At 38.0% G+C, this 53,214-nt stretch carries 45 protein-coding genes and 1 tRNA gene; 25 read left to right on the top strand and 21 right to left on the bottom strand.

Annotated elements, in window-relative coordinates; all coding sequences use genetic code 11:
• Positions 1-172 precede the first annotated feature (172 nt).
• From E1140_RS18340 to E1140_RS18330, 3 genes are all read right to left on the bottom strand, one after another.
• A complete protein-coding gene (locus E1140_RS18340) occupies positions 173-784 on the bottom strand; it encodes a sterol desaturase family protein (RefSeq protein ID WP_221412722.1) in 612 nt (203 codons plus the stop codon).
• Between the two features lie 80 nt (positions 785-864).
• Positions 865-2,007: an N-acetyl-alpha-D-glucosaminyl L-malate synthase BshA gene (bshA, locus tag E1140_RS18335; RefSeq protein WP_155187492.1), complete on the bottom strand. Its 1,143-nt coding sequence runs from the start codon at positions 2,005-2,007 to the stop codon at positions 865-867.
• A 1-nt stretch (position 2,008) separates the two neighbouring features.
• Positions 2,009-4,885 (bottom strand): serine hydrolase, encoded by a 2,877-nt coding sequence (locus E1140_RS18330; protein ID WP_155187489.1) that lies wholly within the window; start codon positions 4,883-4,885, stop codon positions 2,009-2,011.
• A 120-nt stretch (positions 4,886-5,005) separates the two neighbouring features.
• Between E1140_RS18330 and E1140_RS18325 the strand changes: the two genes are divergently transcribed.
• From E1140_RS18325 to E1140_RS18305, 5 genes are all read left to right on the top strand, one after another.
• Positions 5,006-5,353, top strand: a complete 348-nt coding sequence (locus tag E1140_RS18325; protein ID WP_155187486.1) for a hypothetical protein — start codon at positions 5,006-5,008, stop codon at positions 5,351-5,353.
• A gap of 14 nt (positions 5,354-5,367) precedes the next feature.
• Positions 5,368-7,185, top strand: a complete 1,818-nt coding sequence (gene mutL, locus E1140_RS18320; protein ID WP_155187483.1) for a DNA mismatch repair endonuclease MutL — start codon at positions 5,368-5,370, stop codon at positions 7,183-7,185.
• Positions 7,186-7,191: 6 nt separating this feature from the next.
• Complete coding sequence (locus E1140_RS18315) at positions 7,192-7,986, top strand: rhomboid family intramembrane serine protease (RefSeq protein WP_155187481.1); 795 nt, start codon at positions 7,192-7,194, stop codon at positions 7,984-7,986.
• A 5-nt stretch (positions 7,987-7,991) separates the two neighbouring features.
• Entirely contained in the window at positions 7,992-8,918 is a 927-nt protein-coding gene (locus E1140_RS18310) for a rhomboid family intramembrane serine protease (RefSeq protein WP_155187478.1), read from the top strand.
• Positions 8,919-9,133: 215 nt separating this feature from the next.
• Entirely contained in the window at positions 9,134-9,439 is a 306-nt protein-coding gene (locus E1140_RS18305; protein ID WP_155187475.1) for an isoamylase early set domain-containing protein, read from the top strand.
• Positions 9,440-9,513: 74 nt separating this feature from the next.
• Here E1140_RS18305 and E1140_RS18300 read toward each other — a convergent pair whose 3' ends face one another.
• The gene (locus E1140_RS18300; RefSeq protein ID WP_155187472.1) at positions 9,514-10,416 is read right to left on the bottom strand and encodes a TraB/GumN family protein; all 903 of its coding nucleotides are present in this window, start codon (positions 10,414-10,416) and stop codon (positions 9,514-9,516) included.
• A gap of 201 nt (positions 10,417-10,617) precedes the next feature.
• Between E1140_RS18300 and E1140_RS18295 the strand changes: the two genes are divergently transcribed.
• Entirely contained in the window at positions 10,618-11,373 is a 756-nt protein-coding gene (locus tag E1140_RS18295; protein ID WP_155187469.1) for a M50 family metallopeptidase, read from the top strand.
• Positions 11,374-11,375: 2 nt separating this feature from the next.
• On the opposite strand, the gene E1140_RS18290 is transcribed toward E1140_RS18295, so the two are convergent.
• The 9 genes from E1140_RS18290 to E1140_RS18250 form a co-directional block, all read right to left on the bottom strand.
• Positions 11,376-11,999, bottom strand: a complete 624-nt coding sequence (locus tag E1140_RS18290; protein ID WP_155187466.1) for a hypothetical protein — start codon at positions 11,997-11,999, stop codon at positions 11,376-11,378.
• A complete protein-coding gene (locus tag E1140_RS18285) occupies positions 11,992-12,471 on the bottom strand; it encodes an RNA polymerase sigma factor (RefSeq protein ID WP_155187463.1) in 480 nt (159 codons plus the stop codon). Before E1140_RS18285 ends, E1140_RS18290 begins: the two co-directional genes overlap by 8 nt.
• 123 nt (positions 12,472-12,594) lie before the next feature.
• Positions 12,595-12,897 (bottom strand): hypothetical protein, encoded by a 303-nt coding sequence (locus E1140_RS18280; protein ID WP_155187460.1) that lies wholly within the window; start codon positions 12,895-12,897, stop codon positions 12,595-12,597.
• Positions 12,884-13,510: a hypothetical protein gene (locus tag E1140_RS18275; RefSeq protein WP_155187457.1), complete on the bottom strand. Its 627-nt coding sequence runs from the start codon at positions 13,508-13,510 to the stop codon at positions 12,884-12,886. Before E1140_RS18275 ends, E1140_RS18280 begins: the two co-directional genes overlap by 14 nt.
• On the bottom strand, positions 13,510-13,983 hold the full coding sequence (locus E1140_RS18270; RefSeq protein WP_155187455.1) for a sigma-70 family RNA polymerase sigma factor: 474 nt from the start codon (positions 13,981-13,983) through the stop codon (positions 13,510-13,512). Before E1140_RS18270 ends, E1140_RS18275 begins: the two co-directional genes overlap by 1 nt.
• 314 nt (positions 13,984-14,297) lie before the next feature.
• Positions 14,298-15,182, bottom strand: coding sequence for a hypothetical protein (locus E1140_RS18265; protein ID WP_155187452.1), 885 nt, complete (start codon positions 15,180-15,182; stop codon positions 14,298-14,300).
• 49 nt (positions 15,183-15,231) lie between these two features.
• Positions 15,232-16,071: an SDR family NAD(P)-dependent oxidoreductase gene (locus E1140_RS18260; protein WP_155187449.1), complete on the bottom strand. Its 840-nt coding sequence runs from the start codon at positions 16,069-16,071 to the stop codon at positions 15,232-15,234.
• 5 nt (positions 16,072-16,076) lie between these two features.
• Complete coding sequence (locus tag E1140_RS18255) at positions 16,077-16,295, bottom strand: hypothetical protein (protein ID WP_155187445.1); 219 nt, start codon at positions 16,293-16,295, stop codon at positions 16,077-16,079.
• 4 nt (positions 16,296-16,299) lie between these two features.
• The gene (locus tag E1140_RS18250; RefSeq protein WP_155187441.1) at positions 16,300-18,705 is read right to left on the bottom strand and encodes a TonB-dependent receptor; all 2,406 of its coding nucleotides are present in this window, start codon (positions 18,703-18,705) and stop codon (positions 16,300-16,302) included.
• Between the two features lie 251 nt (positions 18,706-18,956).
• Between E1140_RS18250 and E1140_RS18245 the strand changes: the two genes are divergently transcribed.
• Positions 18,957-20,003, top strand: coding sequence for a sensor histidine kinase (locus E1140_RS18245; protein ID WP_155187438.1), 1,047 nt, complete (start codon positions 18,957-18,959; stop codon positions 20,001-20,003).
• Positions 20,000-20,764: a LytR/AlgR family response regulator transcription factor gene (locus E1140_RS18240; RefSeq protein WP_155187435.1), complete on the top strand. Its 765-nt coding sequence runs from the start codon at positions 20,000-20,002 to the stop codon at positions 20,762-20,764. The genes E1140_RS18245 and E1140_RS18240 overlap by 4 nt, the downstream gene beginning before the upstream one ends.
• 47 nt (positions 20,765-20,811) lie before the next feature.
• On the opposite strand, the gene E1140_RS18235 is transcribed toward E1140_RS18240, so the two are convergent.
• Both E1140_RS18235 and E1140_RS18230 read right to left on the bottom strand, forming a co-directional pair.
• A complete protein-coding gene (locus tag E1140_RS18235) occupies positions 20,812-21,261 on the bottom strand; it encodes a hypothetical protein (RefSeq protein ID WP_155187431.1) in 450 nt (149 codons plus the stop codon).
• Between the two features lie 53 nt (positions 21,262-21,314).
• A complete protein-coding gene (locus tag E1140_RS18230; RefSeq protein WP_155187428.1) occupies positions 21,315-23,006 on the bottom strand; it encodes a sensor histidine kinase in 1,692 nt (563 codons plus the stop codon).
• A 185-nt stretch (positions 23,007-23,191) separates the two neighbouring features.
• Between E1140_RS18230 and E1140_RS18225 the strand changes: the two genes are divergently transcribed.
• Positions 23,192-24,028 (top strand): endonuclease/exonuclease/phosphatase family protein, encoded by an 837-nt coding sequence (locus tag E1140_RS18225; RefSeq protein ID WP_155187425.1) that lies wholly within the window; start codon positions 23,192-23,194, stop codon positions 24,026-24,028.
• A gap of 4 nt (positions 24,029-24,032) precedes the next feature.
• On the opposite strand, the gene rlmN is transcribed toward E1140_RS18225, so the two are convergent.
• Entirely contained in the window at positions 24,033-25,088 is a 1,056-nt protein-coding gene (gene rlmN / locus E1140_RS18220; RefSeq protein ID WP_155187422.1) for a dual-specificity RNA methyltransferase RlmN, read from the bottom strand.
• A gap of 19 nt (positions 25,089-25,107) precedes the next feature.
• Positions 25,108-25,545, bottom strand: a complete 438-nt coding sequence (locus tag E1140_RS18215; protein ID WP_155187419.1) for an acyl-CoA thioesterase — start codon at positions 25,543-25,545, stop codon at positions 25,108-25,110.
• A 191-nt stretch (positions 25,546-25,736) separates the two neighbouring features.
• Between E1140_RS18215 and clpB the strand changes: the two genes are divergently transcribed.
• Positions 25,737-28,346 (top strand): ATP-dependent chaperone ClpB, encoded by a 2,610-nt coding sequence (gene clpB / locus E1140_RS18210; protein WP_155187416.1) that lies wholly within the window; start codon positions 25,737-25,739, stop codon positions 28,344-28,346.
• Between the two features lie 69 nt (positions 28,347-28,415).
• Here the strand turns inward: clpB and E1140_RS18205 are convergent, their stop codons facing one another.
• Positions 28,416-29,474, bottom strand: a complete 1,059-nt coding sequence (locus E1140_RS18205) for a potassium channel family protein (RefSeq protein WP_155187413.1) — start codon at positions 29,472-29,474, stop codon at positions 28,416-28,418.
• Positions 29,475-29,696: 222 nt separating this feature from the next.
• Here E1140_RS18205 and E1140_RS18200 point away from each other — a divergent pair, with 222 nt between their 5' ends.
• Positions 29,697-30,077: a BlaI/MecI/CopY family transcriptional regulator gene (locus E1140_RS18200; RefSeq protein WP_155187410.1), complete on the top strand. Its 381-nt coding sequence runs from the start codon at positions 29,697-29,699 to the stop codon at positions 30,075-30,077.
• The gene (locus E1140_RS18195; protein WP_185153668.1) at positions 30,070-31,908 is read left to right on the top strand and encodes a M56 family metallopeptidase; all 1,839 of its coding nucleotides are present in this window, start codon (positions 30,070-30,072) and stop codon (positions 31,906-31,908) included. The genes E1140_RS18200 and E1140_RS18195 overlap by 8 nt, the downstream gene beginning before the upstream one ends.
• A gap of 52 nt (positions 31,909-31,960) precedes the next feature.
• Here the strand turns inward: E1140_RS18195 and rlmD are convergent, their stop codons facing one another.
• Positions 31,961-33,376, bottom strand: a complete 1,416-nt coding sequence (rlmD, locus tag E1140_RS18190; protein WP_155187404.1) for a 23S rRNA (uracil(1939)-C(5))-methyltransferase RlmD — start codon at positions 33,374-33,376, stop codon at positions 31,961-31,963.
• A 65-nt stretch (positions 33,377-33,441) separates the two neighbouring features.
• Here rlmD and E1140_RS18185 point away from each other — a divergent pair, with 65 nt between their 5' ends.
• Entirely contained in the window at positions 33,442-36,144 is a 2,703-nt protein-coding gene (locus E1140_RS18185; RefSeq protein WP_155187401.1) for a T9SS type B sorting domain-containing protein, read from the top strand.
• Here E1140_RS18185 and E1140_RS18180 read toward each other — a convergent pair.
• Complete coding sequence (locus E1140_RS18180; protein ID WP_155187398.1) at positions 36,141-36,860, bottom strand: SH3 domain-containing protein; 720 nt, start codon at positions 36,858-36,860, stop codon at positions 36,141-36,143. The two genes, E1140_RS18185 and E1140_RS18180, sit on opposite strands and share 4 nt — an antisense overlap.
• Positions 36,861-37,051: 191 nt before the next feature.
• Here E1140_RS18180 and E1140_RS18175 point away from each other — a divergent pair.
• From E1140_RS18175 to E1140_RS18120, 12 genes are all read left to right on the top strand, one after another.
• Positions 37,052-37,124: transfer RNA gene (locus E1140_RS18175), tRNA-Lys, on the top strand.
• Positions 37,125-37,257: 133 nt separating this feature from the next.
• Complete coding sequence (locus tag E1140_RS18170; RefSeq protein WP_155187395.1) at positions 37,258-38,499, top strand: amidohydrolase family protein; 1,242 nt, start codon at positions 37,258-37,260, stop codon at positions 38,497-38,499.
• Between the two features lie 4 nt (positions 38,500-38,503).
• A complete protein-coding gene (locus E1140_RS18165) occupies positions 38,504-39,220 on the top strand; it encodes a DUF6503 family protein (protein ID WP_155187392.1) in 717 nt (238 codons plus the stop codon).
• A gap of 9 nt (positions 39,221-39,229) precedes the next feature.
• The gene (locus E1140_RS18160; protein WP_155187389.1) at positions 39,230-39,658 is read left to right on the top strand and encodes an acyl-CoA thioesterase; all 429 of its coding nucleotides are present in this window, start codon (positions 39,230-39,232) and stop codon (positions 39,656-39,658) included.
• 57 nt (positions 39,659-39,715) lie between these two features.
• Positions 39,716-40,126: an HYC_CC_PP family protein gene (locus E1140_RS18155; RefSeq protein WP_155187386.1), complete on the top strand. Its 411-nt coding sequence runs from the start codon at positions 39,716-39,718 to the stop codon at positions 40,124-40,126.
• A gap of 92 nt (positions 40,127-40,218) precedes the next feature.
• A complete protein-coding gene (locus E1140_RS18150) occupies positions 40,219-44,028 on the top strand; it encodes an efflux RND transporter permease subunit (protein ID WP_155187382.1) in 3,810 nt (1,269 codons plus the stop codon).
• Positions 44,015-44,698 (top strand): acetolactate decarboxylase, encoded by a 684-nt coding sequence (locus tag E1140_RS18145; RefSeq protein ID WP_155187379.1) that lies wholly within the window; start codon positions 44,015-44,017, stop codon positions 44,696-44,698. The genes E1140_RS18150 and E1140_RS18145 overlap by 14 nt, the downstream gene beginning before the upstream one ends.
• On the top strand, positions 44,695-45,909 hold the full coding sequence (locus E1140_RS18140) for a TolC family protein (RefSeq protein WP_155187376.1): 1,215 nt from the start codon (positions 44,695-44,697) through the stop codon (positions 45,907-45,909). The genes E1140_RS18145 and E1140_RS18140 overlap by 4 nt, the downstream gene beginning before the upstream one ends.
• Before the next feature lie 5 nt (positions 45,910-45,914).
• Positions 45,915-47,669 (top strand): efflux RND transporter periplasmic adaptor subunit, encoded by a 1,755-nt coding sequence (locus E1140_RS18135; protein ID WP_155187373.1) that lies wholly within the window; start codon positions 45,915-45,917, stop codon positions 47,667-47,669.
• Between the two features lie 34 nt (positions 47,670-47,703).
• Positions 47,704-48,204, top strand: a complete 501-nt coding sequence (locus E1140_RS18130) for a DUF3347 domain-containing protein (protein WP_155187370.1) — start codon at positions 47,704-47,706, stop codon at positions 48,202-48,204.
• 4 nt (positions 48,205-48,208) lie between these two features.
• On the top strand, positions 48,209-48,673 hold the full coding sequence (locus tag E1140_RS18125; protein WP_185153667.1) for a TlpA family protein disulfide reductase: 465 nt from the start codon (positions 48,209-48,211) through the stop codon (positions 48,671-48,673).
• Positions 48,666-49,874: an exo-alpha-sialidase gene (locus E1140_RS18120; protein ID WP_155187356.1), complete on the top strand. Its 1,209-nt coding sequence runs from the start codon at positions 48,666-48,668 to the stop codon at positions 49,872-49,874. The genes E1140_RS18125 and E1140_RS18120 overlap by 8 nt, the downstream gene beginning before the upstream one ends.
• Positions 49,875-49,934: 60 nt before the next feature.
• Here the strand turns inward: E1140_RS18120 and E1140_RS18115 are convergent.
• The coding region (locus E1140_RS18115) for a PAS domain-containing hybrid sensor histidine kinase/response regulator (protein WP_221412721.1) at positions 49,935-53,214 on the bottom strand (3,280 nt) is incomplete at its 5' end.

Below are 53,214 nucleotides of genomic sequence, written 5' to 3'. Positions count from 1 at the left end.
GAACAATGCAAGAAGAAAGAATATAAACCTTTATGCGATTGAATTTGAAAAATATTGACATCAATAAACTTCTGGAATCTATGTTAAAGTATAGGTTGCAGAAGTACAAAGGACCGAAAACCAAACAACTAAAACATACAGCAGAATCCTGACTTTTTAAGTCAGGATTTTTTTATGGCATTGTTCTAAAGATATAATCCCATAGTGGAGAAGAAACTCCAAAGGCTTTTTCGTTATCCTTATAATGGTGAATGCCGTGATGCACCCAAAGTTTTTTGAAAATGTTCTTAGGAGGCTGAAAGGCATGAACTATAAAATGAACAAACAGATAACTGGCATATCCAATCAAAAACCCTGGAAGAAAAGCAAATACATAGTCATCCATTATAAGTCTGAAAAGAAACAGTAATACTGTCGCAATGGTCAAACTTGCTAGTGGTGGCATGGCTAATCTGTCCTTGTCTTTTGGAAATTCATGATGAACACCATGCATGATATACTGCATTTTTTTACGTGCTTCGGTATATACGTTCATATGGAACAGGTACCTGTGCATCAGATACTCAACTAATGTGAACGCCAAAAGACCCACTGAAAACAACACCACAGTTATACTTAAGGTCAAATTAGTGTGTGTACCACTCCAATAAAGCAATCCTGATGAGTAAAGGAAGAATAAAGTAATCGGAATAGATATATGAGTCCTCGTCAAACGCTCAATGAAAGCGTTGTTCGATAAGGTTTTAGTGCCACTATTACTAGGTTTTGCTACTTTTTTAGTCATTTTAGCATCGTTCATTTCCCTAACAAAATTATATTATACGTTTAAATTTTAATAGTTTAAATGAAATATGTTTTAAAATTTTAACTCACTTGTAGTTCCTTCGATTTTGCCAAAATTTTCTTATAATACGCTTCATATAGGGGCATTATTTTAGTAACGTCAAATTCTTTTGCCCTATTTAATGCATTTTTCTTGAAACCCGCCAAATTATTTTTGTCAAGTATGAAAAGCGCATTTTTAGTCATGTCTTCAATGTCACCTACTTTGCTGAGGAAACCGGTCTTTCCTTGAATATTTAATTCAGGAATACCTCCAGCCTGGGTTGATATCACCGGAACCTCACAGGCCATAGCCTCCAAAGCAGCAAGGCCAAAACTTTCCTTTTCTGATGGCATAATAAACAGGTCAGCTACTGACAATACCTCTTCAACCGCTTCCAACTTACCTAAAAATCTTATATCATCACAATCTCCCAACTCTCTGCAAAGCGCCTCAATATGCGTACGCTCAGGTCCATCACCCACTAAAAGAAGCTTAGCCGGTATTACCTTTCTTAAATTATGGAAGACTTTCACTACATCTTCAACCCTTTTCACTTTTCTGAAGTTGGATGTGTGAACTAGCAGCATTTCATCATTTGGACAAATGGCCTTTTTAAAATGTTCTTTCTTCTGTTTTTTAAATCTTTCCAGATCAATGAAGTTGGGTATTACTTCAATTTCATTGGTTATGTCAAAGTGCTGATAAGTATCCTTTTTAAGATCTTCAGAAACCGCTGTCACTCCGTCCGACTGGTTGATGCTAAATGTTACCACTGGTTCATAAGAAGCGTCTTTACCCACCAAGGTAATGTCCGTTCCATGGAGTGTGGTGATAACTGGTATTTCAATACCTTCAGACTTTAAAATCTGCTTGGCCATATATGCGGCTGATGCATGAGGTATGGCATAATGCACATGCAATAGATCCAGCTTTTCATACTTAACCACATCTACCATTTTGCTGGCCAGCGCCAGTTCATAAGGAGCATAGTCAAAAAGTGGATAATTTCTCAAAGTTACCTCATGATAAAAGAGGTTTTGGTTAAAAAAATCAAGCCTGGTAGGCTGTGAATAGGTAATAAAGTGTACCTGATGACCGCCTTTTGCCAATGCTTTACCTAGCTCTGTGGCCACAACCCCACTACCTCCAAATGTTGGGTAACATACAATTCCTATCTTCATCTTATTCTTTATTTACCTCATCCGTACAATGGGTTGCAGAATAATTCCACATTGACTGATAAATCAAATCCTGAATCCTTGTACGGATATTATTTTTAATTAGTTTTCTATTTTCTGCATCGGGGTATATCCTGTTAGATAAAAAGATATAAACCAAGTCAAATTCCGGATCTGCCCATGCTGCAGTTCCAGTAAAACCAGTATGGCCGAATGTTTTTCCAGATGCGTATGCCGAGGTTGGACTATTCCATTGTCCCACAACAGGTTTGTCCCAGCCCATACCTCTGCGATTGCTCGCATATTGTTGTGAAGCAAAACTGTTTACCGTGCCTGACATAAAATATCTAGTATCTCCATATTTACCATCCTGCATGTTCATCTGCATCAATTTAGCAAGATCAAGTGCATTGCTGAACAAGCCAGCGTGACCTGCAACGCCACCTATCATGGCAGCACCTTGGTCATGCACCAATCCATAAACAAGAGTTCTACGAAAATAGTTGTCATATTCTGTTGGTGCTATCTGAGTTAGTGGGTATTTGCATAATGGTAGGTAGCTCATGGTACTTAAGCCCATGGGGTCATAAAAGTTTTGTTGAAGAAATTCATCAATGGGCTGATTCACCATATTTTCAACCAAGCGCATGAGCATGTAATACCCCATATCACTGTACTTATAATCATAAGGTCGTCTATGTGGCTTCTCTCGTACTTTTGAGTTTATAACCCAGTTCCAAACACTGTCTTTAACCATTCTGGAGCTGTAAAGTCCGTCTGAGATTTGTAAGGAATAATCATTACTGGGCGATTCTTTATAATAGGCACTATAGTTTAAAGTATCTTCAACGGTTTGTTTCCAGAAGGGGAGATAGGGCCACAACCCTGCCTGATGTGTAAGAATATCTCTGATGATCATATTCTCTTTGTTTGACCCTTTTAGCTCAGGTAGATAGTAGGATATTTTTTTATCCATGTCTATGAGCTTTCGCTCTTCTAAGAACATGAGCGCCTGTGTGGTGGCTGCCACTTTGGTAATAGAAGCAACATCATAAATTGTTTTATCGCTAATGGGGTCAATACTGTCATAAGTGTAATATCCAAGTGACTGGTTGAAGATGATCTTTCCATGTCTGGCTACAATTATCTGACAGCCCGGAGTCGCTTGGTCATTAATCGCTTCTTTGGCTATATCGTTTATTTTATTTAGAATTTTGCTGTCCATACCTACCTCTTCAGGAGTTCCAAAAGCCAGCCTATCTATTGATTTTGTATTTACCCCTGAACCCAAAGCAAGTTTTTCGGATACACCCACGGGTAGCCTTCCTGAGGCTCCCTGAGCACCAAAGATGATTTGAGGTGCAAGTTTGATTGATTCAATGTCAGTATTGTAATTTATGACCAAAGCCCCGGCAGATTCTACACTTTTCAGTAAAAATGGATTTACAAATGAGCAGACAATAACTTTTGTTTTGTCCTTAAGCTTGTTGACCAGTTCTGATGCCTGAACAATTTGAAACTGATCAAAAAGGCCGATGATTACATAATCATAACTCGAGAGGTTTTCTTCCAGTCTGTACTTATCAAGAGACAAGTTGTAGTGAATGATATAGTTGTATTTATCAAGATAATCATCAAAAATTGGCTGATCACCAAAGCTTACTGTGGCAAATGTCTTTTCATCCAATGATTTTATTGGAAGTATATTTTTCTCTTGAACTACTGTAGGAGCGGCTCTCAAAACCTTATTGATTGTTAGTTGAGATTCAGGTTTGTTAAGCTTTATGCTGATATTTTGAGCATCTATTGCTTTCGGTTGACTCAAGCCTAAATCATATTTATGAGCCAATATTTTTTTAACACTGTTCTCAAGTCTCATTCTTGGAATATCTCCTCTGTTTATCTGCCTTCTAATTTGCTTAACACTTGAACTTATATTGGTTGACATCAGCAAAATATCATTGCCAGCTTTAAAGGCCATGGCTTCCAGTTTACCTGGCTTATACTTATCCAACAACATTTTGTCACTAAGCGCATCTGATACAATAAGTCCCTTGTATCCAATTTCTTCTTTAAGCACTTTTATGCTGTTTTCTGATAGCGAGGAAGGAGTCTTTTTCTTGTCAAGATCAGTAAGCACATGACTAACAATTATACCATCAGCATTATTAGTTGCCAGTGATTTAATAGGCCTTAATTCATGATTATCAAGTTCTTTTTTGCTTCTTTTTATTTCTAAAATCTTGTCAGACTGATTGTCATGATAATAGCCCGGGAAGTATTCTGAAAAGCCGAGTATGTTTCGTTCTTTGAATGCGTCAATGAATATTTTGGCCTTATTTTCTAAAATTAAAGGATCTGTGCTGAAGCCTGCATCGAAAGACAATTCATCAGGCATTAAGCCAGAGGGGCCAACAGTAAAATTTACACCCAGAAGATTCAGTTGACTGGCCAAGTCGTTGGCTAAATCTCTTATCAAACCATCATTTTGAACCGCACCCATGGTCAGATAGTCTGGGGTAGTTAAGGTGCTGTCTAAGTACTTGCTGAGGCCTGTTCGTGCATCAAGTCCAATAAGGAGAGGTACATCAGCTGACTTTTGATATTTGTTGGTAAGCCTTATCTGATTGGCTGGGTCACCATCAAAAAAAATAACTCCACCAATGTTATATTTTCTGATGTGGTTCTCTATTACATCATGGTGCTGCTTATTGCCACTACTGTAGGCGGCCATTATAAAAAGCTGCCCTATGCGCTGCTCCATTGTAAGTGCCTGATAAACACTATCAACCCATCTTGATTTAGCATCAGAATTAAGCTGTGCAACCGACATTTTTGTAATGAAAACGAGTGTTACAGCAACTAAAACTTTTCTGAGCATATGGCCGTTACTTTTATGATTACAGCGATTATTAAGTAGATTTGTAATACTACGAAGTTATATAAAGAAACACCAAGCCATACGTACAAGTTGGCGTTGAATGGTCAAAAAAATATTTGTATGAAAGTCCCTTCATTATTTAGAATAGCCAAGTATCAAAGATTTAGAATAGAGCCCCGCTATTATGACCCTGTAAAAGAGGAAATAGAAGAGCGTACTAACCAGATTAAACGTGAATTGGAAGCTAATGGAGATGAGGATGTAGAATACCGGTCTTCAAGGATAGCCGGAGCTTTTAAAAGAGGCAGAAGTAATTCTGGGGGATCAGCCACATTTATGCAGCTAATTATTATGATGCTTTTGGCCTTTGCCATTTTTGGGTATATCTACATGGGGAATATCGCTCTTTACATCTTCGCAACAGCAGCAACATTGCTGCTTTACCTAAAAATGAAAAGGATCATATAGCCCGCTGTCTTTGAATGTCTGATATAATTAAACTACTTCCTGATTCACTGGCTAACCAAATTGCTGCTGGTGAGGTGGTACAACGACCGGCATCTGCTGTTAAAGAGCTGCTGGAAAATGCCATTGATGCTGAGGCAACTTTTATTAAGCTGATAGTAAAGGAAGCTGGTAAGACCTATATGCAGGTAATTGACAATGGCAAGGGCATGTCTGAGACAGATGCTCGAATGAGCCTTGAACGCCACGCTACATCAAAAATCAGCAAGTCTGAAGATTTATTTTCTATCAGAACCATGGGTTTTAGAGGCGAGGCACTGGCATCAATTGCTGCAGTATCTCAAATGGAATTAAAAACCAGGCAGGCAGATCAAGAGCTAGGGTCTGTCATCGTAATTGAAGCCTCAGAAATAAAAAAACAAGAACCAGCGGCCGCTGAAAGGGGAACGTCGATCACAGTAAAAAATCTATTTTACAATGTGCCAGCAAGGCGAAACTTTCTGAAATCCAATGGTGTGGAGATGAAGCACATTGTTGAAGAGTTTCAGCGTATTGCTTTGGCTTACCCTGAAGTTGGTTTTAGCCTTCATCAAAATGATTTGGAAACTTATAGCCTGCCACCAGGCAAGCTGAGTCAGCGCATTGTACACTTGTTTGGAAAGAATTATAAAGAGCAACTAGTTGCCTGTGAAGAGCAGTTAGATCATTTATCTATAAAGGGGTATGTAGGCAAGCCTGAGTTTGCTAAGAAGACTAGGGGTGAGCAATTCTTTTTTGTTAACAACAGGTTTATAAAAAGCAACTACTTAAATCATGCTGTAACCAAAGCCTTTGAGGGTTTGATAGGTGAGGGTTCCTACCCGTTTTATGTACTGTTTATAGAAATTGACCCAAAGCATATCGATATCAATGTTCATCCTACCAAGACGGAAATTAAGTTTGATGATGAAAGAACGGCCTATGCGATAGTAAGAGCCGCTGTGAGACAATCTTTAGCTACTCATAATATAGCGCCCACTTTAGATTTTTCTGCTGATATAAATCTTGCTCAAAAGATACATATCAATAGAGAAACCATTCAGGATAAAAATTACAGCCAGTTTAGGAATACCGATACCCGTCAACAGTCCAATAAAGATAACTGGGAGAGCCTTTTTGATGAAACTCCTGGCAGGGCTGATTTCTCTGGCATCAGAGAAGAGGAAAGCTCAGAAATGACCTTGACTTTTGGCAGCGATATGAATAATGATGCTGGTGTAGAAGCCAAGCCTGAGAAAGGTAAGCCAATCTTTCAGTTGCATCAACGCTATATCATTACTCAGGTGAAATCAGGGATGCTCATTGTTGACCAGCAAGCGGCACATGAAAGAATATTATTCGAAAAATATTTACTCTATCTGGAGCATCAATCCGGTGTTTCACAGCAATCATTGTTTCCTCAGGCCGTTTCCCTCAACCCTTCTGACTTCTCCCTCGTAATGGAGATGGAAGAAGAGATTAATTCATTGGGATTTATCATTGAACCTTTTGGGAAGAGTGACATTCTGATAAAAGGTTTGCCAGCTGATCTGACTTCTACTAATGAGAAGGAAGTGTTTGAAGGATTGGTAGATCAATTCAAAAAGAATGTGGAATTGTCGCTTCCTAAAAAGGAGAATTTGGCCAGGTCTTTGGCAAAAAGAACAAGCCTGAAAATAGGGAACAGATTGAATGAAGAAGAAATGGAAGTGTTAATAGACCAACTTTTTGCCTGTAAAAATGCAAATTACGCTCCCAATGGAAGAAAAACTTTTCATATCCTGGAAACATTAAGTATTGAAAATTATTTTAACTAGATCTTTATGCAAAGATTAACACCGGTTGTTAAAAACCTTCTAATTATAAATGTTGTATTCTTTCTAATGCAGCAAATTTTCACCGGAATACATTTCACTGAAATGGTGTCCTTGTGGAAGTTCGGTTCAGCCAATTTTGCGCCCTATCAATTCATGACCTACATGTTTGCTCATGGAGGATTTATGCATATTCTTTTTAACATGCTAGGGCTGGTTTTTTTAGGGCCACTGTTAGAGCAATTTTGGGGACCTAAACGATTTTTGATTTTCTATTTAGTGACAGGTATTGGAGCAGGGGTTCTATACAATGGTATTGAGTACTATCAGGTAAGTCAGGTTCAAAGTGCAGTAGATATGTATATTGCTAATCCTGATCCTGAGGCTTTCAACCGATTGGTCGTTGAGAACATTGAATCAGCCAATCCTGCTATTTATGATTTTATAGATGCTTATGCTAAAAACCCTGATAATGACAGGCTGGAAGCGCAGAGCGTGGCTTATGCAAAGCAATTGTATAATGAAACTTTTAATTTTGGTTCTATGCTGGGTGCCTCTGGTGCCATTTATGGAATCTTGATGGCCTTTGGTCTACTGTTTCCAAATACCGAATTGATGCTTTTATTCCCACCTATACCAATAAAAGCGAAGTATTTGGTGTTGATATTAGGAGCAATCGCACTATATTCAGGGTTAAATCGAGCTGGTGGAGACAATACTGCTCATTTTGCCCATTTAGGAGGAATGGTTTTTGCATTTTTTATGATTCAGATTTGGAAGAATGACAGAAACAAATTTTATTAATAGGAATGTACGGTAGCATAAAAGACGACTTTAAGAACGCCTTCAATAGGCCAAACAGCGCACACAGGCAGTTGATAATTATCAATGTTGTGGTATTCCTGTTTTTGGCTTTGATGAATGTCTTTTCATCCTTGTTTGGATTTCAGGGAGTATTCCATTTTATATACGATCAGTTTAGTATTCCTCCAGTCTTCTCAGATTTTTTGATGAGACCCTGGACTATTATTACCTATGCCTTTGCCCATAGTCTTAATGATATATTTCATATCCTGTTTAATATGCTGGTGTTCTATTGGTTTGCAAAACTGATTATAGAATACCTTGGGAGTGATAAAGTAATAATACTTTATGTGCTGGGTGCACTTGCAGGTAGTATCGCCTATTTAATGGTTTATAACTTAATACCATTCTATGTTGAGCGTTCTGGTTTTTCAGGAATGGTTGGTGCCTCTGCTGCAGTTTATGCGGTCGTGGTGGCAGCGGCTACTTTACTGCCTAATTATACCTTTATGCTCATGTTTATAGGACCTGTCAAGATCAAATATATTGCGGGGTTTTATATTGTGCTATCATTTTTAGGTTCTGTTGGTGGCAATGCTGGTGGCAATATTGCTCATCTAGGTGGGGCCTTTATGGGGTATTTATACATAACCCAACTGCAAAGTGGGACTGACTGGGGCAAGTGGATAATAGGTACTATAAATTTCTTCAAAAGCTTTTTTACACCTTCTTCCAAAATAAAGGTGTCTTATAAAAAGGAGAAGACAAGTACTTCAAGATCTTCATCATCGAGATCTACTTCCACTTCGTCTAAAAAAGGTGGTGATGCAAGTCAGGAGGAGATTGATGAGATACTCGATAAAATCTCTGAGAAAGGCTATGAAAGCCTATCCAAGGAAGAGAAACAGAAGCTGTTCAACGCTAGTAAGTAAACACTCTTACTGTCATGCCGGAAAGTAAATTAAATCTATCTGGCATCTAACCAAAGTGCTTTTGAGAATGCGGATAATTTTACCCTTTATAAAACGTAAGAATAAAGTTTCCGCAATTACTACATCGTTTGTGTAAACGATTACTGAACTTTTTATAGGTTTTTGCTTTACATACTGCTCTTTTTTTTACTTGCTTTACTAAAAATTTCGATGTTATGGCTATTAAGAAACAGTATTTAAAAAGTAAACCAGTGGCTAAGGTTACATTGAGTTTACCAGCTGAGGCTGCACCACAGGCCAAAGATGTTAAAGTGCTAGGAGACTTCACTTCTTGGACTAAAGGTGTTGAAATGAAGAAATTGAAAAGTGGTGAATTTAAAGCTACAATCGAACTACCAGTAGAACATACTTACCAATTCAGATATTTGGTTGATAATAAAGTATGGGTTAATGACTGGGATGCTGACGCCTATGTAAATAGCGGGGTATCCTCAGAAGATAATTCAGTTGTAATTTTGTAAGTTTAGGAGAGGCGTCATTAAAATAATGACGCCTTTATTCTTTTTTGCTCCAGTCTGAGCTAATGTCAATCTTTTTATTTTACAGGTGATACTTTATAGCCTTCTTTCTTAAGAAGTGTGAGTACTCCATTTTCTCCAGCAAGATGCAAAGCTCCTACGCCAAAGAATGTTGGCTGTTCTTTGATAAATGCTTCGATCTTAGCAATCCAGGCTTTATTTCTGTCACCCAATAATAGGTCTTCAAATTCTGCATACTCTGGTGAATCTGCCATGATCTGTTGTAGGGCTTTTAAATCCTGATTTTTATATGCTCCAACCAATTTTGTAAATTCTGCTTCAGCTTCATCAAATTCTTCAATAGTGGTTATCAATAGTTTTATTTGTTTGGCCAACGGCTCATTATCAAATAATGATGTTTGAAACTCAACAGTTTCAAGTCCTAAAACTTCAACATTACGTTCTTGTGCATTTTTTACAAAAGTCGCTTCATAGCTTTCTGGTGTTGTGCAAGGAACTGATTTCTGAACTACCATAGATAATAATGCAAATGGTTTTACAATACCGAGCTGAGACAAGTCTGCACCATAATTTGCTTTGAAAAATGTGTTGGCTATTTCCTTTTGTTCATCAGTAAACTCACTAACTATATTTTTCATGCCTTCATTCATAGAACCTTGTTGTATTTTCTGCATAAACTCTGGATCATCCATATCAAGTTCCAATACTGTAAGCTCTGTTTCACTTTGCGCCTTTTTAACAGCGTCTGTAACGAAGAAGTCATCTTTACAAATGATATGAATCGTGCCGTATATGTAAGATGGTTTCTTTAAATCCTTACCTTCAATTTTCCATAGCAAGGCATTTGCATCTTGGGCATGAGTTGTTCTGAATAGCAACATTCCAACTAAGAATGAGGCAGAAAACACAAGTAGTTTTAATACAATTTTGAACATTTTTTGATGCTTATCTACTTTCATTTTATTCTGATTTACTGTTTTTAATATTTCTTAACTGAACGTTCACTGCGTTAGTGGTCATTAGCAATGCTTTATTACAAATAGGTTATAAAAATTTTTTAAATGACTGATTATCAATGTTATAGTTTTAATTTTCAAGATTGAGTAATAATTAGAGGCAGCTGACTACTAACCTGTCGTAACTATATTATCAATACAACTATGGAAAAAGCAATTATAATTTCTTCAACAATAGCTACTATGTTTTTAGTGCTGGGTATACATGAGCTTGGGCATCTAATTACCGGCCTATGGCAAGGCTTTCGGTTTGATTTATTTGTTGTTGGTCCATTAGGTATTAAAAGAGACGAGGAGAAAATTAAAATCTATTTCAACAAGGATTTGGCTGCTTATGGAGGTCTGGCGGCCTCGAGCCCTAGTGAGGATCATCCTAATAATATTGATAAACTGAGAAACGTAATTATTGCTGGCCCTATAGCTTCCATGCTACTTGGCTTTATAGGCCTGTTGATATATTTGCTAGCTGCTGGCTTAACTGCTAAGCTTGCACTTGTAACCGCATTAGGATCATTTGGTATTTTCTTAGCCACTACCGTGCCTTCTAAAACTGGGGTTTACTATACAGATCGTAAACGCTATCAGCGTTTGTCAAAACTAGGTAAAGTTCAAGATATAGAAATGGCCATGTTAAGAGTCATGGGTTCATATAATAAAAATGGTTCCTATAAAGAAATAGATATTAAAGATCTTGAATTGATTACAGAGGATGATTCCGCTGTGTTGCAATACTATGGTTACATGAATATTCAATGTTATTCACTAGAAAGAGGTATAGAATTAAGTGCTGAAGCAAAAGAAAAGATGCATCAACTGGTTCCAACTCTAGATAAGAATATGGTGAATTTATTTGATAAAGAGGTTGAAAAATATAGACTTAAATTAGAAGCCAATCAATAAGCCTAATTATCTAAACCATTCACTATTGCTTTCAGCTTTTTGATTTTTCTGTCATATATCAAGCTGATCAAATAGTTACAGCCAAGGGTGATAAGAAGTGGCAGTACAATGATTATACCTAGCGCTATATAAGCTTGAGATTTTGTGAATTCAAACTGAGGTGTATTCTGGGCCCATTCTGGATTTGGTTCACCTGAATAGCCAATAAAAAAGCCATAACCGAAAGCCACATAAGGAATTATCAAGAAGCAAATCCATAAGACTACCTTATAGTGCAGCACATAAAAACGCAGATAATTATAAATTTTCTTGAGGCTGTTTTTAACCTCTCCGGCATAGTCAAATTTCTTTATTGCATTAATTAAAAATGAATAATAGAAGAAATAGATAAGGAACACTATTCCTGTGAAAATTCCCCAAAATGGGCCAAATTCTATATAGTAAAATACACTACATGATGTTGTAATTACATTATTCAACCAAAATTCGATGGTTAAAATGAATTTGATTTTTTGGAGTACATCTTTTGATTTAGACTGGATAGACTTATCTAAATCAAAGCCTTCTGAGTCTGAAAGACTAGATTCTCCTTTTTTCCAAAGTCCTTTTAAATCTAACTCAGCCATTAATTATATCATTAAGTTTAGATTTCACTCTTGTTATTTTGACCCCAACATTGCTCACTGTAATTCCTAATATATCAGCAATTTCCTGATAGCTTTTATCTTCAAGATACAGCAAAGTAATGGCTTTGTCAGCATCATTTAACTTTCTGATGGCAGCGTACAATGCAGATATTTGCTCCTGCTCTGTATTGTCAGTGTCATCAATATAATCTGTAGACAAAAGCCCAACAGTATCTACTCTGCGCTTATTCTTTCTTGATAAAGTAAGACACACATTTAGCGTAACCCTATATACCCAGGTAGAAAGCTTCGAGCGGTTCTCAAAATTCTGACTCGATTTCCACAATTGTATGGTCACTTCCTGCACGAAATCCTGCAGCTCTTCCCTATCATTGGCATATACTCTACATATTTTGTAGATAATGCCTTTGTTTTCTTCCACAAAATCCTTGAAAAAAGAATCAGGGTTCATCACCATTGGTTAGTAGACTAAAGATTGAGTTTATTACAAGATTACGCCTAAATTGTTCACAAGGAAGACTAACAAGGTATTAATTTAAAGGATATCCTTCAGGGTGATTAGATAGAATAAAAATTATGCAAGCAATATAAACCCTCCGGCTGCAAATGTCATTTCTTCTTGACTGGCCGCACCTTCTACCTTGCCAATTACTTGTCCACTTAGGTTAATGATATTGCCATCAACACAACTTATTATAGGCTTATCATCTATTATTGAAATGGCATCTTTGCCTTTAATAGTTAACAAGATTCGGCCACCTACATTTTTAACTTTTCCGTCATCAAGTAAGAGCAGTTGCTGTCCCTGATTATTAAATAATGTGTTATTCTCAATCTTAAATAATACCTGATCTGAGTTATTCTTAATTTCTATCACTACCTGAATTCTTTAATTCTTCAATATTTTTTTCTAACTGATCAAGATACTTTCCAAATGCCATTCTATTCATCCATTTTGCCAACCAATGGCACAGTGGTGCAAGCACTATCAGAACAGCAGATAAAATGGCCCAACCTTGCCACCTTCCAAAAAACTCATCAATATCTCCTTCTATATTCAGGCCTATTACAAAACCTGCGCTTGCCGAGATGGGATATAATGTAAGACCAATAAGCTCTTCATACTTCAATACTCGTGATACTTTGAAGTGAAAATTCTCAATTGTAGCCTTTAAGTTGTTGTTAAGATCAATTTCTTCCCTGATCAGTTTTCTTTCGTTATTAAGTATTAGCCCACCGATGATATACGCAGCTAAAACAATGCTTATGAGTACTCTGGTTATATTATTGGGTGCGAAGAACAGCAAACCAATAAACATGGCTATACCACCCAGTGTATAATACATCTTCGCTTTTAGTCTGCTGTTGAGTTTTTCTATTACGCCAGTACTTGCACTGTGAATGGCTTTTTTTAGCTGCGCTAACTCAAGGTTTATGCCCTTAGATTGCTCAGTTTTTAACTCATTCCAGGCTTCTTTTAATTCGTCCATCAGCCTTTCATTTTCTTTTTTAACTCGTCCTTAATCCTGTGGATTTTTACGGCCACGTTGTTCTTTGAGATGCCAATGATCTCAGCTATTTCATCATTGCTATAGTCGTCAAGATGTAGCGTGATGATTGACTTTTCGATATCGTTAAGCTGCTTAATGGCAAACATGAGCTTCATCGAGCGGTCACTTTGTTCGCTTACTGCCATGGTTACTGGCAGTGCCGTATCAAGGGTCTCTTGCTTCAGTCGGCCTTCTTTTCTTATAAAAGTCATGACGGTATTTAGGCTTATGCGGTATAGCCAGGTAGAGAATTGTGAGTCGCCTCTAAATCGGCCTATCGACTTCCATGCCTGCAGCACTATCTCCTGATACATGTCCCGTTTGTCCTCTTTAGAGTCTACATACAGGTACAATATCTTATTGATAATGCCTTCATGCGCCTTGACTTTTGATAAAAAAACTTCTTCAGTCACTGTTTGATTCCTTGAATTTTAGAAGGTAAGTATAAAAGGGGTGAAGGAAATTACAAGATGAGGTAAATTATTGAGAATTATTTTTTAAGTGTTTGGAATTCAGCGTTTTGAAATTATTATGATCTAGTATTAGCGAGATGCCAAGACCAGTGGCAGGAGGATACGAAGTTTACCGGTTCTATTTCTAATGTTCATTTGTGCCAACGCTTCTTTCAGTATTGAGGCTTCTACTTTGCTAAGTTTAATTTCCATAAATAGTTATTTGTGTATTTTCATATCTGATCACTTTGGTTCAAACATTATGACAGCTTAGTTTAGAAATTTCTTTCAAATCGTGTCCAATAAACACCGTCTTTAACAATGGTTCCAGATTTCAAAGTATAACCCTCAATATGCTGTTTATCAGAAAATTCATTTAATGAGCTTTTGGAAAACATTATGTTATATTGTCTGAATGTTGGATGTTCATATCCAATTCGGATATAATTTTCTTTGGTTGATACCGTCCAATTATTATTTTTCAGTATAAGCAATATTCTACTTAATTCGTCCCAATCAGAATCCAAGTAATTTAGAATTGATGGATTGATAGGCTTTGGTTTAGAAAACAAGATATCAAGTAACCATAGTTTGGGGTAGGATTTTGGAACGAAGCCTTTACCAGTTATTATAAGGGTACTGTGCTTTATGGAACATACTTTATCAGTCCAGCTTGTATTGTAATTTACAAGATTGATTGAATCAATATGATAGGAAAAAGGGATGTCTATGGATTTAACTTTTAGAGCTTGGTATCCAAGAAAACCTTCGTCTACAGACTCTATTTTTTTGCGCCTAGCAGAAAAGAATGATTCAATCAGGTTTAAATCATCCTTCTTTGATTCATAATATTCTATAATGCCATGTTTGTCAAACTGTTCTTGTTTATAATTTAAATAATATGTGGAGAGCCCAAACACCCACATTAGTACAAGAACTGAAGCTACAATGATTCCGCTAGAAAGAACCTTAAAGATTTTTGACTCATAAAAGTGACGAAATCTTGATTTTCTATACTGTTTGAGCTCCAAATATTCAGAATCATCTAACCCTTTTTCTTTCTTTGGTTTTTCTCCATGTACTTGTTTAAGCTTTTTAAATGCTTCTTTAGGCTTCCTTGAGTAAACCTCTTTCCGCATTCCAAACCCCATATATCCCATAGGTGCATTCTTTAGATCAGATTAGAATAACTTAAAATGTATTAAGTTTCTAATGCCTATACGCTAATCTAACTGATTTCTGGTGTTTCGTCATGTCGGTCATCACCTTTTTCATGATCAGTACTTTGCCCCATCTTGGTACAGTACGTAAGGCATAGGTCAATATTTTGGTCAATAGCCCTGGAAGTATCACTGACTTTTTACCCAAAGCTTTTAGAATGGGGATGGCAATTTCGCCAGGCTTCATTGCGCCTTCCATTTTTATGTCTGCTCTGGAGCCAAAGCCTGAAGCAACTGGTCCGGGACAGGCGGTGAGTACATCTGCGTTATTAAGCTTGAGTTCATGATGCAGCGCTTCACCTAATGAAAGAACATAGGCTTTTGTAGCAGCATAATGTGCCGCATAGGGCACGCCCTGAAAGCTTACCAAAGATCCTAAAAGTACAAGTCCTCCAGCCATTTGCGTTGAAAACCTATTGCCAAAGTGATGTGCCAGCATTGTCAACGCTTTGCAGTTTACGTCTAGCATGTTAAGCTCATCAGACAATGAGTTTTCAATGAACTGTCCTGAAGTGCCATAGCCTGCACTCAATACTGCAAGGCCTATTTGCTTCTGACTCGTCTTTTTAATTAATTCATAAACATCTTCCTGTCTGGCCAGATCAGCAATAATGATTTCTACATCAACATTGAATTTGGCCAGCAGCTCAGACTGCAGGTTTTGTAGATGTTTTTCATTTCTGCCAACAATAACCAGATTAAAAGTGCTTTCTGCCAATTGCTTGCAGATTTCCTTGCCTATTCCGGAAGAAGCCCCTGTTACTAGTGCCCAGCGGCCATATAGAGTAATTAGTCTGTTGCGATCATTGTAAGATAATTTACTTGCCATAATGGTTAGTTTAATCGGTTAATTTGAAATCCCAGATTACGTACGAAATTGATGAGTAATGTCTCATCAATTTCGTTGTTTTCAGACGCTACTCTGAGCACATGATCACTGTCATCTAAGTCCACATTTGCGCTAATAGCAGGAAAGCACAGGTGCATTAAGCCTGTAATAATATTAGCACTCTGAGGTGTTTTAATGTTGGTTTTGAATACTTCTACTTTCATCTTATTAAAATTGAATTCGATACATAACATCAGGGAAGAAACCGTTTTGCTCTACAATATTTATCTGGTCGGTAACCTCATTATACCTTCTTACAAACTCATTCTTCCTGTTGGTTACATTTTGTAGGTCAACGAAGAATTGGTGTGAGATATTCTTGTTTTTGCTATTGATTCGAACACCGAATTTCACATCCCAGCGGAAGTATTCGCCATATCTTTCTGTAAAGGCTATGTTGTCCATTCTTACCTCTCGGCCGGCATTTGCACGGGTAGCATCGAGGTCAACCGGGGTATACGGTTTGCCACCGGCTGAAGTGAATTTGGTGTCAAAAGTCCAGGCATTTTTACCGTCTTTCCCGAACTTCCATTCCTTACCAAATAGCAGGTTGCCTACTATGTTATTGTTGAATGCTGTGTTTCTTTCTATACCATCGCTGCCCTCATATTTAGAATCATATACAGATGAGGTCAGCAATAAGTAGTATCCACGGCTAAAGAATTTCTCGAGTGTCAGTTCTAAACCAATATTTGATCCTTTGCCTTCATTGACTAAGCTGCCTTTTTCCTCAAAAACAAAACCTGCTCCTTCATTTAATATAGAATAGCTGCTTGGAGTTGACTCCACAGGAACATCATAGAGCATTTGGTAGTATGTCTCAGCTTTTAATCTCCAGTCCTGGCCGAGATTTCTATCATAACCAAGCACAAAATGGTGGCTTTTCATGAAGTCTAGATCTTTATTAGTTTTTTGAGTTACTCCTGGTGCTATCTCTTCATCTAAGAATAAGATGGGAGAGGGTATCGCTTGAGCATGAAGGCCATAGGCTACACTCCATCTTTGATTAGGTTTGGCCTGCCAGCTTATTGCTGCTCTAGGCTCAACTACAAACTTTTCTGTATAATCATGATATTGACTGTGTAGCCCGGTAGTAATGCTAAGGTCATCTGTTACTTTTTTCTCCGCTTGAGCAAAGACCTGTGTCAGGTTGTATGACTCGTCAAGGTTACCTCGATTGACAAAGTAGTCAGGAACATTATCATTATTGTTATCTGGAATATTAGCCCTGTTGTCTCTGTCTTCAGTAAATAGATCAGCAATGTAGAGCTCATTGGTAAATCCTGTTCTGAGGCTCCAGCTGGCATTAAACTTCTTATTTAGTGTTGATGTTACTGTTAACCTATTCTCTCGATTATTCACATTGGTGGCTCTAAACTTGGTGATCAGCGCACCATTGTCATCTTTGATAAGGTTGTCCTGCAAGTATTGCTGATAGTTGGTAGATGCTCCAAAAGAGGTTTTTAAGAATGTGGTTTTATTCAGTCTCAGTGTATTGGTTAAGCCTACCAGGCCCAGTTCATTTTCCACAAAAGCATCTTCATTAGGGTTCGCAAAAAGATCAGTGTCGTCAATTTCATCAACAAGGAAATCGATGCTGCTTAAACCACCAAGTCCGAATAATTCCCATTTTCCGGTTTTGGTATCTCCAAAATTTACTTTGAAAGAGAAGTCTTGATAGTAAGGAGTAGCGCTTGTGCCTGTGGCAGCTAAGCTTGCAATGCCATATCTGTACGAGGCTACAAATGATCCATTTTTAGATTTCCTGAAGGGACCTTCAGCCATAAACTCAATGCCGCTAAAGGCACTCATCTGTCCGGTAAACTCATATTTATCTGTATTTCCATTTCTGAAATTGACATCAAACACGGCACTATTGGCATTGCCATATTCAGCAGGAAAGGCACCAGTCAGGAAATCTGAAGTTCTTAATAAGTTGGTGTTTAAAGCATTTACAGGCCCACCAGATGTGCCTAATGCAGCAAAGTGGTTGGTATTGGCAATAGGTATTCCTTCAATTCTCCATAATAAACCTACGGGTGAGTTTCCTCTTACTACAATGTCATTTCTGGAATCATCAGGAGCGCTTACTCCAGCAAAAGAAGTAGCTAATCGTGCCACATCATTTCTTCCTCCAGAAAATCTGGTCACTTCTTCAAGACTAAAAGTACGGGCACTTACTTTGGCTAAATCGTTTAAAGGCAGGTCTTTGTCTGCTTCTCCAGTAATTACGATCTCGTCAAGCTTTTCTACGGACTCTTCCAGCTTAATACTTAGTATCACTTCTTTACCTGCCGTTACCAGTACATTGGGCAAAGTGATGGACTTGTAGCCTATATATTGCACTGCAAAGGATTGACGTCCTACAGGTATTTTCTCAAGTCGGAAGTTTCCGTCAAGATCTGTCACCGCTCCGATCATGGGGTCAGAGCCAATGAGCACTACAGAAGCTCCGATGATTGGAAACTCAGCCTGTTCGTCAATGATAGTGCCCTTCACCACCTGAGTTTGGGCGTAAACACCTGTTGCCATTAAGCTAAGGGTGCTGATTAAAAGAATTGTTAATGTTTTCATGGGTTGGGTTGTTTGAATTTTGAGCCAAATTATTGGTGGTGGTGTATCTATAAAATGCAAAACTGCCCAAGACCCTAATAAAGTCTGTTGGAACAGTAAAAGGGTTCAATCAGTCTCAAATTATATTTTAGAAGTTGTTTCTTTAGGTTGAGTTTAGATTCTTCTGGTTTCAATCGATGATTTTGGGGTTTCACCATAAATTGACCTCGTTTAAAATTCAATAAATCCGTATTTTGTAGAAATTTTGACTGATGAAGATAGCTGGCGTTACAATTAAGGAAGTTTATGTGAGGTGGATAGGCATTTTTGTGCTAGCCTACATCATGATTTTCCTTCATGGTCGCGAGCCAGGGCAAACAATGCTTGACAAGTATTTAACGGCCCTCGTTTTTACTGCTGTATTTTGGAATGGTGCATTTGCCATTTTTATGCACTTCAGGAAGGTCTACCCACAAATAAGGCAGACACCAAGACGCTTACTTATTACCTTTACTTGTCTTGTAGCCTTTTTAGTAGTTGGAGATCCCGTTCTTTGCTACACCTTCAACTTAAATGAAGCAGTAGACTTCTTATCGATAGAGTATTATCTGCATGAAGTACCTATTAATATTGTTTCGGCTTCAATCATAGGGTCAGTATATGAGAACGTTTATTTCTTTGAGCAGTGGCGAACATCAATTCAACTGAATGAGGACTTAAAAAACCAGCAGATAAGAACTCAATTTGAAGTGCTGCAAAACCAGATGAGTCCCCATTTTTTGTTTAACAGCCTTAATACATTAACTACATTGATTGCTGAAGATCAGAATGTTGCTATTGGCTTCACAGAAAAACTTTCTGAAGTTTACCGATACATTTTGCAAAACAAGGAAAGGGAACTAGTGTCGTTGGATGATGAGTTGGAGTTTGTTAAGGCATATATATTTCTATTGCAAATGCGCTATCCTGAGAATTTGTCAGTAGATATTAGAATAGATCAGACGCATAGAAGTAAAAGCATTGCTCCTTTAACATTGCAGATGCTTGTAGAGAATGCCATTAAACACAATGTTATATCTAAGGCTCATCCTTTGCATATCGATATTTATATTGAAGATGAAAAGCTGCTGGCGGTAAAAAACAATTTGCAAGAGAAGAAGTCTATAGGCAAATCAACTAAAACCGGACTGCACAACATCAGAAGCAGGTATGCCTATTTTGGTAAACATAAAATTGATGTAATAGTAACAGCTGATGACTTTATAGTCACGGTTCCTTTGATTGAGGTTATTCAGGAAAAATCCCTTGTGTCGGCATGAAAATATTGATTATTGAAGATGAGGCACCGGCCTTCAGAAGGCTGCAGAAAGTACTGGAGGAGATAAATCCTGACATTGAAATAGTTGAGGTAATCGACAGTGTAGAGGAGTCTGTAAAGTGGTTGGGTAACAATGATGCACCTGATCTCATTTTTATGGATATTCAACTGAGTGATGGCATAAGCTTTGAGATTTTTGAAAAGGTTAAAATTATTAAGCCAGTAATCTTCACCACGGCATTTGATGAATACATGCTGAAGGCCTTTAAAGTAAATAGCATAGATTATCTTTTGAAACCTGTAAAAAGGGAAGAGTTGGCGGCAAGCTTGCAGAAGTATAATGACTTGAAAAGCTCATTTTCGAGTAATGGAACCCCTGATTTAAATGCACTGATCGGTCAGATCAGGATGGATGATAAAAAGTATAAATCCAGGTTTTTGATTAAACAAGGTGAGCGGTTGATATCTGTAGAAACTGTAGATATCGCTTATTTCTATACCAGAAATGGGGTGGTTTATCTTGTGACGATGGAGGATAAAAAATATCTGATGGACAGTAATTTAGATGAGCTGGTGAATCAGCTTGATCCTGAGAAGTTTTACAGAGCAAACCGACAGTATCTAATTAGTTTTCAGTCTATAAATGCTACCCATAAATATCATAAAGGCAAGTTATTGATAGAACTTCATCAAAAGACTGATGATCCGGTTACGGTAAGTGTAGAAAAGGCTACTGATTTTAAAAACTGGTTGGGCGATTGATAACTAAAACCCAAGGAAGTTGAATGACAACCTCCTTGGTTATTTTTTTACTTCTTAAAAATCATTCTTGTAATATAAATTCCAGTGCCATCATCTTTTCCAGAATCACTTTCTGCGGCACTTGTGACAAACATAAGCTCCCAACCTTTATTTGAAAGTTGATTCATCTTAGAGGTGATGAGCGCATCGTTAGAGGCAATATTTTGAAAGTTAATACCAGCCAAGCTGTAGAAGTTCAAAAGTTTAGACTCATTCAGGTCATCGATTTTTGCATCTTTTCTCTTAACACTACCCTGATTGCTTTTTTTCCCGTCAGTTCTTTCGGTAGTAAAATCATCTATATCTACTTCGGAGGTGCTTTCAATAAGCCTTGATCTACCAAGTCCTCCTGGTACAATAGATTCGACAATGGTGATAACCTTGTATTCGACTTGAGAAAATCCATATTCAACGAATCCAAATAAGGCAATGGCAGTAAGAATAATTAGTTTTTTCATGGCTTGAGTTTATTGTTTTATATTAAGATTTAAAATTTGGCTTAGTGCAAAATCTATGCTAAAGGTATTTTTATGGTTACTGTCGTCCCTTTATCACTGTTTTTAAATTTCAGCGCACCATTATTTCTGATTATCAAATCCATACTAAGCGTTAGGCCAAGTCCAGTTCCCTTTTCACCCATAGTACCTTCTTCAGAATTTAATGCCGTAACTCCGCTATGAAGCTGTTCTATAATTTCCTCACTTATGCCATCACCACTATCTACTACTTCAATGCACATATTTTCATTTTCAGTGAAGCTCCTGATATGAATTTTTTCACCTTCAGGAGTAAACTTGATAGCATTATTAAGGATATTTCTTAAAACAAGGTTTAGTGATTCTGGATCAGCATTAACATTTAATGGACTGCTTTCAGAATATATGATTTCTACTTTCTTTTTCTTACTTACATCCTTCATCATTTCTATGTTTCTAATGATGAGGTCATTTATATTAATCTCTTCTGGAGATAAATTGAGTCCATCCATTTGTCCTCTGGCCCAATTCAGAAGGTTATCCAGATTGAAGGTTACTATCGTGAGGCGGTTATTCACCTTATTAATAAATTGAGACAGATTTTCCTGAGTGATATTTCCTGAAATATTGATAATGCCTTTTAATGAATTTAATGGAGCACGAATATCATGACTAATGACACTCAAAAGTCTATTTTTAGTTTCGTTTAATGATACCAGTTCAGCTTCAGTCTTTTTTAGTTTGGTAACATCAACAACATATACAGCAAGGGCAATTTGCTCCTTACGAGAGTCGTATACAGGAATATATTTGCCTAAACTATGAATAACATTCTGCTTATCGATTTCAGCAATTTCATCAAACTCACGACCTATTCCTTTGAATCCATCGTTGATTAAGAGTCGATGTGTCTTAAGTATAGATTCTGGCAATATCTCACTGTAATGCTTACCTTCTATTTCAGAAATGGGCATTTTAAAGGCTTTCGCATATTGTGAGTTTGCAATAAGATACTTGCCCTTCATGTCTATCATACTGATGAAAACGGGCAGGCTGTCTATTGTTGATCTTAAAAGTTGTCTGTTTGCAAATAACTCATCTCGCTGTTTAAGTATTTCTTTTTCCTGCTTTTGCAGCTCTTCACCAAACTCTTCTACTTTACCTACACTTCTTATCAGCTCTTGCTTAAAAATGCTAATAAAGAAGTATACACAGCCGAAAGCTACTAATGCATTGAGATATGCCATAATGGTGTCGCTGGTTATCGGCAGGCCGGCAATGGTTTGCCTGAGGGTAATCATTACCAGAGTGCTTACAACATTGAAAGAGAATAAAATAGATTTTAAAGGATTGTTCATAAGCACCACAATAAGCGTAGAGTAACCAACCAAAAACACCTCATTATGTCGATTTTGAAAATTAAAAACTGCCCTGAATGTCACTATGTCAACGAAAATAAGCCCCAACCCCAGAAATATAAATCGTGCCAGTTGGTATCTGCCGACTTTATTTAAGTAAATAGTTGGAAAGGCAATAAAAAGGCAACCACTTAAGATTAACAGAGCCTGAGAATTGGCACCTAGTACAATATTGAGCATGCTGAAAGCAAGCATAAGCCCAGCGGATATTAAAGCAAAAATATTGACGAGCCTGATTTTCCGTTGTTCAAACAACAATTGCCCCTCATTAACCCCCAGATTTATAACGTCCTTAAAAAAGCTGATCATTGATTATTATAAATAGAAGCCAAAATATAGTCATTTTAGAATAACCACAATAGGTTATAATCAAATTATGTAATGATAATGCACTGATTCTTAGGGTATTTTTAGTTGATTAAGAACTAATTTTTTGAGCTAATGACAAGTGAAGGAAAGCTTTTTTGTATTTTGGTTAACAATTTACTACTCAAATGAAGCACTACATATTTACATTTATACTGACTTTACTGACCTCAGCCATTATTGCGCAAGATAATATCTCAATGAAGGTAATGTCCTACAACCTCAAGTTTGATGATAAAAATGACCCAGTTAACAATTGGGATAACAGGAAAGATCAGGTAATTGGTCTATTGAAATACCATGAGCCAATGATATTTGGAACTCAGGAAGGGTTACACCATCAGTTGGAAGATATAAAAGCAGGCCTTTCAAGTTTTGAATATATAGGTGTAGCCCGGGATGATGGAAAACAAAAAGGAGAATATTCTGCCTTCTTTTATAATACTAAATATTTCAAATCCATAAAGTCAGGTACATTTTGGTTGTCAGAAACTCCGGCATCACCATCTAAAAGCTGGGATGCCGCTTTGCCTCGAGTGTGTAGCTGGGCGGAAATGGAAGACATGAATACTAAAAAACATTTTTTCATCTTCAATACTCACTTTGATCATATTGGTGTGGTTGCTCGTGAGAAGAGTATTGGGGTGATTATTAATAAAATAAAGGAGCTGGCGAATGACCTACCTGTTGTGGTAATGGGAGACTTCAATTTTGAAGATGATACAGCACCTTATAAGAGAATGACCGAATTCATGAGTGATACAAGATTGGTAAATGGCGTTGAGCCTTATGGCCCTGAAGCTACATTTAATGGCTTTCATTTTGATAAGCAACCTGAAGTAAGGATTGATTATATTTTTGTCAACGATCAAATCAAGGTGAAATCATATGCTACGCTCAGCGATAGTCAAGACATGGCCTATCCGTCAGACCATTTTCCGGTGGTGGCTGAGGTTGAGTTTTGAGCTTTTAATTAGTTGCTTCTGACTTATTCGCCAACTGTCCACAAGCGGCATCGATGTCTTTACCTCTACTTCTCCTTACGGTTACTGAAATATCATTTTCTTCAAGCACCTTGACATATAGTCCAATGGCCTCGGGAGCTGCCTGCTGAAACTCACCGTCATCTATTGGGTTGTACTCAATCAGATTTACCTTGGAAGGTATAATCTTGCAGAATTTGACCAGTGCTTCTACATCCTCCTTCTTATCATTCAGGCCTTTCCATACGACATATTCATAAGTCACCTTGCGCTTGGTGATATTATACCAATGTTTGAGTGCATCAGCCAAATCATCCAATGGACTTGACTGATTGATCGGCATAAATTGTGAACGCTTTTCGTCAATGGCCGAGTGTAATGAGATGGCCAGATTAAACTTAACACCATCATCCGCCATTTTTTTGATCATTTTAGGTATGCCGACTGTGGATAGTGTAATTCTTTTGGCAGACATTCCAAGACCTTTATCTCCAGTGATTTTATCTATGGCAGCAATTACGTTGTTGTAATTCAACAATGGTTCCCCCATACCCATAAACACAATGTTCGTCAAAGGCCTGCCAAAGAACTGATCTCCCTGCTCTTTAATGGCCACCACCTGATCGTAGATCTCATCAGGGTTAAGGTTTCGCATTCTCTTAAGTCTTGCAGTAGCACAAAAATGGCAATCGAGACTACAACCAACTTGTGAAGAAATACAAGCTGTTATTCTTTTATCAGTCGGTATAAGCACTGATTCTACAGTCATTCCATCAAATAGCTTTACGGCATTTTTAATGGTTCCGTCATTACTGCGCTGCATGTCATCCACGGCAATGTGATTGATGACAAAGTCCTTCTTCAATTGCTCTCGGGTAGAAAGCGAAAGGTTGGTCATCTGATCAAAATCCTTGGCAGATTTCTTCCATAGCCACTCATCTACCTGCTTGGCACGAAATTTCTTCTCGCCAATAGATTCGAAATATTCACCAATCTGCTCAACCGATAGTTGTCTTATATCTTTTTTGGTTGCCTCTGCCATAAGTTGCAAAGATAGGGAGTTATAGCCCCTGCTCTAATTTTTCCTTAAATTTTGGCGGGATAGGAGTGATCTTTTTTTCTTGATAGTTAAGGCACACAATACCGGTTTTGCCTCTTGCCACTTCTTTATTGGTAGCTGCGTTTATCAATTGATAGTACATATCAAATCCGAATTTGTTAAAATCATCAACGGCTATTTTTATTTCCAGTTCATCACCATGAAAACCTTCAGATTTGTAAACAACTGCTGCATCGGCCACAATGATTCCAACACCATCATCAATGGATAGTTCATCTTTTATGTTCATTGCTTTTAATAGCGCCATTCTACCTTCTTGCATAATGGTTAATATGGCATCATTGCCTACATGCCCACCATAATTGACATCTGAAATGTGCACAGTATAGTTAGTTGAAAAAATGAATATTTCAGGAAGATCAAGTTTTATTCGAGCCATAGATTTTGTGTTTGGTCGAAGATAATCATGTTCATGAAAAGCGACAAGTTGCTATATTTTTTCACCTTGAATCGTAAAATATTGCCATAATGGCATGAAATATTACAAAGTATTTAAAAATGCAGGTCAGAATGGCCTGATCTCTTCATTGGAGTATTATTTGACGAATAGAGGTTGGAGGAATTAATAAAATGAATTTTGATAAATACACAGTAAAATCTCAGGAAGTGCTTCAGAAAGGAGCTGAAGTAGCTACCGGGAACGGACAGCAAGCTATTGAGCCTGGGCATTTACTCAAAGCCATATTGACATCAGATGAAAATCTGATTTCATTTTTGGTAAAGAAGATGAACGTAAATGCGCAGCATCTTAGCAATAAGCTGGATGAAATTATAGACTCTTACCCTAAAGTAAGTGGACAACAGCCCTACCTTTCTAATGATGCCGGTGCAGCTTTGCAGAAGGCTGAGAAAGAACTTAAAACCTTTAATGACGAATATATTGCCGTAGAGCACATACTTATAGGTCTTCTACAAGGCAAAGACAAAGTTGCTTCTTTGTTAAAGGATGTTGGTTTTGAATATAAGGGTTTATTAACAGCCATTAAAGAGTTAAGAGGCAATAGTAGAGTGACAGACCAGAATGCTGAGTCTAAATACAAATCACTTGAGCGCTATTCTATCAATTTGAATGAGCAGGCCAAGAAAGGCAAGATTGATCCTGTAATTGGTCGTGATGATGAAATAAGAAGGGTACTTCAGATTCTATCTAGAAGGACAAAGAACAATCCAATTCTTTTAGGTGAACCGGGTGTTGGTAAAACTGCCATTGTTGAAGGCATGGCTCAACGAATTGTTGATGGTGATGTGCCTGAAAATCTTAAAGATAAAATTTTGATCTCGCTGGACATGGGACTGCTTGTAGCAGGTGCTAAATATAAAGGTGAGTTTGAAGAAAGGTTGAAAGCAGTTATCAAAGAAGTAACTGACTCTGACGGTCAGATCATCCTGTTTATTGATGAGATCCATACTTTGATTGGTGCAGGTGGAGGAGAAGGAGCAATGGATGCTGCCAACCTTTTGAAACCGGCTTTGGCAAGAGGTGAGCTCCATGCCATAGGTGCTACAACCCTTAAGGAATATCAAAAATATGTAGAAAAGGATAAGGCGTTGGAAAGAAGGTTCCAGGCAGTTACTGTTGATGAACCTAGTCAGACAGATGCCATATCGATCTTAAGAGGTATTAAAGAAAAGTATGAAATACACCACGGGGTGAGGATTAAAGATGATGCGGTTATCGCAGCAGTTGAGTTATCTACCCGATACATTTCAGATCGTTTCTTACCAGATAAGGCCATTGACTTGATGGATGAGGCTGCGGCAAAACTTCGATTGGAAATGGATTCTATGCCTGAAGAGCTAGATGAGTTGAATCGAAGAATCATGCAGTTTGAAATTGAGCGTGAGGCTATAAGAAGGGAGAAGGACAAGGACAAAGAGCGTGAATTGAATAAGGTTATTGCGGAATTGACGGAGTCGAGAAATAATCTGAAGGCAAAATGGGAAAATGAGAAGTCTGTTGTGCAGGGCATAAGAGAGGAGAAGGAGAAGATCGACAAGCTGAAATTTGAAGCTGAACAAGCTGAAAAGGCAGGTGATTTTGGTAAAGTAGCCGAGATCAGATATGGTAAACTGGTAGAAGCAGAGCAGCATTTGGAAGAATATCAGGCTAAGGTAAAAGAGCAGCAAGGTAACAATGCTATGCTGAAAGAGGAGGTTGATAGTGAGGACATAGCAGAGGTGGTAGCACGATGGACCGGAATACCGGTATCAAAAATGCTACAGAGTGAAAGAGAAAAACTATTGGTACTTGAGGACGAGTTGGGTAAGCGTGTGGCAGGCCAGGAGGAAGCTATTAGAGCACTTTCTGATGCAGTGAGGAGAAGCAGGGCAGGATTACAGGATCCTAAAAGACCAATAGGCTCTTTCATATTCTTAGGAACTACTGGAGTTGGTAAAACTGAGCTTTCAAAGGCACTGGCAGAGTATCTTTTTAATGATGATAACGCCATGGTGAGAATTGATATGTCAGAGTATCAGGAAAGACACTCTGTGAGCAGGTTGGTGGGAGCACCTCCCGGGTATGTGGGGTATGATGAAGGTGGTCAGTTAACTGAAGCGGTAAGAAGAAAGCCTTATTCAGTAATACTTCTGGACGAGATTGAAAAAGCGCATCCTGATGTCTTTAATATTTTGTTGCAGGTTTTGGATGAAGGTAGGTTGACTGATAACAAAGGCAGAGTGGCCAATTTTAAAAACACCATCATCATTATGACTACCAATATGGGTTCTCATATAATTCAGGAGAATTTTGAGAAAATGACAGATGAGAATGTTGAGGAAGTAATTGAGAAAACTAAAAAGGAAGTTTTTGAAGTACTGAAGAAGTCCGTGCGACCGGAGTTTCTAAATAGAATAGATGAAACTATCATGTTCAGACCACTGTCTAAAGCTGATATCAGAAAGATTGTAGATATACAATTCAAGCATCTTAAAGATACGCTTGCTGAGAATGGTGTGAAGATTGAAATCTCTGATAAAGCCCTTGATCAGCTTGCCAAGCTTGGTTTTGACCCTCAATATGGAGCAAGACCGCTGAAGCGCGTATTGCAGAAAGAACTGCTTAATGAACTTTCTAAAGAAATATTAGCCGGTAGAGTCAATAAAGATAGCCTGGTTGGCGTTGATATATCATCAGATGGCCAAATCGAGTTTTTAAATCTCGATAAAGTGGAAATCTAGTTCTGATTGGTTGAAAAAGCCTTGATGGATGTTTTACCTCATTGGAACATCTGTCAGGGCTTTTTACTTTTATAAATGGCCCTCTTCTACATTGAAGAATTTTTTCAGCTTCACCACAGAGTTTTTGTTGGTAATCATAATCAGGTAGTCGCCCTCAGTAATCTTAACAGACTCTTCAGGGTTTTTCATAAGTTTTCGAGTTTCTCCATCCACCTTTACTATACCTATTAATACTACATTAAATTCCTTTTTCATGTCATAGAACACCTTGTCATAGAACTGATCTATATATGGGTTGTCTTCTATAACCTTATATTGTTTTATATCATAATGTTCATTCGTTTGTGGGTAGGCAATAATCTCTTCAGAGTAAATGGCTACATCAGGTTCGAAAATATAACTTGCCAACAAACGTGAGGCTATTTCGTGTTTTGATACTGCATATGTAACGCCTGCACTTTGAAAAGTACTTTTCAGGTTGGCATTGTCCAGCGTAACTACAAAATTCAGATTATTAAAGTGCTTTTTAAGATTAAGTACATATACGAGCTTTTCAGTATCATCATTTAGGTTAACAAACACAATAGAACTATCCAGAATGTTCATTTTATTGAGGTACTCAAAATTGTTATAGTCTGAGAACAAAGTGAATACATTTTTCTTGGGATAGAACTCCTGAATGATATCGATATTATCCTTTTCTTTTGTAACAATGGCGATACTTCTGCCGGCAGCAATAAGTTGGTCAACAACGGCCTTACCAAAATCTGACCATCCAATCATGACCACATGATTTGTGAAATTTGTTCCGTTCATACCCAGTTTGTTATGTTCTTTTATAGTGCTCATAATGCTGCTAATCTGACCTATGATTACACCATAGAAACCAAGGCTAGCAATAAGAAAGATAGAGGCAAACATTTTACCTTCATGGGTAACAGGGTGTAAATCACCATATCCCACTGTAGTAAGGGTAACTATAGAAAACCAAACTGCATCGCCAAAGTCTTTGATTTTAGCTGTCGGATCGTGTGCCTCAATTCTTATCAACATTGCTAATAATGCTACATAGCAAATGATAAAAAGTACAACGACAGTGAAAAAGCGTAAGTAATTGGGTTTCTTCATTTTGCAACTATCAAATTCTAAGATAATAAAATTGAAAGCGGATAAAAGTGTTTCAACACTGTTTTTAGTTGGAAAGAGGGTGCTCTTTTTAGGTTGATTTGCAAAATAGGCCGTGGGGTCAGCTGAAAGGCTATTAAAACCTATTACGAAATATTTCGTAATAAACTAGGATAAGAAGAAAACCTAATCTATAATTGTATTACGAAATAGTTCGTAGATAGTATGATTCCACAACCGACAGAAAAAGAGTTAGATATTTTGCAAGTGCTTTGGGCCAAAGGTCCTCAGACTGTAAGAGAAGTAAACGACCAACTTCGATCAGAAAAGGAGATAGGTTATACAACCACTCTAAAGATATTGCAGATTATGCATGACAAGGGTTTGGTATCGCGAGAGCTTAAAGGTAAAACTCATATTTACAAGTCGATTATTTCTGAATCGGCAACTCAGCAAAAAATGTTGGATAAGGTGGTTGATAAGGTATTCAAAGGTTCAGCTATGAATTTGGTCATGCAGGCGCTCGGTAATAGCAAATCAACTGATAAAGAGCTCGATGAGATTAGAGCGTATATTGATCAACTTAAGAACGATAAAAATGATTGATCTACTTAAAAATATCGATTTAGTGGTGCCTATGATTGGTCATACACTTATTCACTCATTGTGGCAGGGCTTATTGGTTTATTGCCTGCTGTTTCTTGTACTTGCTATTTTCAGAGTGAGCAATAGTAAAATTAGATATACATTTTCAGTAGCTGCATTAGGGGTTTATTTGATAAGCACAGTTGTTACATTCTTCTGGCTATTTGATCCAGCAGTATCAATGGGTGGAGGAGTTAAAAATATTCAAATCCTATTTGATAAAGATTTTGATGCTGTTTACGACTTTTCGTTTACCAGTTGGTTGGCACAGAATATGAATATCATATTATCAGTTTGGAGCACTGGTGTTCTTTTTATGGTTGTCAGACTTTTGGGTGGCTGGTATTTACTTACCAGAATAAAGAAAAACGCCCTCAGTTGCTCTAATGAATTATGGTTAAATAAGTTAAAGCTGTTGAAGTCACGCTTAAATATGACAGCAAATGTCATCTTAAAAGTTTCTAATAGGGTAGATGTGCCAATGGTATTTGGAACAATAAAGCCAATTATTATAATACCTACTTCATTGCTTACAGGGCTATCAGACGATCAACTTGAGATCATTCTGGCGCATGAATTAGCACACGTTAAAAGGTATGATTTTATAGTTAATGTACTCCAGCATTTGGTGGAAGTAGTATTCTTCTTCAATCCATTTGTATGGTTAATATCTAACCTCATTAGAACTGAGAGAGAAAATGCCTGTGATGATTTGGCACTTTCAGTATCTGGTGATTCTTATAGTCTGGCATCAACGCTACTTCGTGTAGAAGAGATTCGCAGACAACCTCAACTCGCATTATATTTCTCAAACAATAACAACATATTTCACAGAATTAAACGATTAACAGGTATGAAAACTCAAAACTTACTCGATACCAGAATGGTCATACTGGTATTATTTGCCGCCTCATTAATGAGCTTTAGTTGGTATTCGATTAACGCGAAAAACCAGCAGAAAAAAGAAGAACCTTTAGAGGTCGAATCTTTTGAACCCCCTTATATAGATGTGAATTTGAATGTTGAGGTTGATCCTCAAATTGATGTCGAACCTGATCTGGATCTTAGCATAAATGAGGAAGTGGCACCAGAAACAATTTTAGTTGAAGCAGACACCACTGAAAAAGACAAAGATGCCTGGAGGTATGAGAAACGCGTGCCCCCTGTGGCTCCAGCACACCCTGTGCCGTCAATACCTGATTTGCCTCCAATGCCACCAATGGTTTTAGATGAATGGACCGAAGCATTTGCACTGAAATTTTCAGAGCAGTTCGCTGACTTCTATGAAGAGCATAAGGAAGAAATGGAGCTAATGATGGACGAATTGCAGGAAACTATGAGCTCGATTGATACGGAAAGATTTGAAGAAGCCCGTTTCATGAAAGAGATGGCCATGAGACAGCGAGAAATGGCCTTGGCTCAAAGAGAGTTAACGAGGTTTGATGAAGAGCATTGGAGAGAAGAAGTAGAAAGAGCTCGGACTTTAGCTAAAGAGCAGATGGAGCTGGAAAGAGAAAGCATGAGATCATTAAGAGAAGAAATGGGGCAACTGGAAAGAGAGATGAAAGTCTTTGAACAAAAGATGAAGAAATTTGATGAAGAACTAAAAGATGAATTGGTAAAGGACGGTTATATCAAATCTTCTGAGGACATTGAAACTCTTGATGTAAATGATGATGGCGAGTTTACGGTCAATGGGAAGAAAATGAGCAGTAAAGACTCCAAAAAGTACGCTGAGATATACGAAAAGTATTTTGATAGTGATGTTAAAGGGTTGAGATATCATAATTAAGAATTAGCAATAGCACTAGAGAAAGGCAGCGCATTAGTGCTGCCTTTATTGTTTATCTCAACTCTAGCAAAGTAATATTCTCTACATGATGTGTGTGCGGAAACATATCAACAGGCTGCACTTCTACGATTTTATATTTTACATCAAGGATAGCTAAATCACGTGCTTGTGTCGCTGGATTACAGCTGATGTAAACTATCTTCTTAGCATTACTATCTAGCAAAACATTACAAACTTCAGGGTGCATTCCTGCCCTTGGTGGGTCAGTAATTATCACATCAGGAGCTCCATTTTTCGCAATAAAATCAGCCGTCATAATATCTTTCATATCACCGGCATAGAAAGAGGTGTTCTCAACGTTATTAATTTTAGAATTGACCTTGGCATCTTCAATGGCGGCATCTATGTATTCCACACCAACAACTTTCTTAGCATTACCTGCCACATAATTGGCGATAGTTCCAGTTCCGGTGTAAAGGTCATAAACCACTTCATCCCCCTTAAGTCCAGCTAATTTCCATGCCTCATGATATAAAATTTCTGCCTGGCTGGCATTAGTCTGATAAAATGACTTTGGACCTACTCTAAAGGTTAACTTTCCGCTACCGTCAGGCTTGGTCATCTGTTCTTCAATGTACGGCAGTCCCTTCACATTAACTACCTCAAGATCATGGTATGTATCATTTCCTTTATTGTTTATAACATAGTTCAAAGATGTAATCTGAGGAAATTCTGCTGCTAGCATTTCAAGAATAGCGTTGGTCCACTCTTCATTATCCTGAGTAACTTGTAGCACGACCATAACCTGACCTGTAGAAGCAGTTCTGATTATCAGATTTCTTAAAAATCCAGTCTGATGAACGAGATTGAAAAATGGTATTTCATTTTCAATACTAAAAGCCTTTACTCTCTTTCTAATACCATTGGAAGGGTCTTGTTGAAGGTGGCAATGGTCTATGTCCAGAATTTTATCAAACCTACCTGGCATATGGAAGCCTAAAGCACTTCTGTCAATATCTTCTCCACTATCAATTTCTTCCCTGGTGAGCCATCGACTATCTGAGAAGGTAAATTCAAGCTTGTTTCTGTAGTAGTTAGTTTGCTCAGAACCAATTATAGGGTTCATCTTGTCGAATTTAACTTTTCCTATGCGCTCCAAATTGTCAACTACTTGCTGCTGTTTGGTATCTAGTTGCACCTGATAGTCGATATGCTGCCATTTGCAACCGCCACATGTTCCGAAATGCTCACAGAATGGTTCACTTCTTAGTTTAGAATAGCTGTGAATTTTTAATGGAACTGCCTGCAAGTAGCTTTTCTTTCTTTTCGTGATTCTGATGTCACAAATATCTCCTGGAGCTACTCTTGGCACAAAAATGATTTGTCCTTCATGACGGGCAATGCAGTTGCCTTCAGCAGCAATCCCTTCAATTTCTATATTATTTAAAATTTTATTTTTTATCTTCATGTTTTATACAATACGCAATCAATCAGGCTTATCTTTAAAAGTTGTTATTAATAGAAAGCTAGCGTATGCGCAAAATTCTACTTACTCTAATTGTTCTTTTGGCTTGCAAACTTACAAGTTTTGCCTCGCATATTGTAGGTGGTGAATTTGAATTATTGCACCTACAGGATTATGATTATAGTCTCAACATGGTTATGTACTTTGATGAGATAAATGGTGCTGCTGGAGCAAGGGAGCAATCAATTATAGTTTATATCTATCGTAAGCATGACAATGTCAGAATGGGTTCTTATACCTTAAATGTAGCGGAGGATCAATTGGTGCCCTACAGCAATGTTGAGTGTAGTGATGGACAGCTAGTTACTTCAAGATTGTATTATTCAAATACAATTACATTACCACCTGGTCAGTTTAATCATCCTGATGGTTACTATGTCGCTTATGAAAGGTGTTGTAGAAACTATACTATCAATAATATTAATAGTGCAGTACCAAATACTGGTGGTATTAGTGCAGGTCAAACATTTTACCTTGAGTTTCCACCAGTGGTAAAAGATGGTGAGCAATTTATTAATTCTACTCCACGATTATTTCCTCCATTGAGAGATTATGGATGTGTTGACAAATTTTATTTTGCTGATTTTGGAGGTATCGATGATGATGGCGATTCACTTGTTTATAGTATGGTTACTCCATACAGCACTGTAGACACACAGTTAGCATATCCTATTAACCCAAATCCAGGGCCTTATCCAGAAGTAGTCTGGCAAGAGGGTTTTAGTTTAGAAAATGTTATCAATGGCTCTCCTGATTTAAAAATATCAGAAGTTGGGCTCCTGACTGTAACACCTAAGTTTGAAGGCTTATTTGTTTTCGCTGTAAAATGCGAAGAATATCGAAATGGTGAGAAAATTGGTGAAATGCGCAGGGATTTTCAAATGCTTGTTGTGAGCAATTGTGCCAATGAATCGCCAGTCGTACGGGCTCGTGAAAAAGGGAAGTCTGGTTTTTATGTAGAAGGCAATGAGCTTTACTTTCCTTATGTGGCCGATGAGCGCTGTGTAGAGATACTGGTAAATGACGTTCCAGTTAGTGGTGAATTTTCTGAAGATGTAACCATTAGAGCCATTCCTATAAATTTTAATGCAAAACTAGAAGGTATTGAAATTTTGGAAACCCTAAATACACCATTGAAATCGGTAATAGACACTGCTCGATTTGAAGTATGCTTTCCTCAGTGTCCTTATGTTATTGGAAAACCATACAAAATAGGCATCATTGCTTTAGATGACGCATGTCCGCAACCTGCGCTCGATACGGTGATAGTTACACTGAATATACAAGAGCCTCCAAACACCAGGGCCTTCTTTGCAGAAACAGTCAACAGTCCAAAGATCAATCAGATCTCTAAAAATGTGACTTCTGTTGCTAATGGTAGTTTGACCTTTGATATCAATGGTTTTGATTTGGAAGATGAGGTTTTACTTGATATCACACCTTTGGGTTTTAATCTGGCGGATGTGGGCATGACATTTACTGAGCCGGTTTATGGCAGTAATGATGTCTCCACAACTTTCAACTGGAATTACGATTGTAATACAGAAGATCTAAATTTTTATCAGGGGCGGGATGTGCCCGTCAGTTCAGGCGTGAGGAAGGCTTTTGATATCTTGTTGAGGGTTGATGATATTGATCAATGTACTTACGAGGATGCAAAGGAGATAATCCTGACCCTCAATATTGACTTCCCTGATCAAACAAAACCTAAAGTTTTTGAGGTCTCTAAACCTGGTGCTAGTTACCAAATGCTTAAATATAATTATGGGGAGACAATAGATCTCAACATTAAAGCTCGGGACAATGACAATGATCTAATTTCATTATTTGGAATACCTAAGAACTTTAATTTTGAAGATATTGGGATGACCTTTGAAAATAAGGAAGGCTATGGTAATCCTGGAATTACAAGCAACTTGTTCTGGGGTATTCCTTGTACTTACAATAGCGAGCTGGATTCTTTGAGGGTATCATTTTATGTAGAAGATTTAGATGATTGTCAGTTGTCTAATACAGACACATTGGATATTGATATTTTGCTTTCTCCGCCAATCAATTCGTCACCTGAGGTATTTATGACTAGTCTTAACGATGTTGAAATCATCAAGGATAGCATAAGTGTACTTGTTGGAGAAACCATTGAGGTAAACATCAGAGCTCTTGATCTCGAGGGGGATGTTGTAGTTCTGGATCTTTTAGAGCGAAATACCGATGACCCATTTATCTTTGAATCGGCCGAGGGTACAGGTGCTGTTCAATCATTGTTCAGCTGGACAACAGCATGTGTGGACCTTACAGGACCTGACTTAACCAGAGACTTGGAGCTAACGTTCCTGGCACAGGACCAGAATTGCTATGAGTCAAGGTCAACTTTAAGAACGTTGAAGATCCATGTTCAGGATCTGGAGAACGGGGGAGAACAGTTGTTGCCACCTAATTTCTTTACTCCAAATGGTGATGAGTATAATGCCTTCTTTGGAATGTTTAAGAGAGATGAAAACACTAATGAACTAAGAAATATTCTGCCTATTGACAATTGTGCAGGACAGTTTGAGGAGGTTGTGATATTCAATAGGTGGGGGCGTGAGATTTTCCAAAGCGGTGATCGCGAATTCAAATGGTTTGGCGAAGATGCAGCTGCTGGAGTATATTACTACCAAATCAGATATACTAACCAGAAATATCAGGGATCAGTAACAGTAATGTATTAATTGCTAAAAGCTATTTTCTTGAGCTTATCAGTTTTGATGTAACCAGTTTTGTTGTCAAATTCCACTTTTGTCCATACATCATATTCACCTTTGGTCTGTAGCCTGTTACCCTTATCGATAATGCTAATCACCTCAGCTCCAGCCCCAGGTCCACTCATCATGTAAGTGCTTGATTGATTGATTATAGCCTTATCATAGTCATGTCCAAAGTTGAGAATGTAGAAAAGTATAGCCAGAGAAATTGACATGAAGGACGCAGGCAGAATAGGACTTCTTTTTAAGTTGAATTTCAGGTGGTAGGTAAAAGCCAAAAATAAAATAGCAAGTGCCATTACCAATCCGCAGATGATAAAGTAATATTTATAGAAGATGGTCTGTATGAATTCAAAATCGCTGAATTCATAACCCTTCATGTTTCTTTTTTTAGAGAGCTCTTCCATTTTGGAAAGCACCTTTTTGTCTGCAGTTTGCAGGTAGTAAAGGTTAAGGTAGTATAACGCATCACTATAGCCACCAAGCCCTTCTTTGATATAGGCCATTTTTAAAAGCATAGAAGGACTCGATTTCTTTTCTAGTTCGAGTATTGACTTGTAAAGTTCAAAAGACTCAGTGTACTTCTTTTTTTCAAATAGAGAATCTGCTAAAGTCAAAGTGGTCTGAGCCTTGGCCACTTGAGCAGTGAGAATTAATAAAAAAACATATACTACTTTTCTCATGCCGCAAATATAAGTTGAGAGTTTGTATTTTGCTTCATTGAGATGTTGGATTATACAAGCGGCAAATAATCTTAATTTTTTAATTAAATATCTTGCAGAAGTTTTGGAATTAAAATCGGAGGTATTACATTTGCAACTCCATTGAAAAACAGGGCTCTGAAAAGGAGCTTTTTTAATGGAAAATGTTTTAAGATTCAGTAGCTCAGCTGGTAGAGCATAACACTTTTAATGTTAGGGTCCTGGGTTCGAGCCCCAGCTGGATCACATCAAAAAGGCTTCCAATTTGGAAGCCTTTTTTGTTTCTGAAAGAATTGTGAAAATCTGAATTCTCAGCACCAATTTTTTTATCCCACTCTTAATAAATAAATTGGTCGTTTCCCATTTAACTACACCTGCGATGAAGTTCAGAGTATTAGCGGCAATTCTATTAAGTTGCCATTTTGCCTTTTCACAAACAACCCTTATTACAGCTGATCAACTATTTGATGGTAATGCAATGCATACCAACTGGGGAATTGTAGTAAAAGAGAATCGGATAGTGGAGGTTGGGCCTGTGGCTAAGCTTAGGACTAAACCAGATACTACTATCTCATATACTGGAGGATCAATCATGCCAGGTATGATTGAAGGTCATTCACATGTACTTCTTTATCCTTACGACCAGACTGATTGGAATGATCAGGTACTCAAAGAGTCAAGAAGTCTAAGGGCCATAAGAGGTTCTGTGATGGCTAAAAGAAATTTAATGGCTGGTTTTACTACCATTAGAGATTTAGGTTCTGAAGGAGCAGAATATGCAGATGTGGCAGTAAAGCAAAGTATAGAACAAGGGATAACAATCGGACCGAGAATGCTGGTGGCAGGTAAGGCCATAGTGGCTACAGGTAGCTATGGCCCTAAAGGTTTTCATCCTGATGTTCATGTGCCACTTGGTGCAGAACCAGCCGATGGTAATGATTTGATCAGAGTGGTAAGAGATCAAATAGGTAATGGTGCAGACTTTATAAAAGTATATTCAGACTATCGCTGGGGGCCTAATAAAGAGGCCATGCCTACATTTTCTTTAGAAGAATTAAAGCTAATTGTTGAGACTGCGAAAAGCAGTGGCCGAGTTGTAGTTGCTCATGCTTCAACAAACGAAGGCATGCGAAGAGCAACTTTGGCTGGAGTTGTTTCTATAGAACACGGAACTGACGCTTCAGATGAAGTTTTAAAATTGATGAAGGAACGAAACGTTGCTCTGTGTCCTACTTTGGCGGCAACTTATTCTATAACAAAATACCGTGGTTGGGATGGTCAGTTGCCAGAGCCTGAAGGAATAAAGGCTAAAAGAAATTCTTTTGATAAGGCGATTAAAAATGGTGTCACTATTGTTGCTGGTGGTGATGTGGGTGTTTTTCCTCATGGCGAAAATGCTCTTGAGCTTACCATGATGTCAGATTATGGGATGCCAAATATTGATGTGCTAAAATCCGTAACCTCAGTTAATGCCAAAGTGTTTAAGCTAAAAGAATTGGGTGAACTTAAAACCGGATATTTGGCAGATATTATAGTTGTAGACGGTAATCCTGAAAAAGATATCAATGCTTTAAAGTCTATAAAAATGGTAATGAAAGATGGTGAGATCTATAAAAAGTAAATTTATGAATAGACTAATAGTTACTTTGATAGCAGTTTTACTCCCATTGATTGGTTTTTCACAATCGGCAAAAGATATATTAAGTAATTCAATATCTTACCATGACCCTAATGGATTCTGGAATTCATTTCAGGGAAATTTGAAGATTGATTTAAATCAGCCTGATGGTTCAAATCGGAAAAGTGATATTAATATTGATTTGCCAAAAGCTGAATTTTCAATGACCGAAAGAAGGGGAGAAGATGTGGTTACACGTGTAATAGATAAGGAAGGGTGTTCAATATTATTTAACGGTCGGTCTGACTTCTCTAAGGAAGAGAGTAAAAAGTTTGGTCTTACTTGTGATAGGGCAAGTATGTATAAAAACTACTATACATTTCTGTACGGACTTCCTATGAAGTTGAAAGATAGCGGCACCATTCTACATAACGAGCTTGAACAGGTGGAATTCAAAGGAAATGATTATTTAAAACTTAAAATCACTTTTGAAGAAGGAGTGGGGACAGATACCTGGTATATTTATTTGAATCCCGAAACCTATGCCATGGAAGTTTATCAGTTCTATCATGATGAGACTAAAAATGATGGAGAGTATATTTTATTGTCTGAGTTGATCGAGTACCGGGGAATGCAAATTCCTAAAGTAAGAAAGTGGTATACTAACAAAGAAGATAAATGGTTGGGTACTGATGACTTAGTTAGCATATCTTCACTGCGATAAAAATAGCGAATGACAGATTCTAATAACTTCAATTTTAGCGAGTACATCCAATTGCGATGGGGCGATCTTGATCCTCTTGGACATGTAAACAATGCCCTCTACATCCAATATTTTGAAATGGGTCGTGGTAAATATATGGTTACGGCAAGTGAAACCTGGGATTGGCATAAGCATATGTTTCTGATAGCAAATATTAGCTGCGACTACAGAAGGGAATTAAAAATGACCGATAAGAATGCCCATGTACATGTAAGGATGGGGAAATTTGGCACCAAGAGCTTCGAATTAGAATATGCTATAACTTCAGGAGAAAATCATGAGACACTGCATGCTACAGGCAAGAGTGTTCAGGTAATGTTTAATACCAAAACCAGGGCTACAGAAGAAATTCCCGAGTGGCTGAGGGAAGAAATAGGCTCGTTTGAGGGGCATCGATGAACCTATAAACTTCCTTAAAATAACTTTTAAATTAGATTTACGTATCTTTGTTTCAGCGTGAAGAGAGTACTATCCATATTTCTGTCATTTATACTGCTAGCCAGCACGGTTAACATTACCCTTGGTACACACTATTGCGGAGGGATAGCTGTGGATGCTTCTTTGATGATAGGTCATCAGCATCTCGACTGCGGAATGGGTAGCATGGACAACATGGAATCAGAGAGGGAGGATGAAACTTCTATCTCAAAAAAATGCTGTGATAATGACTATGAGACACTATCTACTGACCATAGTCTTAAAACCTTAAGTCTAAAAAAGGATTTCCAAAAAGACATACTTCTTCACAAAGGCTTAATTTTTGAGCCTGTGTTGGCAAGTTCTTCAATGCCATTGGTCGTTCCGTATTACAGGCCACCAACAGTCAATACAGACTTCATTGTTCTTCACCAGTCCTTCTTAATATGATTTATTGAGCCTCTTTTGGCATGAGCCTTAAGAGTCTGTTGTTTTAGCGCCACCTTTAATTGGCGCATTTGATTTACTATAATCATTGAACAATGCTCAATAAACTAATAAAATACTTTCTAGATAATAAACTTATAACAGTACTTCTCCTCCTACTTTTTGTAGGCTGGGGAATTGTGACGGCACCATTTGGGTGGAAAAACAATTGGCTACCAAGTGATCCGGTGCCTGTTGATGCTATACCTGATATAGGAGAAAATCAGCAAATTATATTTACTTCCTGGGCAGGTAGGTCTCCCCAGGATATTGAAGATCAAATCTCCTATCCACTGACCACCTATTTGTTGGGTATTAACGGTGTGAAGTCAATAAGGAGCTCTTCAATATTTGGTTTCTCGTCTATCTACATCATTTTTGATGAGGATACCGAGTTCTACTGGTCAAGATCCCGGATTGTTGAAAAACTAAATTCTATACCCTCTGGTCTCCTGCCTGATGGTGTTCAGCCTGCATTAGGGCCTGATGCTACAGCACTTGGTCAGGTGTTTTGGTATACTATAGAAGGTAGAGATACCCAAGATAATGTAACTGGTGGCTGGGATTTGCACGAACTTCGTTCTGTTCAGGATTACTATGTTAAATATGGGTTAAATGCGACTGAAGGAGTTTCAGAGGTTGCCTCAATTGGTGGTTTTGTAAAGGAATATCAGATTGATGTAAAACCCGATGCCTTGCAGGTTTATAACATCCCTTTAACTAAAGTTGCTCAGGCAGTTTCAAAATCAAATAGAGACGTTGGAGCTAAAACCCTGGAGATTAATCAGGCTGAATATCTTGTAAGAGGCTTAGGCTATGTGAAGTCTGTAGAGGATATTGAAAACGCAGTAGTGCAAGTTAATAATAATGTGCCTATCAGAGTTAAAGATGTGGCCAACGTGGTTCTTGGGCCATCTACACGCAGAGGCGTTTTGGATAAAGGAGGTGCCGAAGTAGTTGGAGGTGTGGTCGTGGCCAGGTATGGAGCCAATCCTTTGAAGGTGATTGATGATGTGAAGGTTAAAATCGGAGAGATGGCTTCCGGACTTCCTAAGAAAACCCTAGCCGATGGAACAGTTTCTCAATTGACCATTGTTCCATTTTACGATCGCTCAACACTTATTCATGAGACATTAGGCACCCTTGAAGAGGCCTTATCGCTCGAAATATTGATTACTATTTTGGTGGTTATCATTATGGTCTTTAATATTCGTGCCTCACTACTTATTACCAGCTTGCTGCCTCTTGCAGTTTTAATGGTTTTTATTGCCATGCGATATTTTGGTATTGATGCCAATATTGTGGCCCTATCAGGTATAGCCATAGCCATTGGTACCATGGTGGATTTAGGTATAATCCTGTCTGAGAATGTGATAAAACATGTTGATGAGTCTGGAAGTAAGCTGCCTTTGAAGGATGTGATTTATAATGCATCCAGTGAAGTAAGTTCCGCTATCATAACTGCAGTAGCCACCACTATAGTCAGTTTTTTACCTGTATTCACTTTGGAGGCTGCTGAAGGTAAGCTTTTTAGACCATTGGCATTCACCAAAACCTTTGCCCTGATAGCTGCTCTGATAGTAGCACTTTTTATACTTCCAACATTGGCGCATTGGTTCTTTGGACTGAAATTCGATAAAAATAAAATCAAATATGGTGCAAACCTAATATTAGGTATAGCGGCAATTTATTGCATGTTCATAGGCTCTTGGTTTCTGGCCATCTTTATCTCGCTTTATCTTGTAGCTATCATAGTAGAAGACAAGTTAAGCCATTCCATTGCCTGGTTGAAGTATCTGAGTTTAGGTATTATTTTACTTGGCGTTACCTGGCTACTGACAGAATATTGGCTGCCGCTTGGACCAGCATTAGGCTTTCCGCTCAACTTTGTTTTCGTAATAATACTATTGACCTTTATTTTAGCTTTCTTCTGGGCTCTGGAGCATTATTATGAGCAGATACTGTCTGTTTGCCTCGAAAACAAAAAGACTTTTATTGCCATTCCAACGATCTTAGTCGCGCTAGGGCTTAGTATTTGGTTGGGATTTACCACGGTTTTTGGATTTATTCCTAATGCCTTTGATGCGATAGGCGTAAATATTAGAACTAACGCTGCATGGTCATATATGGCCCACAAATTCCCAGGTGTTGGAGAGGAGTTTATGCCTTCATTAGAAGAAGGTAGCTTTTTACTCATGCCTACTTCCATGCCGCATTCTGGAATTGAGTTTAATAGAAAGGTAGTTGGTCAACTGGATATGATGGTTACTGCTATTCCTGAAGTTGAAATCACTGTTGGGAAATTAGGGCGTGTAGAATCAGCACTGGATCCGGCACCAATTAGTATGTATGAGAATGTAATCAATTACAAACCAGAATACATGCTTGATGAGAAGGGTCATCGACAGCGCTTTAAGGTAGAGGGCGATGATAATTTTGTTCTTAAAGATAATTCAGTTGTCTCCAACGAAGAAGCACTTCTTCAAAATGTAGAAAAAGGACAATTGATTCCTGATGATGGTGGTCGGTTTTTTAGAAACTGGCGTTCGCACATTCACTCTACTGATGATATCTGGAATGAGATTGTAAAAGTCACTAAGATACCTGGTGTAACTTCTGCACCTAAGCTACAGCCTATTGAAACAAGGCTGGTAATGCTTCAAACGGGTATGAGAGCACCTATGGGTATTAAGGTATATGGACCTTCACTACCAGTTATTGAAAAATTTGGTGTGCAGTTGGAAGGTATTTTAAAGAAAGTGCCATCTGTAAAAGAAGAAGCTGTTTTTGCAGACAGAATAGTGGGTAAACCGTACCTCCAATTGAATATTAACCGAGAAGAGATAGCTCGCTATGGCTTGAGTATTGAGGATGTTCAGCAGGTCATTGAAATGGCTATTGGCGGTATGAAAATAACTTCCACTGTTGAAGGCAGAGAGCGCTATCCTGTAAGGGTGCGTTACCCAAGAGAACTGCGCGATGACCCGGATGCGATCAGAAGTATTTTAGTGCCAACACCAACAGGGACACAAATACCATTAGGCCAATTGCTTGATATTGAATATATGAGAGGCCCGCAGGCCATTAAAAGTGAAGACACATTTTTGGTAGGCTATGTCCTATTTGATAAAGGTGATGGCCATGCAGAAGTGCAGGTGGTGGAAGATGCCAGACAGGCCATTCAAAATGCGATTGATAATGGTCAATTGGAAGTGCCTCCTAGTGTGAGCTTTAAATTCTCAGGAAGCTATGAAAATCAGATAAGAGCAGAGAAAAGGCTTTCCATAATAGTGCCGTTGGTACTTATAGTGGTGTTTTTGATTTTATACATGCAGTTCAAATCCATCGGCACTTCGTTGATGGTATTTGCAGGTGTAGCCATGGCATTTAGCGGAGGTTTTATATTGATCTGGTTTTATGGGCAACCGTGGTTTGGAGATTTTGCCATTGGCAGTATTGGTTTAAGAGATGTTTTCCAAATCAGTAATATCAATCTGAGTGTGGCGGTATGGGTAGGTTTTATTGCCTTGTTTGGTATTGCGACTGATGATGGCGTACTGATGGCCACTTACCTTGATCAGAGCTTTGCAAAAAGAACTACTGAAACGGTGGATCAAATAAGAATAGCAGTAATAGCTGCAGGGAAAAGAAGAATTAAGCCAGCTGTAATGACTTCAGCGACAACAATTATTGCATTGCTGCCCATTTTAACGTCCACTGGTCGTGGTTCTGATATTATGATTCCAATGGCAATACCTGCCTTTGGAGGAATGGTGGTAGCGGCAATCACCTATTTTGTTGTGCCAGTGGTGTATTGCTGGCGTGAGGAATTCAAAATAAGAAAATCACAAAATGAAAATATATAATCTATTATTCATCATGATGGTGTGCCTTGCATGTGAGTCTAAACAGGCCCATGAAGTGAAGCATTATGGCACATTAAGAAGCATTAAGCATGAAGGTGATGTTTCTGGTAAAGTGGAACTAGATACCCTCGTTAAAACTCACTTGTATGGGTTGGGTGCACTGGCTGGCATTAAAGGGGAGATTACATTAATCGATGGACAGACTTATGTATCAAAGGTAATTGATAGTACAGCTGTATTAGGGAGTACAACGAATGTTGAAGCAGCTTTATTCGTTTTCAGTTATGTTCATGAATGGGATACCGTTTCTGTTGAAGGTGGTGATGATCTTGAGTTACTGATAAGTGCTAATTTAGAAGAGCGAAACGATTTTGCTCCAACGCCTTTCATGATTATTGGAAGACCAGATATGGTAGATTATCATATTGTAAACCTTGATCCAAAAAGCGAAAATAAAGCGGATCATAAAGCGGGATCATTTACTGATACTATTGAAAAAAGGCAATTGACACTTGTTGGATTTTATGCCAATGATGCTCAAGGTGTTTACACTCATCATGACAGTAATATCCATGTTCATTTTGTTGAGGAGAGCTCCTCATTGACAGGACATGTGGATGATGTGGTATTGGGTGAAGGTGAATTCAAACTTTTAATACCAAAGCCATGAGAATCATATTAACATTCATAGCGCTTTTTGTGAATTGCATAGTGGTTTTAGCCCAGGGCAATTTAGAGCGTTATCAGCAATTAGCATTAGAAAATAACCCTGAGGTGCAGGCCAAATACAAGATTTTTGAAGCAGCAATGGAACGTACAACACAAGTCAATGCTTTACCTGATCCAACCCTTTCTATCGGTTATTTCATATCCCCGGTAGAAACGCGTGTTGGGCCTCAACGAGCCAAAATTTCTTTGAGCCAGATGTTTCCCTGGTTTGGAAGTTTAAGAGCACAAGGAGATGCTGCAGCTGTAGAAGCTCAGGTGTATTATCAGCAATTTTTGGAAACGCAACTTGCTACAGAACTAAAGGTAGCGAAGGCATATTTTCCATTATTAGGGCTTGAATCACTCAAGAAGATCGTTGAGCAGAATCTGGGATATTTAAAAGTGGTTAAAACTGTAGCCACTAGCGCCTATGAAAATGGGAACGTTTCTTTGGCCGATGTGCTAAGAATAGACCTCAACATTAAGCAAGTGGAGTCGAGGCTTAAACTGCTGAATGATAAAGAGAAACCCCTCAAATCAGTATTCAATAATGTTTTGAATATTACTGATTCATTTCAAATCGAATATGATTCATTGAGTATTCCTATTTTTGAAACTGCTGAAGTTGATTTTGAAGGGCACCCGATCATTCAGGAATTGGACTACAAACAACAGGCAGGTGAGGCTAAAATAACGGCAATTGAGAAGTCGTCACTACCAAAATTTGGCTTGGGCTTAGATTATGTATTTGTAGATGAGCGTACTGATATGAATGTGGCAGATAATGGTAAAAATGCCTTTATGCCGATGGTGTCGTTTACGCTACCCATTTTCAGGAAGAAGTATAAATCGGCCATTCAGGAAGTCGAATTTCAGAATGAGAGTTTTCAGTTGATGGAAACTGCGAGAATCAATACGCTTTCTTCATCATTTGAAGAGCTTAACTATCGAATTCTAAGCGAAAACGAAAAATGGAGACTCTATAGTGACCTTGAGCAACAGACTTTAACCATTAACAGACTGCTGCTTTCTGAGTATGAAAATTCGGGTAAGAATCTAAATGATTTGCTTCTAGTGCAGTTACAGCTGCTTGATTATCAGGAGAAGAAAATCTCTGCATCTGTGAATTTAAATGTCAGTCAGGCAGAACTTGACTACCTAACTAAAAAATAATAGTGATGAAAAACTTACTAAATAATAAATACTTCCTTGTAATCGCGTCAGTGATTATGGGATTAGTTATTGGAGGAGTATTATTTTCTCCTTCAAATGAGAATGAGGATCATGATCATTCTGAGGTAGCGACTAATACAGAATATACCTGCTCTATGCATCCTCAGATTAGACAGAAAGAACCGGGCAATTGCCCTATTTGTGGTATGGCGTTAATACCTGTAGATGACAGTTCTGAAGGTAGTGTCGATGCAATCACGATGTCACCCGAAGCCGTGAAATTGGCCAATATTGTAACCATGAAAGTTGGTGGAGGTACGGCTGAAACAAACCTGAATATTGTGGGTAAAGTGAAGCAGGATGAAAGACGGGTATATAGCCAGACCAGTCATATACCTGGTAGAATTGAAACACTGAATATCAATTTCACTGGTGAATATGTGAAGGCAGGTCAGGCTATTGGCACATTATATTCTCCTGAACTTGTTACAGCTCAAAAGGAGCTTTTAGAAACCTATAAAATAAAGGAATCACAGCCAGCACTTTTTGAGTCGGCAAAGCAAAAGCTCAAAAATTGGAAGCTAACAGACGGGCAGATTGAAAAGCTTGTTAGCTCAGGAGTTATCCAAAATGCATTCCCAATAAAGGCGGATAAAAGCGGTTATGTTTTTGAAAGAAAAGTGAACCAGGGTGATCATGTAAAAATGGGGCAGGAGCTTTTTATGACCTCTGACTTATCCTCTGTATGGGTCCTTTTCGAGGTTTATGAACAGGACCTGAGCAAGGTTAATATTGGTCAAAATTTAAAATTCAGTGTAACTGCAGCTCCTTCCCAGACCTTTGAAGGAAAAATCACCTTCATTAGCCCTTTGATAGACCCAAAAACCAGAACTGCAAGTGTAAGAGTAGAAGCAAAAAACACCAATGGGATGCTCAAACCTGAAATGCTGGCAAGCGCAAGACTACAGCTTGTTGGCTCGAATTCGGAAAGTATTCAAATATCTAAATCGGCAGTTTTATGGACAGGAGAGCGATCTGTTGTTTACGAAAAAGTGGAAGATAATAATGGGTTATCTTTTGTTATGAGAGAAGTTACTCTAGGCCAACAGATTGGAGATTATTATGTAGTGACAGAAGGTCTGGAGGCTGGACAGGAGATAGCGGTAAATGGCACTTTTAGTATTGATGCTGCAGCGCAGCTGGCTGGAAAACCCAGCATGATGAGCCCTAAAGTTGTGATTAAAGAAGTGGCCAATGTGAATAAAATACCTACCTCTGAAACTTCCAAAATTGAGGTAGAGCAAGTTGAAATTGATCAAAAAGCTAAGACTGATTTAAAACCTTTATATGAGCAATATTTTGCTTTCGAGAAGGCCTTGGTAAATGATGATTATGAAGGCGCTAAAGCCGCTGGTGGAACCTTCAAGGATGAGCTTTCAAAAATTAGCATGACAGTTTTCAAAGGTAAAGCTCATGAGCTATGGATGTCATTTAGCAATAATATGAAAGCCTCAATGGAGCATATTCAGCATTTTTCAACGATTGCTGAACAAAGAGCCGCTTTCATGGAAATTTCAAAGAATATGATTGCAATGACCAAATCGTTTCACCCTCAGGAAGGAACACTATATGTTCAGTATTGCCCGATGGCTGACGATAATAAAGGAGCAAACTGGCTAAGTCAACAAGAAGATATTTTAAATCCGTATTTCGGTGATTCAATGCTTACCTGCGGAAATGTGGAAGAAGAACTTAAATAATGAATTACAGATTAACAATTAAATTTATAACGCGATGAAAACAAAAATGAATGCAATGGTAATTATGGCTTTTTTTGCTGCTTGTGGTACTCCTAAACAGGAAAACACAACAGAAGAAACTGCTACTACGGAAGTAGCGGCTGAGCCGGTAAATGAGAAGGATGAAGTAGTGGAGGCATACATTAAGGTTAAAGATGCACTGGTCGCCACAGACATGGAGTCAACCAAAAATGCTGCAGAAGCGCTACATCATACTGTGATGAGTGATGAATCACTTAAAAGTCTTGCAGATGCTACAATGGCCGTTGCTCAAGGTGAGGATATAGAAGCTCAACGTGTGGCTTTCCAAACACTAACAGCTGAATTTATCAGCTACGCTAAAACTTCAAATCCGAGTGTTAAACTTTATGTTCAGTTTTGTCCAATGGCCTTTGACAATACTGGTGCCAACTGGGTGAGTACTTCTTCAGAAATAAGAAATCCATATTTTGGTGATAAGATGCTTAAATGTGGAAGGGTTGACGAGGAGATTTAATATGATGAAATATATTTTTTCATTTTTATTGATCACATCACTCAGTTCTTGCCAGAATCAAGCCAGCTTCAGAGATGAGCTGGCCATTACTACGCTTGAGGGTAATATAGTTGAGCTCAATGAATATGCAGATAAAGTGATTTTTCTTAATCTCTGGGCTACCTGGTGTGCACCATGTATTAAAGAAATGCCTTCCATTGAAGCCGTTTCTAAAAAGTTTGGTGATAAGGTGGAGTTTATATTAGCATCCAATGAGGAAATGGAGAAAATCATTCAGTTTAAGACAAAAAAGTCTTTTGACCTGAACTATGTTTTTATGAACACCAGCCCTGAGTCAATGGGAGTGTATGCCTTGCCGGCAACATTTATTATTGGAAAAAATGGCGAAATTGCTTTTGAGGAAAAGGGCAGCAGAGATTGGAATAGTGAAGAGAGTATCAACCTTATAAACCGAATTATTAATGAATAGATTTTTACAGTCCGTAATTGTGCTGGCCCAAATCAGTATTATGGCTTGCAGTCCTAAAGAAAGTAATGAAACACCTGAAAGAAATATTGAGTTATCAATGAATTCTTTAGGAGAAATGAAAGGTGCTTTACCACACCTTTATACAGACTTGGACAATCAGGTTTATTTGTCTTGGGTTGAGAAAGCAGAGGACTCTGCAGTATTTCAATTTGCTAAACTGGAAAGTGATAAATGGTCTACTCCAAAGCAAATTGCTACGGGTAAAAACTGGTTTATCAACTGGGCTGATTATCCAATGATCGCGACTTTGCATGGACAGAATTTCTTCTCACACCATCTGGCCAAAAGTAGCGAAGGTACTTACAGTTACGATGTTACTGTAAACATGTCTAATGAGGCTGGTGCTAGCTGGTTACCACAATTTGTATTGCACGATGATGGTAAGCAGGCGGAGCACGGTTTTGTATCCGTTACTCCTTATGAGGGCAACTTTTTGGTAGTGTGGCTGGATGGTAGAAATACGGTGGCCCCTGAAGGTCATCAAGAGATGGAACACCATGGTGCCATGACATTGCGTGCAGCAGTTATGGATGTATCAGGTACTAAGCTTTCAGAGTGGGAGCTCGATGATCGCGTATGTGATTGCTGCCAAACTACAGTAGCCGTTACAGATAATGGTCCTGTTGTTATCTACAGAAACAGGTCTGAGGAGGAGATTCGAGATATGTATGTAGTAAGATTGGTTAATGACCAATGGACATTGCCACAACCTTTATACAATGACAATTGGAAGATTCCAGGTTGCCCCGTAAATGGTCCAAGATCGAGTGTAGTGGGCAATGATGTGGCAGTTTCTTGGTTTACCGCTTTCCCTGAACCTCAGGTGAAAGTTATATTCTCCAATAATGGAGGAGAAACCTTTTCTGAGCCGGTAAGACTGGATCAAGGCAAGGCGATTGGACGTGTTGACGTGGTGATGATTGACAAAAATAAAACCTTTGTAAGCTGGATGGAAGGAGAGAATATTGAATCAGCGATAGTTTCGGCAGAAGGCACTGTTGAACAGCGCTTTGTTATTGCTACATCTTCAACTTCAAGAAGCAGTGGTTTCCCTCAAATTACCTCCAATGGCAAGGATATTATAGCGGCCTGGTCGGACACAGAAGGTGGTGTAATTAAGACGGGAAGAATAAGCTTATAAAAAGATAGGCCCCAGATTTCCCAAAGGAAACTGGGGCCCCACCTAACTTACAACCTAAAACTAATTCATCACATGTTCTTTAAGGAACATTATTTCTTGCTCAATCTGCTCAATTGAATATTTTAATACTTCGAAATCATTTGTCTCTGATTTTTCCAGATGCTCGGCATACTTTCTAAGTTTAGGCATGTGTAGAGACAAGGCCGTTCCCTTAAGTCTATGTGCCAGATTGCGCACTTGAGTGAATTTACTTTTATGAAAAGCTGTTTTGATATTATTCAGATTTTCTTCAATATCTGATTTCACATCGGCCAGCAACTCTATTACCAACTGATCATTTTTAACTACACTTAGAAGCAGTTCTTTATTGAAGTGAGAGTTGTCAATTGCTACTTTGATGCTTTCAGTTTTGTCTAAAGGCAGCCAATTGCCAATAGTTTCTCTCAAAGTGCTTTCTACAACAGGCTTTGTTAAGCATTCATTCATGCCTAAAGCGAGACACTTTTCTTTTTCGCCTTTCACTGTACCAGCTGTCAAGGCAATAATAGGTATGCTTTTATCCGGTGCAAGTCTCTTTACTTCAGTAGTAAATTCATACCCATTCATTTCAGGCATTTGTATATCTGTAATGATAATATCTGCACCTTCTTTTTTAAATACTTCTATACCCTCCTTGCCGTTAGCGGCACTTAATAAATTGACATTGGGAAGTATGTTATTAACCATTATTTTGGCCATTTTCATGTTAATAAGATTATCTTCTACCAACAGTAGCTTGATGCCTTCATATGATTGGTTGCTACTCACTCTTGAGATAATCTTTTCAGCTTCATTATACTTTTTGTTACCTACAATTGAGTTGAGACAGTGGTTTAATTTTTTAAGATCCAATGGTTTGGATAGCTGATATTTAATGTCATTAACTTTCATTTTTTCAACCAGCTCCTCATCTGAGTTAATACTATGAAAAAGTATCACAGGTGTTTTCGCTGTGTCCAGAATGTTTTTTGATCTCATAACCTCAATGGTTTGAATGCCATTGTAGCCTGGCATATGAAAATCAACAATAACAAGATCGAAGTCATTTTTCTTGGACAAGTATTCAATTGCATCAGTGCCACTATCCAGCTCTACCGTGCTTATGTTATAGGCGGCAAGTACATTAGAAAGTATTCTGAGGTTGGTCTTATTATCATCAATTAGTAGTGCTTTATTAAGTCCATATTCAGGATTGTTATTGAAGTTCATTTCTCCTTTCTCAGTTTTAAATTCAATGTCAAAGTAGAAAACACTACCAGCGCCTTTTATACTCTCAAGCTGCAGTTTACTGTTCATTAGCTGCAGCAATTTGTTAGAAATGGTAAGTCCTAACCCAGTGCCACCAAATTTCTTAGTAGTACTCGTGTCAGCCTGATCAAATGCCTTGAAGATTTTATCCTGCTTGTCTTTGTCTATACCAATACCAGTGTCACATACTGAAAATCGGAACATGTTTGGATTCAATTTGGATATTGGCTCAATTCGAAGTTCAATTTCACCTTCCTTTGTAAACTTTAAAGCATTGCTCAAAAGGTTGATTAAAACCTGTCTCAGACGCACCTCATCGGTCCATATAAATTGTGGTATTTCATTTGGGAGAATGTTTAACAGTAATTCTATGTCTTTGCTTTGCAGTTGGTGCCTTACAATATTTCCAATCTTATAGACCATTTCATGGATATCAGTCTTGGCTTCATTAACCTCCATTTTGCCAGCTTCTATTTTAGAGAAATCAAGAATATCATTGATTGTTTCGAGCAATGAATTGGCAGAAAGACTTACCGTTTCCAGGTATTCTTTTTGAACCTCATTGAGCTGTGTGTTTAACAACAAATCTGTAAACCCGATAACACCATTAAGCGGGGTTCTAATTTCATGGCTCATATTTGCTAAAAATTCAGATTTAGCCTTATTAGCTTTGTCGGCCTCTATTATAGCTTCCTTAAGATGCTGTTCCTGATTTTTAGAGGCTGTTACATCCCAATTTGTACCTATCATTTTTGTTGGCTTGCCTTGTTCATCATGAACAATGTATGCCATGGCACGAATATGCCTTATTGAATCATTTGGCAAATGAATTCTGAATTCTGTGTCAAAATCTTTTTCCCCACTTATAGCCATTTCCACCTCTTTTGTCATTCTCTCCTTATCTTCTTCATAAAGGGAATCAACCCAAAAGGAATAGTTGTTAGTACTATATTCTCCTGACTTGTTATACAAATTATACATTTGTTGATCCCAAAATAGCGTATTGTCTAAAAGGTTAAATTCCCATATGCCTACCTTGGCTGCCTTAGTGGCCAGATTGGTACGCTGATTACTTATCTTAAGTGCTTCCTCATGCTCTTTTCTTTGGGTAATGTCTTGAAAAACACCTGATAATTTTACTGGTTGGTTATTTTCTAAAGTAGGTCTGCCAAATGCACGTACCCACTTGTGGTTATTTTTTGCTGATATAAATCTGCATTCTACGTCAAAAGGAATTTTCTTTTCAATTGATTCTTCAATCGCTTTGGTTATGATAGGGCGATAGTCAGGATGGTAAAATTCGATACCGTTATTCTTGTTGTGATCAAAATCTAAAGGTACTTCATGGATATTATAAACTTCTTTTGTCCAGATGGTGATTCCCGTATTCAAGTCAAGTTCCCAACCCCCAATTTTAGCAATCTCCTGGGCAGAATTAAGCATGCTGGTGTTCAGGTTTAACTGCTCTTCATTTTCCTTCTTCTTTGTTATCTCTTGCCTAATAGATATGTACTGATAAGGTTTTCCGGACTCATCCAAGACAGGGCTTATAACAGTATCAACCCAATAGAAGGAGCCATCTTTGGCCTTGTTTCTTACTTCAGCGCGCCAGATCTGACCACTTGCTATTGTCTTCCACATTTCTGCCCAAAAGGCTTTATCATGATGTTGTGAATTAATGATACTATGGTTTTTGCCAATGAGCTCTTCACGAGAATACTTGGCCACTTCACAGAACTTGTCGTTTATGCTAATTATAAGGCCTTTATTGTCAGTGATTGACACTAGGCTACTCTCTTCAAGAGCATTTAACAAAGTATTAATCTCAACTTCTTTCTTTTGAATTTCCTTTGTAGCCTTTTCTAAGTTGGTGCTTAAGCTAAGGTTAGAGGTTTTTAAGTCTACTTCTAACAGTGTTCTTTTATGCTCTTCGTCTCTTACTTTTTGAACTAGATAAATAGTAAAACTTATGCTGAAGACGATGATAGTAGTCATCAAAAAAACGTAATTCATCTCTGTAGAAATGACATTTAGATCTTGAAGTTTTAGAAAC

Origin of the sequence: Fulvivirga lutimaris (assembly GCF_009711525.1) — a bacterium.
Taxonomy (GTDB): Bacteria; Bacteroidota; Bacteroidia; order Cytophagales; family Cyclobacteriaceae; genus Fulvivirga; species Fulvivirga lutimaris.
Note: the sequence above shows the minus strand (reverse complement) of the source record. Positions and strands in the feature narration are given on the sequence as shown.

What these genes read in the sequence shown, in the direction of transcription:
- E1140_RS18315 (WP_155187481.1), top strand. Translation starts at nt 7,192, where the DNA reads ATGCAAAGATTAACACCGGTTGTTAAAAACCTTCTAATTATAAATGTT.
- E1140_RS18245 (WP_155187438.1), top strand. Translation starts at nt 18,957, where the DNA reads ATGAAGATAGCTGGCGTTACAATTAAGGAAGTTTATGTGAGGTGGATA.
- E1140_RS18215 (WP_155187419.1), bottom strand. Translation starts at nt 25,545, where the DNA reads ATGGCTCGAATAAAACTTGATCTTCCTGAAATATTCATTTTTTCAACT.
- E1140_RS18255 (WP_155187445.1), bottom strand. Translation starts at nt 16,295, where the DNA reads ATGAAAGTAGAAGTATTCAAAACCAACATTAAAACACCTCAGAGTGCT.
- E1140_RS18205 (WP_155187413.1), bottom strand. Translation starts at nt 29,474, where the DNA reads ATGAAGAAACCCAATTACTTACGCTTTTTCACTGTCGTTGTACTTTTT.
- E1140_RS18275 (WP_155187457.1), bottom strand. Translation starts at nt 13,510, where the DNA reads ATGGACGAATTAAAAGAAGCCTGGAATGAGTTAAAAACTGAGCAATCT.
- E1140_RS18285 (WP_155187463.1), bottom strand. Translation starts at nt 12,471, where the DNA reads ATGAACCCTGATTCTTTTTTCAAGGATTTTGTGGAAGAAAACAAAGGC.
- E1140_RS18140 (WP_155187376.1), top strand. Translation starts at nt 44,695, where the DNA reads ATGAGAATCATATTAACATTCATAGCGCTTTTTGTGAATTGCATAGTG.
- E1140_RS18260 (WP_155187449.1), bottom strand. Translation starts at nt 16,071, where the DNA reads ATGGCAAGTAAATTATCTTACAATGATCGCAACAGACTAATTACTCTA.
- E1140_RS18195 (WP_185153668.1), top strand. Translation starts at nt 30,070, where the DNA reads ATGATTGATCTACTTAAAAATATCGATTTAGTGGTGCCTATGATTGGT.
- E1140_RS18330 (WP_155187489.1), bottom strand. Translation starts at nt 4,885, where the DNA reads ATGCTCAGAAAAGTTTTAGTTGCTGTAACACTCGTTTTCATTACAAAA.
- clpB (WP_155187416.1), top strand. Translation starts at nt 25,737, where the DNA reads ATGAATTTTGATAAATACACAGTAAAATCTCAGGAAGTGCTTCAGAAA.
- E1140_RS18125 (WP_185153667.1), top strand. Translation starts at nt 48,209, where the DNA reads ATGAAATATATTTTTTCATTTTTATTGATCACATCACTCAGTTCTTGC.
- E1140_RS18250 (WP_155187441.1), bottom strand. Translation starts at nt 18,705, where the DNA reads ATGAAAACATTAACAATTCTTTTAATCAGCACCCTTAGCTTAATGGCA.
- mutL (WP_155187483.1), top strand. Translation starts at nt 5,368, where the DNA reads ATGTCTGATATAATTAAACTACTTCCTGATTCACTGGCTAACCAAATT.
- E1140_RS18170 (WP_155187395.1), top strand. Translation starts at nt 37,258, where the DNA reads ATGAAGTTCAGAGTATTAGCGGCAATTCTATTAAGTTGCCATTTTGCC.
- E1140_RS18340 (WP_221412722.1), bottom strand. Translation starts at nt 784, where the DNA reads ATGACTAAAAAAGTAGCAAAACCTAGTAATAGTGGCACTAAAACCTTA.
- rlmN (WP_155187422.1), bottom strand. Translation starts at nt 25,088, where the DNA reads ATGGCAGAGGCAACCAAAAAAGATATAAGACAACTATCGGTTGAGCAG.
- E1140_RS18295 (WP_155187469.1), top strand. Translation starts at nt 10,618, where the DNA reads ATGGAAAAAGCAATTATAATTTCTTCAACAATAGCTACTATGTTTTTA.
- E1140_RS18185 (WP_155187401.1), top strand. Translation starts at nt 33,442, where the DNA reads ATGCGCAAAATTCTACTTACTCTAATTGTTCTTTTGGCTTGCAAACTT.
- E1140_RS18120 (WP_155187356.1), top strand. Translation starts at nt 48,666, where the DNA reads ATGAATAGATTTTTACAGTCCGTAATTGTGCTGGCCCAAATCAGTATT.
- E1140_RS18150 (WP_155187382.1), top strand. Translation starts at nt 40,219, where the DNA reads ATGCTCAATAAACTAATAAAATACTTTCTAGATAATAAACTTATAACA.
- E1140_RS18235 (WP_155187431.1), bottom strand. Translation starts at nt 21,261, where the DNA reads ATGAAAAAACTAATTATTCTTACTGCCATTGCCTTATTTGGATTCGTT.
- E1140_RS18305 (WP_155187475.1), top strand. Translation starts at nt 9,134, where the DNA reads ATGGCTATTAAGAAACAGTATTTAAAAAGTAAACCAGTGGCTAAGGTT.
- E1140_RS18200 (WP_155187410.1), top strand. Translation starts at nt 29,697, where the DNA reads ATGATTCCACAACCGACAGAAAAAGAGTTAGATATTTTGCAAGTGCTT.
- E1140_RS18130 (WP_155187370.1), top strand. Translation starts at nt 47,704, where the DNA reads ATGAAAACAAAAATGAATGCAATGGTAATTATGGCTTTTTTTGCTGCT.
- E1140_RS18225 (WP_155187425.1), top strand. Translation starts at nt 23,192, where the DNA reads ATGAAGCACTACATATTTACATTTATACTGACTTTACTGACCTCAGCC.
- E1140_RS18165 (WP_155187392.1), top strand. Translation starts at nt 38,504, where the DNA reads ATGAATAGACTAATAGTTACTTTGATAGCAGTTTTACTCCCATTGATT.
- E1140_RS18160 (WP_155187389.1), top strand. Translation starts at nt 39,230, where the DNA reads ATGACAGATTCTAATAACTTCAATTTTAGCGAGTACATCCAATTGCGA.
- E1140_RS18230 (WP_155187428.1), bottom strand. Translation starts at nt 23,006, where the DNA reads ATGATCAGCTTTTTTAAGGACGTTATAAATCTGGGGGTTAATGAGGGG.
- E1140_RS18240 (WP_155187435.1), top strand. Translation starts at nt 20,000, where the DNA reads ATGAAAATATTGATTATTGAAGATGAGGCACCGGCCTTCAGAAGGCTG.
- E1140_RS18265 (WP_155187452.1), bottom strand. Translation starts at nt 15,182, where the DNA reads ATGGGATATATGGGGTTTGGAATGCGGAAAGAGGTTTACTCAAGGAAG.
- bshA (WP_155187492.1), bottom strand. Translation starts at nt 2,007, where the DNA reads ATGAAGATAGGAATTGTATGTTACCCAACATTTGGAGGTAGTGGGGTT.
- E1140_RS18180 (WP_155187398.1), bottom strand. Translation starts at nt 36,860, where the DNA reads ATGAGAAAAGTAGTATATGTTTTTTTATTAATTCTCACTGCTCAAGTG.
- E1140_RS18310 (WP_155187478.1), top strand. Translation starts at nt 7,992, where the DNA reads ATGTACGGTAGCATAAAAGACGACTTTAAGAACGCCTTCAATAGGCCA.
- E1140_RS18300 (WP_155187472.1), bottom strand. Translation starts at nt 10,416, where the DNA reads ATGAAAGTAGATAAGCATCAAAAAATGTTCAAAATTGTATTAAAACTA.
- E1140_RS18135 (WP_155187373.1), top strand. Translation starts at nt 45,915, where the DNA reads ATGAAAAACTTACTAAATAATAAATACTTCCTTGTAATCGCGTCAGTG.
- rlmD (WP_155187404.1), bottom strand. Translation starts at nt 33,376, where the DNA reads ATGAAGATAAAAAATAAAATTTTAAATAATATAGAAATTGAAGGGATT.
- E1140_RS18325 (WP_155187486.1), top strand. Translation starts at nt 5,006, where the DNA reads ATGAAAGTCCCTTCATTATTTAGAATAGCCAAGTATCAAAGATTTAGA.
- E1140_RS18290 (WP_155187466.1), bottom strand. Translation starts at nt 11,999, where the DNA reads ATGGCTGAGTTAGATTTAAAAGGACTTTGGAAAAAAGGAGAATCTAGT.
- E1140_RS18145 (WP_155187379.1), top strand. Translation starts at nt 44,015, where the DNA reads ATGAAAATATATAATCTATTATTCATCATGATGGTGTGCCTTGCATGT.